The sequence below is a fragment of the Kitasatospora sp. NBC_00070 genome (genome assembly GCF_045041205.1).
In the GTDB taxonomy this organism is placed as follows: Bacteria; Actinomycetota; Actinomycetes; order Streptomycetales; family Streptomycetaceae; genus Kitasatospora.
Genome location: NZ_CP108247.1, coordinates 4379708 through 4437008 on the forward strand (window position 1 = coordinate 4379708; position 57301 = coordinate 4437008).

Annotated in this window: 50 protein-coding genes and 2 tRNA genes (2 of these 52 cut by a window edge); 37 read left to right on the forward strand and 15 right to left on the reverse strand. The window is 72.8% G+C overall.

The features are described from left to right. Positions 1 to 151, reverse strand: the start of a protein-coding gene (locus OHV05_RS20270) for a phosphatase PAP2 family protein (protein ID WP_405018935.1). It extends 707 nt beyond the left edge of the window; 151 of the gene's 858 nt are visible here — the first part of the coding sequence; its start codon is at positions 149 to 151; its stop codon lies beyond the left edge, outside the window. 346 nt (positions 152 to 497) lie between these two features. Between OHV05_RS20270 and OHV05_RS20275 the strand changes: the two genes are divergently transcribed. After that, positions 498 to 1469, forward strand: a complete 972-nt coding sequence (locus OHV05_RS20275; RefSeq protein WP_405018936.1) for a sigma-70 family RNA polymerase sigma factor — start codon at positions 498 to 500, stop codon at positions 1467 to 1469. Between the two features lie 112 nt (positions 1470 to 1581). Continuing rightward, entirely contained in the window at positions 1582 to 1782 is a 201-nt protein-coding gene (locus OHV05_RS20280) for a hypothetical protein (RefSeq protein ID WP_405018937.1), read from the forward strand. Positions 1783 to 1833: 51 nt separating this feature from the next. On the opposite strand, the gene mscL is transcribed toward OHV05_RS20280, so the two are convergent. From mscL to OHV05_RS20305, 5 genes are all read right to left on the reverse strand, one after another. Continuing rightward, a complete protein-coding gene (gene mscL, locus OHV05_RS20285) occupies positions 1834 to 2250 on the reverse strand; it encodes a large conductance mechanosensitive channel protein MscL (protein WP_403044441.1) in 417 nt (138 codons plus the stop codon). A 71-nt stretch (positions 2251 to 2321) separates the two neighbouring features. Next, entirely contained in the window at positions 2322 to 2621 is a 300-nt protein-coding gene (locus OHV05_RS20290) for a hypothetical protein (protein ID WP_405018938.1), read from the reverse strand. A gap of 206 nt (positions 2622 to 2827) precedes the next feature. Continuing rightward, the gene (locus OHV05_RS20295; RefSeq protein WP_405018939.1) at positions 2828 to 3124 is read right to left on the reverse strand and encodes an FmdB family zinc ribbon protein; all 297 of its coding nucleotides are present in this window, start codon (positions 3122 to 3124) and stop codon (positions 2828 to 2830) included. Positions 3125 to 3204: 80 nt separating this feature from the next. Further along, on the reverse strand, positions 3205 to 4503 hold the full coding sequence (locus OHV05_RS20300) for an MFS transporter (protein ID WP_405018940.1): 1299 nt from the start codon (positions 4501 to 4503) through the stop codon (positions 3205 to 3207). Positions 4504 to 4800: 297 nt separating this feature from the next. Next, a complete protein-coding gene (locus OHV05_RS20305) occupies positions 4801 to 6285 on the reverse strand; it encodes a potassium/proton antiporter (protein ID WP_405018941.1) in 1485 nt (494 codons plus the stop codon). Between the two features lie 274 nt (positions 6286 to 6559). Here OHV05_RS20305 and OHV05_RS20310 point away from each other — a divergent pair, with 274 nt between their 5' ends. Next, complete coding sequence (locus OHV05_RS20310; protein ID WP_405018942.1) at positions 6560 to 9280, forward strand: penicillin acylase family protein; 2721 nt, start codon at positions 6560 to 6562, stop codon at positions 9278 to 9280. 15 nt (positions 9281 to 9295) lie between these two features. On the opposite strand, the gene OHV05_RS20315 is transcribed toward OHV05_RS20310, so the two are convergent. Beyond that, entirely contained in the window at positions 9296 to 9874 is a 579-nt protein-coding gene (locus OHV05_RS20315) for a 5-formyltetrahydrofolate cyclo-ligase (RefSeq protein WP_405018943.1), read from the reverse strand. Between the two features lie 100 nt (positions 9875 to 9974). On the opposite strand from OHV05_RS20315, the gene OHV05_RS20320 reads away from it, so the two are divergent. The 10 genes from OHV05_RS20320 (at position 9975) to OHV05_RS20365 (ending at position 19024) form a co-directional block, all read left to right on the forward strand. Further along, a complete protein-coding gene (locus OHV05_RS20320; RefSeq protein WP_405018944.1) occupies positions 9975 to 10853 on the forward strand; it encodes a GGDEF domain-containing protein in 879 nt (292 codons plus the stop codon). 74 nt (positions 10854 to 10927) lie between these two features. Continuing rightward, complete coding sequence (galU, locus tag OHV05_RS20325) at positions 10928 to 11845, forward strand: UTP--glucose-1-phosphate uridylyltransferase GalU (protein WP_403044418.1); 918 nt, start codon at positions 10928 to 10930, stop codon at positions 11843 to 11845. Between the two features lie 20 nt (positions 11846 to 11865). Beyond that, entirely contained in the window at positions 11866 to 13167 is a 1302-nt protein-coding gene (gene glp, locus OHV05_RS20330) for a gephyrin-like molybdotransferase Glp (RefSeq protein ID WP_405018945.1), read from the forward strand. Positions 13168 to 13274: 107 nt separating this feature from the next. Continuing rightward, positions 13275 to 13706 carry a cyclic pyranopterin monophosphate synthase MoaC gene (gene moaC / locus OHV05_RS20335; protein ID WP_403044475.1) on the forward strand — a complete coding sequence of 144 codons (432 nt, stop codon included), beginning with the start codon at positions 13275 to 13277 and terminating at the stop codon, positions 13704 to 13706. Then, complete coding sequence (locus tag OHV05_RS20340) at positions 13703 to 14224, forward strand: molybdenum cofactor biosynthesis protein B (protein WP_405018946.1); 522 nt, start codon at positions 13703 to 13705, stop codon at positions 14222 to 14224. Before moaC ends, OHV05_RS20340 begins: the two co-directional genes overlap by 4 nt. A gap of 41 nt (positions 14225 to 14265) precedes the next feature. Then, complete coding sequence (locus OHV05_RS20345) at positions 14266 to 14847, forward strand: GNAT family N-acetyltransferase (RefSeq protein WP_403044410.1); 582 nt, start codon at positions 14266 to 14268, stop codon at positions 14845 to 14847. 150 nt (positions 14848 to 14997) lie between these two features. Beyond that, positions 14998 to 16047 (forward strand): hypothetical protein, encoded by a 1050-nt coding sequence (locus tag OHV05_RS20350; RefSeq protein WP_405018947.1) that lies wholly within the window; start codon positions 14998 to 15000, stop codon positions 16045 to 16047. A gap of 58 nt (positions 16048 to 16105) precedes the next feature. Continuing rightward, positions 16106 to 16182 (forward strand) — tRNA-Ala (locus tag OHV05_RS20355). Between the two features lie 155 nt (positions 16183 to 16337). Beyond that, positions 16338 to 17879: a M28 family peptidase gene (locus OHV05_RS20360; protein ID WP_405018948.1), complete on the forward strand. Its 1542-nt coding sequence runs from the start codon at positions 16338 to 16340 to the stop codon at positions 17877 to 17879. A 194-nt stretch (positions 17880 to 18073) separates the two neighbouring features. Beyond that, positions 18074 to 19024 carry a GNAT family N-acetyltransferase gene (locus OHV05_RS20365; RefSeq protein WP_405018949.1) on the forward strand — a complete coding sequence of 317 codons (951 nt, stop codon included), beginning with the start codon at positions 18074 to 18076 and terminating at the stop codon, positions 19022 to 19024. Positions 19025 to 19250: 226 nt separating this feature from the next. Here OHV05_RS20365 and OHV05_RS20370 read toward each other — a convergent pair whose 3' ends face one another. From OHV05_RS20370 to OHV05_RS20380, 3 genes are read right to left on the reverse strand one after another with little or no spacing between them, the layout of a single operon-like run. Next, on the reverse strand, positions 19251 to 20135 hold the full coding sequence (locus OHV05_RS20370; RefSeq protein ID WP_405018950.1) for a peptidase: 885 nt from the start codon (positions 20133 to 20135) through the stop codon (positions 19251 to 19253). 2 nt (positions 20136 to 20137) lie between these two features. Continuing rightward, on the reverse strand, positions 20138 to 21439 hold the full coding sequence (locus tag OHV05_RS20375) for a VWA domain-containing protein (protein ID WP_405018951.1): 1302 nt from the start codon (positions 21437 to 21439) through the stop codon (positions 20138 to 20140). Between the two features lie 46 nt (positions 21440 to 21485). Further along, positions 21486 to 22205 (reverse strand): TetR/AcrR family transcriptional regulator C-terminal domain-containing protein, encoded by a 720-nt coding sequence (locus OHV05_RS20380; RefSeq protein ID WP_405018952.1) that lies wholly within the window; start codon positions 22203 to 22205, stop codon positions 21486 to 21488. Between the two features lie 91 nt (positions 22206 to 22296). Here OHV05_RS20380 and OHV05_RS20385 point away from each other — a divergent pair, with 91 nt between their 5' ends. From OHV05_RS20385 to OHV05_RS20420, 8 genes are all read left to right on the forward strand, one after another. Then, positions 22297 to 23484 carry an FAD-dependent monooxygenase gene (locus tag OHV05_RS20385; protein WP_405018953.1) on the forward strand — a complete coding sequence of 396 codons (1188 nt, stop codon included), beginning with the start codon at positions 22297 to 22299 and terminating at the stop codon, positions 23482 to 23484. 112 nt (positions 23485 to 23596) lie between these two features. Further along, the gene (locus OHV05_RS20390) at positions 23597 to 24106 is read left to right on the forward strand and encodes a DUF1269 domain-containing protein (protein ID WP_403044389.1); all 510 of its coding nucleotides are present in this window, start codon (positions 23597 to 23599) and stop codon (positions 24104 to 24106) included. Positions 24107 to 24180: 74 nt separating this feature from the next. Further along, entirely contained in the window at positions 24181 to 25551 is a 1371-nt protein-coding gene (locus OHV05_RS20395) for an FtsW/RodA/SpoVE family cell cycle protein (protein WP_405018954.1), read from the forward strand. 113 nt (positions 25552 to 25664) lie between these two features. After that, positions 25665 to 27071, forward strand: a complete 1407-nt coding sequence (locus OHV05_RS20400; protein ID WP_405021502.1) for a penicillin-binding transpeptidase domain-containing protein — start codon at positions 25665 to 25667, stop codon at positions 27069 to 27071. A 180-nt stretch (positions 27072 to 27251) separates the two neighbouring features. Beyond that, positions 27252 to 28511, forward strand: coding sequence for a glycosyltransferase 87 family protein (locus OHV05_RS20405; protein ID WP_405018955.1), 1260 nt, complete (start codon positions 27252 to 27254; stop codon positions 28509 to 28511). Between the two features lie 136 nt (positions 28512 to 28647). Continuing rightward, positions 28648 to 30129 (forward strand): amino acid permease, encoded by a 1482-nt coding sequence (locus OHV05_RS20410; RefSeq protein WP_405018956.1) that lies wholly within the window; start codon positions 28648 to 28650, stop codon positions 30127 to 30129. Between the two features lie 105 nt (positions 30130 to 30234). Continuing rightward, positions 30235 to 31554, forward strand: coding sequence for a glycosyltransferase family 87 protein (locus OHV05_RS20415; protein WP_405018957.1), 1320 nt, complete (start codon positions 30235 to 30237; stop codon positions 31552 to 31554). Positions 31555 to 31602: 48 nt separating this feature from the next. Further along, entirely contained in the window at positions 31603 to 33114 is a 1512-nt protein-coding gene (locus OHV05_RS20420) for a N,N-dimethylformamidase beta subunit family domain-containing protein (RefSeq protein ID WP_405018958.1), read from the forward strand. A gap of 7 nt (positions 33115 to 33121) precedes the next feature. On the opposite strand, the gene OHV05_RS20425 is transcribed toward OHV05_RS20420, so the two are convergent. Both OHV05_RS20425 and OHV05_RS20430 read right to left on the reverse strand, forming a co-directional pair. Beyond that, positions 33122 to 34828 (reverse strand): penicillin-binding transpeptidase domain-containing protein, encoded by a 1707-nt coding sequence (locus OHV05_RS20425; protein WP_405018959.1) that lies wholly within the window; start codon positions 34826 to 34828, stop codon positions 33122 to 33124. A gap of 121 nt (positions 34829 to 34949) precedes the next feature. Further along, positions 34950 to 36719 (reverse strand): dolichyl-phosphate-mannose--protein mannosyltransferase, encoded by a 1770-nt coding sequence (locus tag OHV05_RS20430; protein WP_405021503.1) that lies wholly within the window; start codon positions 36717 to 36719, stop codon positions 34950 to 34952. Positions 36720 to 37058: 339 nt separating this feature from the next. Here OHV05_RS20430 and rsmI point away from each other — a divergent pair, with 339 nt between their 5' ends. The 8 genes from rsmI (at position 37059) to OHV05_RS20470 (ending at position 45831) form a co-directional block, all read left to right on the forward strand. After that, positions 37059 to 37907 (forward strand): 16S rRNA (cytidine(1402)-2'-O)-methyltransferase, encoded by an 849-nt coding sequence (gene rsmI, locus OHV05_RS20435; protein ID WP_405018960.1) that lies wholly within the window; start codon positions 37059 to 37061, stop codon positions 37905 to 37907. A gap of 205 nt (positions 37908 to 38112) precedes the next feature. After that, on the forward strand, positions 38113 to 38529 hold the full coding sequence (locus OHV05_RS20440; protein ID WP_405018961.1) for a hypothetical protein: 417 nt from the start codon (positions 38113 to 38115) through the stop codon (positions 38527 to 38529). A 76-nt stretch (positions 38530 to 38605) separates the two neighbouring features. Next, the gene (metG, locus tag OHV05_RS20445) at positions 38606 to 40225 is read left to right on the forward strand and encodes a methionine--tRNA ligase (protein ID WP_405018962.1); all 1620 of its coding nucleotides are present in this window, start codon (positions 38606 to 38608) and stop codon (positions 40223 to 40225) included. Then, complete coding sequence (locus OHV05_RS20450) at positions 40225 to 41094, forward strand: TatD family hydrolase (RefSeq protein ID WP_405018963.1); 870 nt, start codon at positions 40225 to 40227, stop codon at positions 41092 to 41094. Before metG ends, OHV05_RS20450 begins: the two co-directional genes overlap by 1 nt. Positions 41095 to 41114: 20 nt before the next feature. Continuing rightward, positions 41115 to 41999: a 16S rRNA (adenine(1518)-N(6)/adenine(1519)-N(6))-dimethyltransferase RsmA gene (gene rsmA / locus OHV05_RS20455; RefSeq protein WP_405018964.1), complete on the forward strand. Its 885-nt coding sequence runs from the start codon at positions 41115 to 41117 to the stop codon at positions 41997 to 41999. Next, complete coding sequence (locus OHV05_RS20460) at positions 41996 to 42910, forward strand: 4-(cytidine 5'-diphospho)-2-C-methyl-D-erythritol kinase (protein ID WP_405018965.1); 915 nt, start codon at positions 41996 to 41998, stop codon at positions 42908 to 42910. Before rsmA ends, OHV05_RS20460 begins: the two co-directional genes overlap by 4 nt. A 74-nt stretch (positions 42911 to 42984) precedes the next feature. Next, positions 42985 to 43971 (forward strand): aldo/keto reductase, encoded by a 987-nt coding sequence (locus OHV05_RS20465; RefSeq protein ID WP_405018966.1) that lies wholly within the window; start codon positions 42985 to 42987, stop codon positions 43969 to 43971. 66 nt (positions 43972 to 44037) lie between these two features. Continuing rightward, on the forward strand, positions 44038 to 45831 hold the full coding sequence (locus OHV05_RS20470; protein WP_405018967.1) for an ABC-F family ATP-binding cassette domain-containing protein: 1794 nt from the start codon (positions 44038 to 44040) through the stop codon (positions 45829 to 45831). 189 nt (positions 45832 to 46020) lie between these two features. Here the strand turns inward: OHV05_RS20470 and OHV05_RS20475 are convergent, their stop codons facing one another. Both OHV05_RS20475 and OHV05_RS20480 read right to left on the reverse strand, forming a co-directional pair. Beyond that, positions 46021 to 47913, reverse strand: coding sequence for an FUSC family protein (locus OHV05_RS20475; RefSeq protein WP_405018968.1), 1893 nt, complete (start codon positions 47911 to 47913; stop codon positions 46021 to 46023). A 61-nt stretch (positions 47914 to 47974) separates the two neighbouring features. After that, positions 47975 to 48163 carry a hypothetical protein gene (locus OHV05_RS20480; RefSeq protein WP_405018969.1) on the reverse strand — a complete coding sequence of 63 codons (189 nt, stop codon included), beginning with the start codon at positions 48161 to 48163 and terminating at the stop codon, positions 47975 to 47977. A gap of 144 nt (positions 48164 to 48307) precedes the next feature. Between OHV05_RS20480 and OHV05_RS20485 the strand changes: the two genes are divergently transcribed. The 8 genes from OHV05_RS20485 (at position 48308) to OHV05_RS20520 (ending at position 56831) form a co-directional block, all read left to right on the forward strand. Next, entirely contained in the window at positions 48308 to 49648 is a 1341-nt protein-coding gene (locus tag OHV05_RS20485) for an MFS transporter (RefSeq protein ID WP_405018970.1), read from the forward strand. A gap of 91 nt (positions 49649 to 49739) precedes the next feature. Then, positions 49740 to 49815 (forward strand) — tRNA-Thr (locus tag OHV05_RS20490). 174 nt (positions 49816 to 49989) lie between these two features. Next, a complete protein-coding gene (locus OHV05_RS20495) occupies positions 49990 to 50658 on the forward strand; it encodes a LuxR C-terminal-related transcriptional regulator (protein WP_405018971.1) in 669 nt (222 codons plus the stop codon). A 318-nt stretch (positions 50659 to 50976) separates the two neighbouring features. Beyond that, positions 50977 to 52065, forward strand: coding sequence for a galactose-1-phosphate uridylyltransferase (gene galT, locus OHV05_RS20500; protein ID WP_405018972.1), 1089 nt, complete (start codon positions 50977 to 50979; stop codon positions 52063 to 52065). Further along, positions 52062 to 53024, forward strand: coding sequence for a UDP-glucose 4-epimerase GalE (galE, locus tag OHV05_RS20505; protein WP_403044335.1), 963 nt, complete (start codon positions 52062 to 52064; stop codon positions 53022 to 53024). Before galT ends, galE begins: the two co-directional genes overlap by 4 nt. Next, the gene (galK, locus tag OHV05_RS20510) at positions 53021 to 54151 is read left to right on the forward strand and encodes a galactokinase (protein WP_405018973.1); all 1131 of its coding nucleotides are present in this window, start codon (positions 53021 to 53023) and stop codon (positions 54149 to 54151) included. The genes galE and galK overlap by 4 nt, the downstream gene beginning before the upstream one ends. A gap of 225 nt (positions 54152 to 54376) precedes the next feature. Continuing rightward, the gene (locus OHV05_RS20515) at positions 54377 to 55240 is read left to right on the forward strand and encodes a LuxR C-terminal-related transcriptional regulator (RefSeq protein ID WP_405018974.1); all 864 of its coding nucleotides are present in this window, start codon (positions 54377 to 54379) and stop codon (positions 55238 to 55240) included. Positions 55241 to 55376: 136 nt separating this feature from the next. Then, a complete protein-coding gene (locus OHV05_RS20520; protein ID WP_405018975.1) occupies positions 55377 to 56831 on the forward strand; it encodes a polysaccharide biosynthesis protein in 1455 nt (484 codons plus the stop codon). Between the two features lie 254 nt (positions 56832 to 57085). Here OHV05_RS20520 and OHV05_RS20525 read toward each other — a convergent pair whose 3' ends face one another. Beyond that, on the reverse strand, positions 57086 to 57301 hold the end of the coding sequence (locus tag OHV05_RS20525) for a MarR family winged helix-turn-helix transcriptional regulator (RefSeq protein WP_405021504.1). Its footprint extends 276 nt past the window's final position; 216 of the gene's 492 nt are visible here — the last part of the coding sequence; the start codon falls outside the window, past its right edge; the stop codon is at positions 57086 to 57088.

Genomic DNA, 57301 nt, shown 5'->3' on the forward strand with positions numbered 1-57301 from the left:
TCCAGTGCGACGCCACCAGGGCCGCCAGACCGCCGAGCAGCACGGCCGAACCGAGCGCCAGGGCCGAGCAGATCAGCAGGCGCTGCCGTCGGCGGGCGGCGGCGGAGGCCGACCCGGGAGCGGCGCGGGTGCCGTCGATGGGCGGGTACATGGCAGACACCTTCCCAGGGCGAGCGGTGGATCCGGCCCCGGACCGATCGCGATTTGGCATCTTTTGTGGGGAGAAGCTGCGGATGCCCGTCGTTGTTCGTTGACGGAGTGCGGGGCGCCGACCGGCCACTCCGGGTCGCCGATGGCTCACCGAGCGTTCATGATCGCGGGTGAAAAGTCGCAGGATACTGCATCCGGAGAAGAAACTGGGTGAGTTGGGAATCTTGTCCGAATTCTGTGCGTTGGATCGTTACGTGTGAGCCTCCGGGAGGCCCGCACCTCTTTGCCCCGGCTGACACCTGGCGGGGCGAGATCCGAAGACCGGCACCAGCAGCAAGGGAGCAAGCATGGCCACTCGTGCCGTCGTTCGCGACAGGGCCGACCGGACTCGCGCGGCCCGCCCGAACAACCTTGAGGCCGACCGCGACCTCGTCGGTATGTACCTCGACGAGATCGCCAGGACGCCGCTGCTCGACGCCGCCGAGGAGGTCGAGCTCTCGCTGCGGATCGAGGCCGGGGTCTACGCCCAGCACCTGCTGGACCAGGGCACGCTGCCCAAGGGCGCGAAGCGGGAGGAGCTGGAGGCGATAGCCGAGGACGCCGAGCGCGCCAAGGACGTCTTCATCAGGTCGAACCTCCGGCTGGTGGTGGCGGTGGCCCGGCGTTACCCGCGCAGCGGTCTCCCGCTGCTCGACCTGATCCAGGAGGGCAATGCCGGTCTGGTCCGGGCGGTCGAGAAGTTCGACTACGCGAAGGGGTTCAAGTTCTCCACCTACGCGACCTGGTGGATCCGGCAGGCGATCACCCGGTCGATAGCCGACCAGTCCCGCACCATCCGGCTGCCCGTCCACCTGGTGGAGGAGCTAGGCCGGATCCGGCGGGTGCAGCGTGAGAAGGCGAAGGAGCTGGGCCGCGAGCCCGACCCGGCCGAGGTGGCCGCCGAGCTGGACACCACGGAGCAGCGCGTCAAGGACGTGCTCGACTGGGCCCGCGACCCGGTCAGTCTGAACATGGCGGTGGACGACGCGGGCGAGACCCAGTTCGGTGACCTGGTCGAGGACACCGGCGCCGTCTCGCCGGAGGACGCCGTGATGGTCATGCTCCGCAGGGAGGAACTGGACGACCTGATCGGCCGGCTGGACGACCGCACCGCCTCGATCATCCGGTCCAGGTACGGGATGGAGGACGGCCGTGAGCGCACGCTCACCGAGGTGGGCAAGCAGCACGGGCTGACCAGGGAGCGGATCCGGCAGATCGAGAAGCACGCGCTGGCTGAGCTCAAGAAGATCGCCGACCACGCGGGCTTCGAAGCCGCCTGAGCCCGGCTCGACACCGACGGACCTGGTCGGGGCTTCTGCCCCGACCAGGTCCGTCGCCGTGGCGGCCTAGGCTGGAGGGGATCGGTCGCGGACGTGAGAGGGAGTGGGTGCGGTGCCGGAGCAGCAGCCCGAGCAGCGGGAGCCGGAGCAGCCGGGGCAGGATGCCGGGCCGAAGCCGAAGCTGGTCTTCGACGACCCCTTCGACCGGCAGACCAGTGACGACACCGATCAGGGCTGGGGCGGTGCGGGGGAGAGCACGGGGCGCGGGATCGACTGGTACCGGAGTCAGCGGCCGCCGCACCACGGGGGGTAGCGGGACGGCGGCCGGGTGCGGGGCGAGCGGGGGTGGGTCAGCGGGAGCGGGTCAGCGCTGGCGGACCAGGGCGTCGCGGATCTCGGTGAGCAGTTGGACCTCCTTGGCCTCCGCCTCGGCGGCCGCGTCGGCCGGGGTCTTGTACTTGGCCATCAGGCGCTTGGTCGGGACGATCAGGATGAAGTACACCACCGCAGCGGTGATCACGAAGCTGAGCACGGCGCTGAGCACCGAGCCCCACAGGATGAAGATGCCGGAGGTGACCTTCCCGGCGGCGTCCACCGCGCAGGGGCCCTTCAGGCAGGACGAGTAGGCGGCCAGGTCCTTGGTGCCGAACACCCCGACCAGCGGGTTGATGACTCCGTCGACGAAGGCGTTGATGACGCTGGTGAAGGCCGCGCCGATGACGACGGCGACGGCGAGATCGATGACATTGCCGCGGAGCAGGAATTCCTTGAAGCCCTTCATGCCGCGCTGAACGATGCCGGGCCAGATCGGTCACGGGTGAACTTCCCGGCGCGGAGTTGACGCCCCGTCGACTACGAGGGCGGAGCCGTGCCGGGGCAGCGAGGCGCGACGGCGGCCTCGGTGGTCACCGTGGGGGACGAGGCCGGGGGTGCCGAGCCGGGCCGGAGCGGGCCCGCGGCGAGGGCGGTGGCCGCGGCGAGCAGACTGGTGGCGAGCAGGCCCGGGCGGTGTCGGACGGCCCGCTGGAGCCGATGCCGGCCACCGGCGCCGCGGCGGATCGGTGGGAAGACCGGGACCGCCTGGCGGGGCGGCACCGACGAGGCCGCCTGGGGCACCGTGGCGCGGGTGTGCAGGGTGTGCAGCGTGGTCATGGGGCACCGCCTCCGATCGGGGCGCGTCGTCGGGGAACGACGCGGGATCAGCGTGCGGGCCGGCCGTGCCCGGTGGTGCGACCGGGCGCAACCCTGTGGACAACCGGGGGCTGTGGACGACGCAGGTCACCCACAGGGCTGTGGAAAAGCCGGATGGCCCGGCCCCGCACCGAGGTGCGGGGCCGGGCCATCCGGAACAGCTGTGGTCAGCTGGTCGACGCCGGGGCGGACGACGACGAGCTGGTCGAGGCCGCCGGAGCAGGCGTCGAGGCGGCCGGGGCCGAGGACGTCGACGAGGTCGAGGAGCTCACCGAGCTGCTCGACGACGAGCGGCTGTCGGTGCGGTAGAAGCCGGAGCCCTTGAAGACCACACCCACCGCGGAGAAGACCTTGCGAAGCCGTCCCTGGCACTCGGGGCACGTGGTCAGCGCGTCGTCGCTGAACTTCTGCACCGCCTCCAGGCCGGTCCCGCACTCGGTGCACTGGTACTGGTACGTGGGCACTTGTCTTCCTCCTGCACTTCCCCCTGGCACTCTCGCCTGATGAGTGCTAACGATCCTCAATGATGCGGCATTCCGGGTAATCAGTCCAGCGCCGCAGGTGTGAGAACGGACGCCTGCCCGCTGCCGAGCGTCCCGCCCCGGGCCACGGTACGGCTCGGGGTGCTCGGCGGGACCAGCAGCCGACGCAGCGTCAGCAGGGCGACCAGGCCGAGTCCGGAGCCCACCACCGGCACCAGGAACCCGCCGGAGGCGCCGTGCCGGTCGATCAGCACGCCGGCCACCGTGGAGCCCGTCGCCAGGCCCAGGCCGATGGCGCCGGTGAGCCAGGTGAAGGCCTCGGTCTTGGCGCCGTCCGCGACCAGGGTCTCGACCAGGGTGTAGCCGGTGATCAGGGTCGGGGCGATGGCCAGGCCGCAGAACAGCGCGGCGACCGCCAGCGCGGTCAGGTTGGGCATCGCCCACAGGGTGGAGCAGCCGAGCACCAGCAGGGCGTAGCAGCCGAGCATCCGCTGCCGGGCGGAGTGCCGCCAGGCGATCAGCCCGTACAGCACGCCGGCCAGCATCGAGCCGCCGGCGAAGACGCCGTAGACGATGCCGTTCATCCCCTCCTGACCGGTGCTCCGGGCGAAGGCGGTGATCGAGACCTGCATCGCCCCGAAGATGGTGCCGACGCCGAGGAAGGAGCCCGCCAGCAGCCGGACGCCGGGGGAGGCGAGGGCCGAGGCGCGCTTGACCCCGGCGGTGCCGGGGTGCCGGGCGGGTGCGGTGGAGCGCTGGGCCGCGAAGGCCAGACCGCCGGCCACGGTGAGGGCGGCCTCGGCGATCAGGCCGACCGAGGGGTTGAGGGTGGTCGCGACGGTGCCGGCCAGCACCGGGCCGATCACGAAGGTGAACTCGTCGGTGACCGACTCGAAGGCGAAGGCCGTGTTCAGCGTGGCCGGGGAGTCGGAGAGCCGGGAGACCCAGCGGGCCCGGACCATCGCGCCGATCTGCGGCACGCTCGCCCCGGCGGGCGCGGCGGCCAGGAACAGCGCCCAGACCGGTGCCTGGCCGACGGCCAGCGCGATCAGCGCGCCGACCGAGAGCGCGTGCACCACGATGCTCGGCAGCAGCACGGCGGACTGCCCGTACCGGTCGGCCAGCCGGCCGGTCTGCGGGCCGATCAGGGCCTGGGCGACGGCGGAGACCGCCGCGACCAGACCGGCCGTGCCGTAGGAGCCATGGGTGTCCAGCACCAGCAGCACGATGCCCAGACTGAGCATCGCGTAGGGGAGCCGGGCCGCGAAGGCGGGTGCCAGGAAGGTCCAGGCACCGGGGGTGCGGAGCAGCGCTCCGTACCCGACGCGGGTGGGGTTGTCGACCGTTCGGCGGGCCGTCACGGTGGGTTTCCTTCTGCTGCCTGGTAGCGCGGAAGGGGTTGGGAGACCCCGACGGCGCCGAGAGTCGTCCTCTCGCGCGTCGACCGGGGTGATACCGGGTCCGGCTGGCCGTCTCGGAAGCGGGGCCAGGGGGCAGGAACTGCTGCGGACCGCGGCCGCCGAGCGGTCGCGCCAACTCTGCTTCAGGCAGATGTTGCGGATGTGTCAGTTGATACCAAAGCTTTATCCGTCATCCTACGGGTCGAACGGGCGACTCGCCCAGCGAACCGAAGGTGAACGTCGCGCAAAACACACGGACTACCGCCCGCGCAGCCATCCCGCCAGCTTTCCGCCCTGGTCGACCGCGCGCAGCCGGCGCTCGGCCGCCTCGCTGACCTCCTCGGTGGTGACCACCAGCAACTCGTCCAGCGGTCGGAGCACGGTGGTGCGGTCGGGGACGAAGCTGCTGCCGTCGCGCACCACCAGGGTGACGGCGGCGCCGGCCGGCAGCCGGAGCTCGCTGACCTCGACGCCCGCCATCCGGGAGTCGGCCGACAGCGAGACCGAGAGCAGCTGGCCGTGCAGGCGCTCCAGTGGGGCGGACTCGATCCCGAGGTCGTGGCCGAGCGATCCCTCGGAGATCCGCAGCCACCTGGCGACCAGCGGCAGGGTGGGGCCCTGGAGCAGCGTGAACACCACCACCAGGATGAAGACGATGTTGAACACCTCGCGGGCCAGCGGCGCCTGCGCGACCAGCGGGATGGTGGCCAGCACGATGGGCACCGCGCCGCGCAGCCCGGCCCAGCTGAGCAGGGCCTGCTCGCGCCAGGGCAGCCGGAACGGCGTCATCGACAGCAGTACCGAGGCGGGCCGGGCGAGGAAGACCAGCACGGTGCCGATCACCAGGGCGGGGACGATCGCGCTGCCCATGCTGGCGGGCGTGCAGAGCAGGCCGAGCACCACGAACATGCCGATCTGCCCGATCCAGGCCAGCCCGTCCGCGAAGCCGCGCACCGCCGGGCCGTGCGGGAGCTTGGAGTTGCCGAGCACCAGGGAGGCGACGTAGACCGCGAGGAAGCCGGAGCCGTGCAGCAGCGCGCCGCCCGCGTACGCGCCGACCGCCAGCGACATCACCGCGATCGGGTACAGACCGGAGGAGGGCAGTGCCATGTGCCGGACGGCGTACGCGCCGAGCTTGCCGACCGCCAGGCCGACCGCCGCACCGATCGCCAGCTCGGCGATGATCGTGCCGACCAGCACGTACCAGGAGTCCAGCGGTCCGCTGGTGGCGAAGGCCAGCACCAGGATCACCACGGGGGCGTCGTTGAAGCCGGACTCGGCCTCCAGCAGGCCGGTCAGCCGGGACGGCAGCGGGACGGTGCGCAGCACCGAGAAGACCGCCGCCGCGTCGGTGGAGGAGACGATCGCGCCGAGCAGCAGCGAGGTGCGCCAGTCGAAGTCGGCCAGGTAGTGCGCCCCGGCCGCGGTGACCGCGACGCTGACCGCGACGCCCACGGTGGCCAGCGCGGTGGCGGCCGGCATCACGGGTTTGATGGACCGCCAACTGGTCTTCAGGCCACCCTCGGTGAGGATCACCACCAGCGCCGTGTAGCCCAGCACCTGGGTCAGCGCGGCGTTGTCGAACTCGATGCCGAGACCGTTCTGGCCCAGGGCGACGCCGATGCCGAGGTAGATCAGCAGGCTGGGGAGGCCGGAGCGGGTCGAGATGCGCACCGCGACCACCGCGATCAGCAGGACCACGGCGGCTTCGAGCAGAAAGCGGTTCAGGTCGTCGACAGTCACGCAGTGGCACCTCGGGAGAGTGAGGGGGGCGGGCTGATGGGGCGTCTGAAGGCAGCATCCACCCGGGGACCTGACGGTCCGTCGGCCGGAATCGTTACCGAGTCTAACATTTTACCTGTTCTTTTACATCCGGCCGACCAGCTTCCGCTCAGCTTGGCCCGGTAGGGTCCACCTGACCCGACGTGGGCGCCCCCGGGTGCGGCCCCCTCGGCCGGTGCGCCCTAATGTGGTGGTCTGTCACGGCCGCCCGTCTCCCAGCCAAGGACTCAACCAGATGCCCCGCTCGAAGAGGTTCCGGCGCGCTCGTCTGTTCGTGCTCGTGCTGGTCGTGGTGTTGATCGCGGGTACGGCGGGCGCCGGGTTCTTCGCCGTGCAGACCGTCCGGTCCTCCTTCCCGGTGGTCGAGGGCAGCGTCAAGGTGGCCGGGATGACCGCGCCGGTGGACGTGAAGCGGGACGGCAACGGGATCCCGCAGCTCTACGCCGACAGCTCCGAGGACCTGTTCCGGGCCCAGGGGTACGTCCAGGCGCAGGACCGGTTCTGGGAGATGGACGTCCGACGGCACGTCACCGCCGGGCGGTTGTCCGAGATGTTCGGCTCCGGCCAGGTCGAGACCGACTCCTTCCTGCGCACCATGGGCTGGCGCCGGGTGGCCCAGGAGGAGTACGACAGCAAGCTCTCCGACGACACCAAGAAGTACCTGAAGGCGTACAGCGAGGGTGTGAATGCCTGGCTGGCCGAGCACCCCGGCGGCAGCTCGGCCTCGCTCGAGTACTCCCTGCTCGGCGCGGTGAACGGCGACTACAAGCCGGAGCAGTGGGACCCGGTGGACTCGGTCTCCTGGCTCAAGGCGATGGCCTGGAACCTCTCCGGCAACATGCAGGAGGAGATCGACCGCTCGCTGCTGGCCCAGGACTTCAGCCCGGAGAAGATCGACCAGCTCTACCCGGCCTACCCGTACGACCGCAACGGCACCATCGTGAAGACCGGCAAGGTCGGCGCCGACGGCGCCTACCAGCCGGCCGACGGGACCGCCGCACCGAGCACCGGGGCGGGCACCACCCAGAGCCGGGCCGGCAGCGAGGCGCTGCTCAAGGACGTCGCGGACCGGATGGCCACGCTGCCGCAGCTGCTGGGCCGCCCCGGTCAGGGCATCGGCTCCAACTCCTGGGTGGTCGGCGGGCAGTTCACCACCACCGGCAAGCCGCTGATGGCCAACGACCCGCACCTCGGCCCGTCGATCCCGTCGGTCTGGTACCAGATGGGCCTGCACTGCCGCAGCGTCGGCCCGGCCTGCCAGTTCGACACCGCGGGCTACACCTTCGCCGGGACGCCGGGCGTGGTGATCGGCCACAACCAGAACATCTCCTGGGGCTTCACCAACCTGGGCGCTGACGTGACCGACCTCTACCTGGAGAAGGTCACCAGCCCGGAGACCTACCTGGTGGACGGCCGGCAGAAGAACTTCGAGACCCGCAAGGAGACCATCAAGGTGGCCGGCGGTGAGGACCGCACCATCGTGGTGCGCACCACCGACCGGGGCCCGCTGATCTCCGACAAGAGCACCGAGCAGCAGAACGTCGGCAAGTACGCCCCCGCCGACAACGCCCCGGACCGGGCGGCCGGTTACGGCGTCGCCCTGCAGTGGACGGCGCTGATCCCGGGGAAGACCATGGACGCGGTCTTCAAGCTGGACCGGGCCGCCGACTGGGACGCTTTCCGGGCCGCCGCCGCCGACTTCGCGGTCCCCGCGCAGAACCTGATCTATGCCGACACCAAGAACAACATCGGCTACCAGGCCCCCGGCATGATCCCGCAGCGCACCAAGGGCGACGGCCGCTACCCCGCGCCGGGCTGGGACTCCTCGTACGGCTGGAAGGCCGAGCCGATCCCGTTCAAGTCGCTGCCGTACAGCTTCAACCCCTCGGCCGGGTACATCGTCACCGCCAACCAGGCCGTGGTGGACCAGAAGTACGGCTTCCTGCTGACCAAGGACTGGGAGTACGGCACCCGGGCCAAGGAGATCACCGACCAGATCACCGACCGCCTGAAGAACGGCGGCAAGATCTCCCCCGACGACATGCGGGTCATGCAGCTGGACAACACCAGCGTGATGGCCAAGACCCTGGTGCCGCTGCTGCTCAAGGTCCGGATCGACGACCCGTACGTCCGGGAGGCCCAGGACCTGCTGAAGGACTGGAACTTCCACCAGGACGCCGACTCGGCCGCCGCCGCCTACTACAACGCGGTCTGGCGCCAGCTGCTCACGCTCGCCTTCGGGCAGAAGTTCCCGGCCGGGCTGCGGGTCGAGGGCGACTGCCTGCTGGTCCGTCAGAAGCGCGACTCCACGCTGCCGGACGACGACCTCAACCCGGCGCCGCCGGTCACCGTCTGCGGCACCCGCGACCCGGGGCAGGCCCAGCCGGACGGCGGGGACCGCTGGACCGAGGTGGTGCGCACCCTGCTCGACCAGCCGGACAGCCCCTGGTGGGAGTACAAGGACGGCAACCACCAGACCCAGAAGGGTCTGGGGAAGCTGCTCGCCGAGTCGCTCAAGAACGCCCGGCAGGAGCTGACCGCCAAGCTCACCAAGGACATCTCGACCTGGACCTGGGGCCGGCTGCACACCCTGACGCTCACCGAGCAGACCCTCGGCAAGGACGACTCCTCGATCGCCTCCGGGCTGGTGCACCGGCTGCTGAACCGGGGCCCGTACCAGCTCTCCGGCGGCACCGCGGCGGTCAACGCGGCGGGCTGGAACGCGGCGGCCGGCTACCAGGTGGACTGGGTGCCTTCGATGCGGATGGTGGTCGACCTGAGCAACTTCGACGCCTCGCACTGGATCAACGTGGGCGGCGCCTCCGGGCACGCCTTCCACGACAACTACAACGACCAGACCGCGCTCTGGCTGAAGGGCGACCTGCTGCCCTGGGCCTGGTCGGCGGAGGCGGTCGAGCAGGCCACCAAGCACAAGCTGGTGCTCACCAGCGGGTAGGGCCTCTCCTCCGGGTCACCGGCTCAGCCGGTGCACGCCGGACGGGGTGACCGCGGCGTGCACCGGCAGGTCGTGCGGCTCGGCCGGCACGGTGTCCAGCAGTTCGGTGTCGTACAGCAGGGTGGCCAGCAGCGGTTCGGCCCGACGGCGGGTCAGCCGGGCCAGCACCCGGTCGTAGGAGCCGCCGCCGCGGCCCAGCCGGATGCCCAGGCGGTCCACCGCGAGGCCGGGCAGCAGGACCAGGGCGGCCTCGCAGACCGCGTCCGGGCCGAGCCGGGGGCCGGTCGGCTCCAGCAGCCCACGGGCGGCCGGGGCGAGCGACTCCGGGCCCCGGTACTCGGCCCAGTCCAGGTCGTTGTCGGCCAGCAGCACGGGCAGCAGCACCCGGACCCCGCCCGCCCGGAGTGCGTCCAGCAGCGGCCGGGTGCCGGGCTCGGCGCCGACCGAGACGTACGCCGCGACGGTCTGGCCCGCCCGCGCGAGCGACCCGGCGTGCGTGGCCAGCCGGGCGGCCGCGTGCTCCCGCCGTTCGGGGGACAGTTCACGCCGTTCCGCGAGGAGGCGTGACCTCAGACCGGCTTTGTCGTTGTGCACTGGATACTCCTTGGTCCCGCTCCGGCCGGGTGGCCCGCCCGCACTCCTCGGCGAGCGGCGGCTGCCCGGTGCACAGAGCCTGACATGCGGAAGGCACCGGATGTCCACCCCGTTCCTGGTCCAGGCGCTGGCCGTGCTGAGCGCCCCGGCGCTGGGCGCCGTCGTCCTGACGGGTGTTCGGCTGCGCCGACGCGCCACCGACGCCGAGACCCGGGAGGCCGCGCTCCGGCTCAGGGTCGACGAGCTGACCGCCGAGCGGGACGTGCTCCAGCGCACCGCCTCCTGCGACCCGCTCACCGGGGTGTGGAACTACCGGCACCTCCAGCTCACCCTGGACCGCGAGGTGGAGCGGGCCCGCCGGGTCGACCCGGGCGCCGTGCCACGGCCGTTGGCGCTGCTGATGGTGGAGATCGCGGGCTTCGAGGCGGTGGTCGCCGAGCACGGCCGGGCCCGGGGCAACGCGATACTGCGCGACCTCGCGCAGCGGCTGAGCGTGGAGATCCGGCGTTCGGACACCCTGGGCCGGTACGGCGGCGAGGAGTTCCTGGTGGTGCTGCCCGACACCGGCCTGGACGGCGCGGTGCAGGTGGCCGAGCGGCTCTGCTGGACGGTCCGCAGACACCAACTGCTCGACTGGTCCCCGGCCGGGGCCGAACCCGGCCGGGTGTCCGGGCGGAACGGCCTGACCGCGTCGGTCGGGATCGCCGTGCTGCCGGAGGACGGTGCGCATGCCGCCCTGCTGCTGCGCGCCGCCGACCGCGCGCTCGGTGCGGCGCGCGCCGGGGGCGGTGACTGCTGGCGCGGGGCGGCCGAGTTGACCGGCTCCGAGGCGTCCGAGGGAGGTCCGGTGGTGGCCGTGGCGGAGGCGGTGGAAAACCCCGGTAATCTGTCGCCCGGTGCCGAAGAGGTCTCCCTCACCTCCGCCGGGACCGCCCACTCGACGGCCGCCGTGGCTGCTGGACACGACACGGGCCCCTGACCAGCTGTTCGGTTTCATCGCTGGTTAACCCTGCTATCAGCCCGGTGGAACCCCGCCTCAGTAAGGTCTGAAGCATGACGACGAAGACTCGCCTCCCTGTCACCAAGGCCGTGGTGCCTGCCGCCGGGCTGGGGACCCGGTTTCTCCCCGCGACCAAGGCCACCCCGAAGGAGATGCTGCCGGTCGTCGACAAGCCCGCGATCCAGTACGTCGTCGAGGAGGCCTCCGCGGCCGGCCTCTCCGACATACTGATGGTCACCGGCCGCAACAAGCGCGCTCTCGAGGACCACTTCGACCGGGCCTACGAGCTGGAGGAGCTGCTCGCTCGTAAGGGTGACAAGGACAAGCTCCGCCGGGTCCAGGAGTCGGTGCAGCTGGCCAACATGCACTACGTCCGGCAGGGCGACCCGAAGGGCCTCGGCCACGCGGTCTCGGTCGCCGAACAGCACGTCGCGGGCCAGCCGTTCGCGGTCCTGCTCGGTGACGACCTGATCGACCCGCGCGACCCGCTGCTGTCCCGGATGATCGAGGTCCAGCAGGAGCTCGGCGGCTCGGTGGTGGCGCTGATGGAGGTCGAGCCGGAGCAGATCCACCTGTACGGCTGCGCCGCGGTCAAGCCGAACGGCTTCGGCGAGGACGTGTTCCGGGTCACCGACCTGGTGGAGAAGCCGGACACCGCCGAAGCCCCGTCCAACTACGCGGTGATCGGCCGTTACATCCTCGACCCGGCCGTCTTCGACGTGCTGCGCGACACCCCGCCCGGCCGGGGCGGCGAGATCCAGCTGACCGACGCGCTGCGCGAGTTGGCGACCCGGGACGAGACCGGCGGCGGCCCGGTGCACGGCGTGCTCTTCAAGGGCCGCCGGTACGACACCGGCGACCGGGCGGACTACCTTCGCGCTATCGTCCGTCTGGCGTGCGAACGTGATGACCTGGGCCCGGACTTCCGCTCCTGGCTCAAGGAGTTCGTCGCCACGGAGATGCAGAGCTGACCAGAAGGCGAGTGTGGGCGATGACCGGGACGACTTCGGATTCCTGCTGCGAAGAGACCCCGGCGCCGCCGCGCATGTGGAGCGTGGACGAGCATCTGGCGGACGTCCTGTCAGATGTCGTCCCGCTCCCGGCGATCGAGCTCCAGCTGCTCGACGCCCAGGGCTGCCGGCTGGCCGAGGACGTCGACTCCGAGGTCGACCTGCCGCCCTTCGACAACAGCTCGATGGACGGCTACGCGGTCCGCACCGCCGACACCGCCGGGGCCACCGGGCCGTACCCCTCGGTGCTCACCGTGGTCGGCGAGATCGCGGCCGGTGCGGCCGAACTCCCCAAGGTGGGCCCCGGGCAGGCCGCCCGGATCATGACCGGTGCGCCGATGCCGCCCGGTGCCGAGGCGGTCGCCCCGGTCGAGTGGACCGACGGCGGCACCGGCACCGGTGAGGCCGCCGACGCGATGACCGCCGCGCCCGCGGGCGGTGCCGAGGAGGTCCGGGTGCTCCGCCCGGTCGCCGAGGGCGCGCACATCCGCCGCCGGGGCAGCGACCTGTCGGCGAGGGAGCGGGTGCTGGAGGCGGGCGCGCTGCTCGGCCCCACCCAGCTCGGCCTGCTGGCCGCGATCGGCCGGGCCACCGTCCGGGTCCGCCCCCGTCCCCGGGTGGTGGTGCTCTCCACCGGCAGCGAGCTGGTGCAGCCCGGCGAGCCGGTGGGCCCCGGCCAGATCTCCGACTCCAACAGCTTCACCCTGACCGCCGCCGCCCAGGACGCCGGGGCGATCGCCTACCGGGTCGGCGGCGTGCCGGACGACGCGGCGGTGCTCCGCGCGGTGCTGGAGGACCAGCTCGGCCGGGCCGACCTGATCGTCACCAGCGGCGGGGTCAGCGTCGGCGCGTACGACGTGGTCAAGGAGGTCTTCGCCGAGTACGGCGAGATGGACTTCCGCAGGCTGCGGATGCAGCCCGGCAAGCCGCAGGGCTTCGGCCGGATCCAGGGCACCCCGCTGCTCGCCCTGCCGGGCAACCCGGTCAGCTCTTACATCTCCTTCGAGCTGTTCGTCCGCCCGGTGATCCGCACCATGATGGGCGCCCCCGACGTCCACCGGCCGGTGGTCGGCGCGGTCTGCACCGGCGAGCTGCGCTCGCCGGCCGGGCGGCGGCAGTACCTGCGGGGCTGGTACGCGGACGGCGAGGTGGCGCCGGTCGGCGGCGAGGGCTCGCACCTGGTGGGCGCGCTGGCCCGGGCCAACTGCCTGATCGTGGTGCCCGAGGAGGAGACCTCGGTGGCGGCCGGACGCACCGTCGATGTGGTCCTTCTCACGGGCTGACCGGGGCGGGGTTGTACGGTAGCGCGGTACTTGACCCGTGCCACCGTGGAGTCCCCTTGTCCGAAACACCGCGTCTCACCCACGTCGACGAGACCGGCGCCGCCCGGATGGTCGACGTCTCCGAGAAGGCCACCACCGTCCGGACGGCCGTCGCCGCCGGCCGGGTCCGGGTGGCCCCCCGGGTGATCGAGCTGCTGCGCGGCGAGGGCGTCCCCAAGGGCGACGCCCTCGCGGTGGCCAGGATCGCCGGGATCATGGGGGCCAAGAAGACCCCGGAGCTGATCCCGCTCTGCCACCCGATCGCGATCTCCGGCGTCACCGTCGAGCTCACGGTGGCCGACGACGCGGTGGAGATCACCGCCACCGTGCGGACCGCCGACCGGACCGGCGTCGAGATGGAGGCGCTGACCGCCGTCGCGGTGGCCGGGCTGACCGTGATCGACATGGTCAAGGCCGTCGACAAGGGCGCCACCATCGAACACGTCCGGGTGCTCAGCAAGACCGGCGGCAAGAGCGGCGACTGGACGGCCTCGTCATGAGGGCGCTCGCCGTCACCGTCTCCAACCGGGCCTCGGCCGGGGTCTACGAGGACCGGGGCGGCCCGCTGGTCGCCGAGGGCCTGCGGGCGATGGGCTTCGCCGTGGACGGGCCGCAGGTGGTCCCGGACGGCGAGCCGGTGGAGGCCGCCCTGCGGGCCGCGGTGGCCGCCGGGTACGACGCGGTGGTCACCACCGGCGGCACCGGCATCTCGCCGATGGACCTCACCCCGGAGATGACCGCCCGGGTGATCGACCGTCAGATCCCCGGCATCGCCGAGGCGATCCGGGCGTACGGCCGGGAGAAGGTGCCCACCTCGGCGCTGTCCCGGGGCCTGGCCGGGCTGGCCGGCCGGACCCTGATCGTCAACCTGCCGGGCTCCACCGGCGGGGTCAGGGACGGGCTGGCCGTGCTGGCCCCGCTGCTGCCGCACGCCGTGGACCAGCTCGGCGGCGGCGACCACCCGCGGCCCGCCGGCTCGGGCGGGCCCGCCGGGACCGACCAGGGGGGTGCGTCCTGAACGCCTCCTGGCAGGTCGAACTCCTGGACGGGGACGTCGCGTTGCGCCCGATCCGGGTCCGTGACCAACGCTCCTGGCAGGAGGTCAGCCAGCGCAACCGGGACTGGCTGCGCCGCTGGGAGGCCACCGTCCCGCCCGCCGGCTCCGGCCGGGCCGGGGTGCCCCGGCCGACCTTCCGGCAGATGGCCCGCTACCTCCGGCACGAGGCGGCGGCGGGCCGGATGGTGCCGTTCGTGGTGCTGCACCGGGGCCGCCTGGTCGGACAGCTGACGGTCGGCGGGATGACCTGGGGCTCGATGTGCTCGGCCAACATCGGGTACTGGGTGGACGAGTCGGTGGCCGGGCGGGGCATCATGCCGACCGCCGTCGCCCTCGCGGTGGACCACTGCTTCGGCACGCTCGGCCTGCACCGGCTGGAGGTCTGCATTCGGCCGGAGAACTGGCCGAGCCGGCGGGTGGCCGAAAAGCTCGGCTTCCGCGAGGAGGGAATGCGGCCGCGTTATCTGCACATCGACGGCGACTGGCGGGACCATCTGGTGTACGCGCTGACCGCCGAGGAGGTGCCGGAGGGCATGCTGGCCCGCTGGCGGTCGGTCAGGTCCCAGGGCCGGGACGGTAATTGAATACATGTTCGAAATAGATATCGATATGGCATCGCTGCCCGGCCGAGTGGTCACAAATACCGGCAAAATAGTCGGAGAATCAGCTTGATCACACGACACGCCGCGCCAAATTGCTGCCGGGCCTTCCCCCGCGCCCGTACCGTGTGAAACATGCGCAGTAGCGGCCTTATCTACGCGGTCATCGTAGGGGCCTGGGCTGCCTATCTGGTGCCGATGTGGCTCCGCAGGCAGGACGAGCTCAACGAGGCGCGTCCGACGGAACGCTTCAGTACCGCGATCCGCCTGCTGGCCGGACGGTCGGCCATGGAGCGGCGGGCGGCCCGGGAACCTGGCGACGACGAGACCAGTCCTGAGTCGGACTCCGCCCCGGCGGCGGAGGCCGACCCCCGAAGCGCGGCCCCGGCCGAGCCGAGCCCCGAACCGGCCACCCACGCCCTCCCCGCCCCGCCCTCCGCCGTGGCGGCCGCCGCGCGGGGCTCGGTCGAGCGCCGGGCCCGGCTGCTGGCCCGCCGGCGCCGGATGGTCACCGCGCTCTTCCTGGCCTTCGCCGCCGGTGCGGTGGCCGCGGCGGTGTTCGGAGTGGCCTTCCTCTGGGTGCCCGCGCTGCCCGGCCTGCTGCTCACCCTCTACATCGGCCACCTGCGCCGGCTGGAGCGCCAGCGGTACGAGGTCAAGCTCGACCGCACCCGGGCCGCCCGGGACGCGGAGCGGCTGCGCGACCGCGAACGCACCCGGGCCGCCGCGCCCCGCCAGGCCGACCGGCCCCGGCAGGCCGACCGCCCTCGACCGGCGGAGCGTCCCCAGTCGACGGAGCGTCAGCAGCCCGCCCGGACGTCCGGTGCCCCCTCGGCCCCGGCCCCCGCACCCGTCGCCGCCCCCGCCGAGGGGCGGCCGCACCTGCGGCTGGCCACCACCGAGTCCGCCCTGGTCGAGGCGACCGACCACGAGGAGTGGGTCGACGGCATGCGCGAGCGCGCCGCGGCCGGCCCCGACTCCTGGGAGCCCGTCCCGGTCCCCCTCCCCACCTACGTCACCGCCCCGGTGGCCCCCCGCTCCACCCGCGGCCTCGACCCCCGCTCCACCTGGGACGCCGGCCGCGGCACCGAGTCCCGCAACACCCAGCTCTTCGACCAGTACGCCGAACCGACCCCCGGGGCCGAGGAGGACTACCCCTCCCGCCCGCGCGCCGCGAACGAGTAGCGCCAGGTGAGGGGTGGTCACGAGCTCCCGCGAAGAGGTGCTAGAGTTTCTTCTCGTTGGGGCTGTGGCGCAGTCCGGTAGCGCACCTCGTTCGCATCGAGGGGGTCAGGGGTTCGAATCCCCTCAGCTCCACCAACAGGGTCCCGTCCGATCGGAAGATCGGGCGGGACCTTTGCGTTGCCCCGGTCGGCGGTCACTTGTTCGGGGTTCTTGATGTGCACCGGGCGAACTCCCGCTACGGTCTCTCCACACTCCTCATTGGATGTTGACGGACTGTCGGAGGAATCGCCTTGAGCTCTCGTACCCGTCGTTGCGCCGGCGCCGCGCTGGCGGTGGCCGCGTTGACCACGCCGTTGGTGTTGGCCGGTGCCGCCGGGGCGGCCGCGCACGGCCGTGGACCGGACCCGGCCGGGAGGGGCGCCCGGTTGGCGGCCGAGCTGGTCGAGCAGAGCCGGGGGAAGGACGCCTGGAGCACGCTGGAGCGGCTGCAGCGGATCGCCGACCGGAACGGCGGTACCCGGGTGGCCGGTTCGGAGGGACACGCCCAGTCGGCCGAGTACGTGGCGGCCAAGGCCAGGGAGGCCGGGCTGAAGGTCTCCCGGCAGGAGTTCGACTACGTCTTCAACGAGACCCTGGCCGAGCGGCTGGCGGTGGTCTCGCCGCAGGCCGGGCAGGTCGCGGTGGCCGCGATGACCTACTCGGCCAGCGGCCCGGCCGGTGGGCTGGTGGCCCAGCTCGCGGTGGTGCCCGGTGGCGCCACCGCCGGCTGCGCGGCGACCGACTACCCGGCGGGTGCGGTGACCGGGCGGATCGCGCTGATCGTGCGCGGCGGGTGCGGCTTCGCGGTCAAGCAGACCGCGGCCGCGGCGGCCGGTGCGGTCGGCGTGCTGATCTACAACAACACGGAGGGCCCGCTGGCCGGGACCCTCGGCGACCCGACGGTGGCCAAGGTGCCGACCGGCGGCCTGTCCCAGGCGGACGGGCTGGCGCTGACGGCCAAGGCGGCGGCCGGACCGGTCACCCTCGACCTGGACATCAGGACCCGGGTGGAGACCCGGAAGACCTGGAACGTGCTGGCCGAGACCCGGGGCGGGGACGAGAACAACACCGTGATGGTCGGTGCCCACCTGGACTCGGTGCTGGCCGGTCCCGGCATCAACGACAACGGCTCGGGTTCGGCGGGCATCCTGGAGGTGGCCCGCAGCCTGTCGGCCCGTCCGGTGGCGAACAAGGTCAGGTTCGCCTGGTGGTCGGCGGAGGAGTTCGGGCTGGTCGGCTCGAAGACGTACGTCGCGGCGCTCCCGGCGGCCGAGCAGAAGAAGATCAAGCTGTACCTGAACTTCGACATGATCGCCTCGCCCAACTCGGCCCAGTTCGTCTACGACGGCGACGACTCCGACCGGGTCGGCTCCGGCCCGGGCCCGGAGGGCTCGGCACAGATCGAGCGGCTGCTCAACGGCTACCTGGACGGGCGGCGGAAGCCGCACGAGGGCGCCGACTTCACCGGCCGCTCGGACTACGGCCCGTTCATCGCGGCGGGCATCCCGGCCGGGGGCTCGGCCACCGGGGCCGAGGGCATCAAGTCCGAGGCCCAGGCGGCGAAGTACGGCGGCACGGCGGGGGTGGCCTTCGACAAGTGCTACCACCAGGCCTGCGACACACTGGCCAACTTCGACCACCGGGCCTTCGACCTGAACATCGACGTGATCGCCAACGCGGTCGGCACCTACGCCTGGGACCTCTCCTCGCTGTCCCGGCCGGTCACCCCGGAGCACACCTCCGGCGGTTCGGCGGGCGGCGGGCTGCACGACGACCACGAGGTCGCGGAGTAGCGGATTAACCGCTGGACCGTCGGATCCGGCGCCGGGTAGTGTCCCGCCCGATGGCGCACCCGGCGCCAGGTCCGCCTCGGGCGGAGGAAGGAGGCCCTGCGATGTACACCCACATCCTCGCGGCGCTTCCTTCCCGCACGGCTCGTTAGGGCCCCACCGCACGGAAGCGCCTCCCGACTGTCCTCGGAGGCAGCGTGTCTTCCCGTGTCACCTTCCGTCCCACCGTCGAGGCCGACCTCGACCTGGTGCTCTCCTGCCACACCGACGAACCGGTCAGCTGGGCCGACCCCGAGCGCTACCGCAGCATGCTCGGCAACGGCGGCTACCGTCCCGCCCACACCTGGATCGCCCAGGACAACGACGGGCGGCTGCTCGCCCGCGCCGTCTGGTGGGCCTTCCCGACCAGTGACCGGCCGCTGGCGCTGGACTGCGTCTGGGTGGCCCCCGACGTCCCCGACCGGGTCGGGTTCGCGGCCCGGCTGCTCGGCGCCGCCCACGACGCCTTCCGGGCGGTCGGCTGGGACGGACTCCCCGAGTGGCACCTCTTCCTGGCCGCCGGCTGGCGCGACGGCCCCGCGGTCGCCGCCGCCCTGGAGTGGCGCAGCGCCGCAGCCGCCCGGAGCGGCCTGACCGGCCGGCTGGAGCGCCTGCGCTACGAGTGGACCCCCGAACTGCCGGTGCCCGAGCCGAGCGGCCGGCTGGTGTTCCGGGCCGAACCGGACGACGAGGTCTTCGTCGAGATGTTCCGGCAGGTCGCCGAAGGCAGCCTGGACGACGACACCCGGCGCGACCTCGCCCGGCTCGGCGCGGACGGCCAGGCCAGGGAGACGCTGGACTGCTACCTGCAGATGCCGGGCGAACGCTCCTGGTGGCTGCTGGCGTACACACCCGAGGGCGCACCGGCCGGCTTCGCACTGCCCTCGGCCAACCAGGGCGGCCCGGTGGTCGGGTACCTCGGTGTGCTGCCGGAGATGCGTGGGCGGGGGTACGCGGACGAGCTGCTCGGCGCGATCACCCGCTTCCACGCGGGTCGGGGCGCAACGCGGATCGGCGCCGACACGGATCTGGACAACCGCCCGATGGCGGCCTGCTTCGACCGGGCGGGATACCGCAACTTCGGGGTACGGCTGGTGCTGACGCAGTGACAACCGGCAGGTGGTTCGGCGGAGTCAGGGGATCGGGGCAGCTGCGCTTCGGGCTCAGCCATCAGGGGCTCGGGGAACTGCGACGCCGGCCTCGGGAAAGGTGATCCGTTCAGGGGCGGTCAGGCACTTTCGTAGTGACCCGAACGCCAGATCTCCTCGCCCACGCGGCGGAGCCGCAGATCGGCAGAGCCCCGAGCCCCTGGGTAGTCGACCGCTGAGCGCCTGCCTACAGCGCAGCTCCCGGGGTGGGGGTGGCCGGGGTGCTGCGTCGGGGGTGGCGGGTCAGGCGGTAGCCGAGGACACCGGCCAGGGAGGCCAGGATGCCGCCGCCGACGGTCCAGAACCAGCGGGTGTTGCGGCCCTGGAAGGGGGCGGAGTACCAGTGGGTCTCCTCCTCCTCGGGGGCCACCGCACGGTCGGACGGCGCCGTGCCCGCGGTCGGGGCGGCCGCCGCCGCAGCTGCGGGGGACCCGGCGTTGACCGGCGGCACCAGCGGTGCCCGCAGCTCACCGCCCTCGGGCTGGGCGTTGCCCGCCCCGCCCTTGCTGCTCAGCCGCAGCTGGACCTGGGCCGCCAGACCGAGGTCGTTCTGCGGCACCTGACCGGCCGTCAGCCGGACGTAGTAGGTGCCCGGCAGCGGGTCGCCCGACCAGGGCTCGGCCCAGGATCGGATCTGCCGCAGGGTGCAGCGCAGCGCCAGGGTGCCGGCGGCGGTCTCGGCGGTGGCGTCCTGCGGTCCCGCCGTGCAGGACTGACGGCGGCGCAGACCGTCGAAGAGCTCGACCGACCAGCTCTGCGGCCCGTGCCGGTCGGCGCTCGGCGGCAGCGTGACGGTCACGTCCACGGTGGTGGTCTGGCCCTCGGCGGCGCCGAAGGCCCAGTACAGGTAGTCACCGGTGGAGGCCGCCACGTCGGCGGCCTGGCCGGTGCCGAGGGCGACCGCGGTGAGGAAGCTGGTGCCCGCGTCGGTCACCGGCTTGGCGGCCCCCGCAGCAGCCCCCGAAGCGGACGACGAAGCGGAGGGCGAGGGAGAGGGCGAGGGTGAGGCCGCGATCAGCAGCGGCAGCCCGGCGGTGGCGAGCAGGACGGCTCGCAGTGCAGTGGTACGCATGGTCAGTTCTCCCGCCAGACAGCGATTCGCCAGCGTGCCAGCCAGCCGAAGACCAGCCCGGTCAGCAGGCCGGCCAGGGTGAGCACCAGCAGCAGCACCCAGCCCCGGCCGAGTCCGGCGGACCAGCCGTCGGGGGCGGGGGAGGCGGCGGCCACGTCGAGGGTCAGTTCCAGCGGCAGGCCCGGTTCGGCGGCCACGCCGGGGGCCGGGGCGAAGGAGTTGCTGACCACCAGGCAGACCGTGTCCTCCGGCCGCGGGGTGGCGGAGGCGGAGGGGGACGCGGTGCGGCCGGAGGACCAGCGGACGCCGGTGGAGGCCACGTCGGTCCGGCCACTGCCCGCGTCGGTGCCCCGGACCAGCTCCTGGCCGCTCTGGTCGGTGGCCTTCAGCAGGACGCCGTAGTCCCGGGCCAGCGCCCGGTCCAGCGAGATGCTGACCGAGGCCCGCAGCTCCTGGCCGGGCCGGACGTTCACCCGGTAGACCCGGTGCTCGGCGAACTTCTCCCGGTCGCTGTAGACCCCGGGGGTCAGCACGGGAGCGGTCTCGCACTTCTCGGTACCGGTCGCCCTGGCGGGCGCGACCCGGTTGGTGCTGCCCGCCCGGTTGACCAACTGCTTGACCTTCTCGGTCAGTTGCTGCTGGGTCTGGACGTCGGTGAAGGTGCCGCCGGTGGCGTTGGCGATGCACAGCAGCTGTTGCCGGGTCTTGTCGTCGTGCGCCAGCCCGAGGGTGTCGACCACCAGGTGGGTGCCGAGGGCGGCCAGTTCACGGGCCACCTCGCACGGGTCCGGCGGGGCGCAGGAGTCCTCCCCGTCGGTGATCAGCACGATCCGCCGGGTGGTCGGCCCGGTGCCCAGGTCCTGGGCGGCGCCGCGCAGGGCCAGGCCGATCGGGGTCCAGCCGGTCGGCCGCAGGGTGGCCACGGCGGTCTTGGCCTCGGTCTTGTCGGTCTTCCCGACCGGGAAGAGCTGCTTGGTGTCCTTGCAGCCCTCGGTCTTGTCGTTGCCCGGGTAGGTCGCGCCGAGGGTGCGGATGCCGAACCAGGTCTCGGCCGGCAGCGCGTCGATCACCTCGTTCAGCGACTGCTGGGCCACCGCCATCCGGCTCTTGCCCTGGATGTCGGTGGCCCGCATCGAGCCGCTCACGTCCAGCACCAGGTCGACCCGGGGCGGTTCGGCGGCCGCCGCCCCGGCGGTGGTCTCGTCGGCGTACGCGGGGATCCCGTGCAGGAGGGCCCCGGCGGATATCGCCAGGGCGGCCAGTAGCCCGAGTGGGCGGGCCGGCAGTCGTCGTCGTGTGGTCACGGCCCGCATCTTATGGATCATCAGTTCGGATCACCAACGCCGGTCGTTACGGCTGAACTCCCGGACCGCGTCCGCCGATGAGCACGCCGAGCCCGTCCAGGAAGCACCGCAACCCGAACTCCAGCGCCTGGTCCTGCCCGCCCGACCCGCTGTCGGCCATCGCGGCGGCGGTGGCCGGGTAGCGGTCCTGGTGAGTGGCGATCAGGGAGCCGAGGGTGACCAGCAGTTGCTGCTCGGGGCTGCCCTCGGGCCCGGCCGCGCGGGACTGCTGGGCGATCGCGCGGACGTGGCCGGCCAGCACGGCGACCACGTCGAGGCGCTCCGCGCCGGTCAGGGTGGTGTCGGCCAGGGCGGCCACGGCCCGTTCCATCCAGCTGAGTTCGGCCGGGCCGACCAGCCGGGGGCCGACGGTGGCGTCCAGCAGCCAGGGGTGCCGCCGGAAGACGGCGGCCAGCCGCCTGGACCAGTCGGCGAGCGGGTCGCGCCAGCCGGTGCCGTCGACCGGCGGGGCCGCGCCGATCGCCGCGTCGACCATCAGGGCGACCAGCTCGGCCTTGCCGGGGACGTACCGGTAGAGCGCCATCTTGGTGTAGTCGAGCAGCCCGGCGACCCGCTGCATGGAGAGCGCGCCCAGCCCCTCCGCGTCGGCGATCTCGATGCCCGCCCGGGCGATCCGGTCCAGGCTCAGCGCGGCCTTCGGGCCCCGGCCCGCCTTCGGTGGCGGGCCCCAGAGCAGCCGCGCGGCCGGGTCCGGTTCCTGGTGCACGGCAGCTCCCCTTGTGTCGGCGGTAAAACTGCGTCTACTGTACACAGTATCGAAAGTGTCCGACGGACACAGTTTCTGACGGGGGTCTCCCATGGGCAAGAACGTCCTCATCTCGGGTGCGAGCATCGCCGGTCCGGCGCTGGCCCACTGGCTCGGCCGGTACGGCTTCCGCCCCACCGTGGTCGAGCTGGCCCCGGCCCTGCGGGAGGGCGGCCAGGCGGTCGACTTCCGCGGCGCGACCCACCTGACGGTGCTGGAGCGGATGGGTGTGCTGGACACGCTGCGCGGGCTGCAGACCGGCGGCCGGACCACCACCTTCGTCGACCCGGACGGGCGTCAGCGGCTGCGGCTGCCCGCCGAGTTCACCGGCGGCGACATCGAGGTGCTGCGCGGCGACCTGTCCCGGACGCTGTACGAGGCGAGCCTGCCGTACACCGAGTACGTCTTCGGCGACTCGGTCACCGGTCTGACCGAGACCGCCGACGGGGTGCGGGCCACCTTCCGGCACGGCGCGCCGCGCGAGTTCGACCTGGTGATCGGCGCCGACGGCCTGCACTCGAACGTCCGTCGGATCGCCTTCGGCCCCGAGCGGGACTTCGTCACCCACCTCGGCTACTACGCGGCGACCTGGAAGCTGCCCAACCACCTCGGCCTCGGCCGCGAGACGGTCGGCTGCAACACCCCCGGCCGGCTGGCCCAGCTCGGCGGCGGCCACCGCGACCCCGGGCTGGCGGACGCCTTCGTGGTCTTCGCCGCCCCGGAACTGACCTACGACCGACACGACCTGACGGCCCAGAAGGCGCTGATCGCCGAGCACTTCGCCGGGATCGGCTGGGAGGTGCCCGGCATGCTGGAGTCGCTCCACGGGGCGTCCGAGCTGTACTTCGACTCGATCAGCCGGGCCGACGTGCCGACCTGGTCGCGGGGCCGGACCGCCCTGGTCGGCGACGCCGCCTGCGGCGCGACCATCGGCGGCATGGGCACCGGCACCGGCGTGGTCGCCGCGTACGTGCTGGCCGGCGAGCTGGCCCGGGCGGCCGGGGACCACCGGGCGGCGTTCGCCGCGTACGAGGGCCGGCTGCGGGAGTACGCGCAGGGCTGCCAGAAGGGCGGCGACCGGACCGGCAAGTTCCTCGCCCCCGGCCGGATCGGCGGCCGGCTGCGGGACGCGATGCTGAACCGGCCCGCGCTGCTGAACTGGATGCTGGAGGAGGGCCGCAAGGTCAGCAGCGTCGAGCTGCCGGACTACCCGGCCGAGCTCGCCGCACTGGCCGGATGAGCTCGATGGCCGGGTGAATATCGGACACACCGGCATCAACGGTAATAAATATGGCTAATCCTCGTTAGGGTGCCTGTGAAGCCGTGCCCGTCGAGTTGGAAGGACCCACCCCGTGAGCAACCTGTTCGCGATCGCCTACCCCGACCTCGCCACCGCCGAGCAGGTCCGGAGCACCGTGGTCGGACTGCAGAAGCAGAAGCTGATCGACCTCGAGGACGCGGTCGTCGTCGAGCGCCGCCAGGACGGCAAGATCAAGCTGCACCAGGCCGTCTCCACCACCGGTGCCGGGGCCGCCTCCGGTGCGCTCTGGGGCGGCGTGATCGGCCTGCTGTTCTTCATGCCGTTCCTCGGCGCGGCCGTCGGCGGGGCGACCGGTGCCGCCGTCGGCGCCTCCACCGACGTGGGGGTGGACGACAACTTCATGCGCCAGGTCGGCGAGCACCTGACCCCGGGCAGCGCCGCCGTCTTCCTGCTGGTCCGCAAGGCCACCGCCGACAAGGTGATCCCGGCCGTCGCCCAGTACGGCGGCCAGATCATCCAGACCTCGCTGAGCGCCGAGGCGGAGGCCGAGCTGCGCGCCACCGTCGAGGCCGCCCGCGGCCAGGCGCCCGCCGGCGTCTGACCGCCGACCAGCTGGGGGTGGACGGGACCTGACGGCCCGTCCGCCCCCGCCGTGCTACCCCCGACAGGACGCCCGTGGCCTCTCCCTCCGCCGTAGCCAGAGCCGGTGCGCCGGGCCGACGCCTGGTCAAGAGCCGTCGCAACACCGAACTGGCCCTGGTGCTCGGGTCGGTGCTGATCGCCGTCTTCGGGTACATCGAGGTCGGCGTGAACATCGACGGCGAGGTCCCGTCCGGCGCCGCCGGGTACGGGGCGGCGCTCGGCGTGCTCGCGCTGCTCGCGCACGGGGTGATCCGCTGGAAGGCCCCGTACGCGGACCCGCTGCTGCTGCCGATCGCGATCCTGCTGAACGGGATCGGACTGGTCGTCATCTACCGGCTGGACCTGGCCACCCCGAAGAGCGAGGCGGCGCCCACCCAGCTGCTCTGGTCCACCCTCGGGGTGGCGCTGTTCATCGGCGTGGTGGTGCTGCTGCGCGACCACCGGATCCTCCAGCGGTACGCCTACATCGGCGCCCTGGTGGCCCTGGTGCTGCTGATCCTGCCGATCTTCTTCCCGCCGGTCTACGGCTCCCGGATCTGGATCGTGATCGGCCCGATCTCGTTCCAGCCGGGCGAGTTCGCCAAGATCCTGCTGGCGGTCTTCTTCGCCGCCTACCTGGCCGTGCACCGGGACGCGCTGGCGCTGACCGGCAAGAAGGTGTGGAAGTTCCAGTTCCCGCGCGGCCGCGACCTCGGCCCGGTGCTGCTGATCTGGGCCGCCTTCGTCGGGGTACTGGTGCTGGAGACCGACCTCGGCACCTCGCTGCTGTTCTTCGGCCTGTTCGTGGTGATGCTCTACGTGGCCACCGCGCGCAGCGGCTGGATCGCGATCGGCCTGTTCCTGGCGGCGGTCGGCGCGGTCGCGGTCGGCTGGCTCTCCCCGCACGTGCACAGCCGGGTGACCGACTGGCTGGACCCGCTGGGTTCGATCGCGGCCGGCCAGGGCGCCAACCAGATCGCCCAGTCGCTGTTCTCGTTCGCCTGGGGCGGGGTGCTCGGCACCGGGCTGGGGCTCGGGCACTCGATCCTGATCGGCTTCGCCGCCAAGTCCGACTTCATCCTGGCCACCATCGGCGAGGAGCTCGGCCTGGTCGGGCTGATCGCGCTGTTCCTGCTCTACGCGCTGCTGATCTCCCGGGGCTTCCGGACCGGGATCGCGCTCCGGGACCCGTTCGGCCGGCTGCTGGCGATCGGCCTGGCGGCGATCGTCGGGATCCAGCTGTTCGTGGTGGCCGGCGGCGTGCTCGACCTGATCCCGCTGACCGGGATGACGCTGCCCTTCATCGCCCAGGGCGGCTCCTCGGTGGTGACCAACTGGATCATCGTGGCGCTGCTGGTCCGGATGAGCGACCAGGCCCGCCGACCCGCCCCCGAGCCCGCAGCCGACCTGGTGGAGCAGCCGTGACGTCGCGACGAAGGTCCGAGGCCCGTTCCACCGGCGGCCCGCAGGGGCTGCCCGGGATCTCCACCACCGGCCGCCGGGCCGGCACCTTCTGCCTGGTCCTGGTGCTCGCGCTGATGGGCCAGGCCACCTACGTCCAGGTGTTCCGGGCCAAGTCGCTGGACGACAACCCGGCCAACCAGCGGGAGACCATCCAGCGTTACGCGCAGCCGCGCGGCAACCTCCTGGTCGGGTCCGACCCGGTCACCGGCTCCACCCCGACCGGCGGGCGGTACGCCTACAAGCGCGCCTACACCGACGGCCCGACCTGGGCCGCGGTCACCGGCTACTCCTCGCAGACGTACGGGAACACCCAGCTCGAGGGCGTCCAGGACGACCTGCTCTCCGGCACCGACCCCCGGCTGGCCGGCTGGGCGATCTGGGACGAGATCGCCCGCAAGCAGAACCCCGGCGGCGACGTCCACACCACCCTGAACAAGGCCGCCCAGCAGGCCGCGGTGAACGGCCTGGGCCGGCAGACCGGCGCGGTCGCCGCGATCGAACCCGCCACCGGCCGGATCCTCGCGCTGGCCTCCACCCCGAGCTACGACCCGGGCAGCTTCGCGGGCTCGTCGACCGCCGACCAGGACGCCTGGAACAAGCTGCAGGCCGACAAGAACCAGCCGATGCTGAACCGGGCGCTCCGTCAGATCTACCCGCCCGGCTCGACGTTCAAGGTGGTCACCGCCGCCGCCGCGCTGGCCAACGGCGTGGTCACCGACATCGACGCCCCGACCGGCGCGCCGTACCCGTTCGTGATGCCGGGCACCACCACCCCGCTGGTGAACGACACCAGCGCCTGCGACACCCCCGGCCAGTCGCTGGACGAGGCGATGGTCCGGTCCTGCAACAGCGTGATGGGGTACCTCGGCACCCAGGTCGGCCTGCCGAAGATGGTCGCGATGGCGCAGAACTTCGGCTTCAACGACGCCAAGCTGGACACGCCCGTCCGGGCCGCCCGGTCCAACTTCGACACCGAGATGAACGCCTCGCAGGTCGCGCTCTCCTCGATCGGCCAGTTCGACACCGCCGCCACCCCGCTGGTGATGGCGATGGTCGCGGCGGGCGTCGCCAACAACGGCACCGTGCGGTATCCACAGCTTGTGGACAAGCTGACCAAGAGCGACGGCAGTTCGGTCCAGGTGATGCAGCCCACCGACTACCGGCAGGCGATGAGCCCCGCCGTGGCCGGGCAGGTGCAGAAGCTGATGACCGACGTGGTGGAGACCGGCACCGGCCGGAGCGCCCGGATCCCCGGGGCCACCGTCGGCGGCAAGACCGGCACCGCCCAGCAGGGCATCGACAACTCCGGCATCCCGTACGCCTGGTTCATCTCCTGGGCCAAGCCGAGCGGCTCGAACCAGGTCCCCCCGGTGGCCGTCGCGGTGGTCATCGCGGACAGCAACGCCACCGACGTCACCGGCGGCGGGCTGGCCGCCCCGATCGCCAAGGCCGTCATGCAGGCCGTCCTGAACGGGAACTGACGGAGCCTGGGCAAAATCTCATGGGACTGCAGCCGCACTGTGACAAGGGATGTGGCGGGAGTCACGGTTGCGGTGTACCGGGCTGGGTTAGCGTGGACGGCTCCGAGCCGTGCCCATAGGGGGAAACCGTCATGTCGTCACACCGTCGAACTCCGGCTGCCCGCTCGACGGCGAGTCGTCATGCCTGACCGGCTCAGGGCGCTGATGCGGACCGGTACGGCCAGCACGGCGCTGGTCGCGCTGGCGCTGCTCTCGGTCTTCGCGGTGATCCGGCACTTCCACGGCTTCTCGATGGTCGACATGCTGGTGTACCGGGCGGAGGGTGCGGCGGTCGCCAACGGCCAGGACCTCTACGCGATGCGGCTCCCCGGCTGGAACCTCCCGGCGACCTACCCCCCGTTCGCCGCGATGCTGTTCGTCCCCGCGACCTGGTTCGACATATCGGTCCTGCGGGTGGTGGTCACCCTGGCCAACATCGCCCTGCTCGCCCTGCTGGTCCACCTCTCCTTCCGGCTGGTCGGCTGGCCGCGCCCGGGCCGCCGGGCGCCCGCGCTGCTGCTGGCCGTCGGCGCGGGGGTCTTCCTCGAACCCGTCTACACCACCCTCCAGTACGGGCAGATCAACCTGGTGATCGCCTGTCTGGTGCTCTGGGACCTGACGCACAAGCACCGCTTCACGGGCATCGGCATCGGCCTGGCCATCGGCATCAAGCTCACCCCGGGGATATTCGCGGTCTACCTGCTGCTCACCGGCCGGATCCGGGCGGCCATGGTCTCCGGCGCCACCTTCCTGGTCACCGCGCTGATCGGGACGGTCGCGCTGCCCGGCGCCTCCTACGGCTTCTGGACCACCTACCTGTGGGACTCCACCCGGGTCGGCCGCACCGAGATCGTCGACAACCAGGCGATCAGCGGAGCGCTGGCCCGCCTGCTGCACACCGAGCACCCCGGCTTCCCGGCCACCGCGGTGGCCGGCCTGGTGGCGATCGGCGGCCTCGCCCTCGCCACCCGCTCGCTGCGCGGGGGCGCGCCCCGGGCCGAGGCCTGGGGGGTGGTCTGCACCGCGATCACCGCGCTGCTGATCTCGCCGATCAGCTGGACCCACCACTGGATCTGGTGCGTGCCCCTGCTGGTCCTGCTGACCGCCGAGGCGGCCCAGCGGAGCCGCCGCCTGCCGTACCGGGCCGTGCTCGCGCTGGTGGTGGTCGCGTTCCTGTCGCGCGGCATGTGGATGGTGCCGCACAAGAACGGGCTGGAGCTGCAGCTGTCCCCGTGGGAGCACCTCGGCGGCGAGGTCTACGTACTGGTCGGGTTCCTGGTGCTGGTCCTGGCGGTGCTGCGGGCGAAGGAGCCCGAACCGGTGGTCAACTCGGAACTCGTGGTCAGCGCGGTCGAGCCGAGCCAGGGCTCCCTGGTGGCCGCCCGGTCCGGCGGTGAGTGACCCCCGGCGGGTGGCCGGAGCCTGATCCGGGGGCCGGAGGCGTAGTCTGCCGCGTGCGAAGTGTCTGGTTTGTCGGTCACCGCCTGACGACCCGCCAGGCCGGCCCCGACCTCCCCCGCCCCGAAGGAACCACCCCTTGAGCACTCAGAGCACCCCCGGCTCGCGCCTGCTCCGGAAGAAACCGGTCGCCACCCTGATCGCCGAGAGCGGGGTGGCCGACGCGCCGCCGGTCGGCGCGCCCGAGGAGGGCGGCCGGTCCGGCATCCACCTGCGCCGCTCGATCGGCCTCTGGCAGCTGTCCTCGATCGGCATCGGGGCGACCGTCGGCACCGGCATCTTCTTCGTGCTGAGCAGCGCGGTGCCGGAGGCCGGGCCCGCCGTGGTGCTCTCCTTCCTGCTGGCCGCCGTCACCGCCGGGCTCACCGCGCTGTGTTACGCCGAGATGGCCTCGGCGATCCCGGTCTCCGGCTCCTCCTACTCGTACGCGTACGCGACCCTCGGCGAGATCGTCGCCTTCGGGGTCGGGGTCTGCCTGCTGCTGGAGTACGGGGTCTCGGCCTCGGCGATCGCGGTCAGCTGGGGGCAGTACCTGAACAAGTTCTTCGACCTGGCCTTCGGCTTCACGCTGCCGGAGTGGATGGCCGCCCCGCCCGGCGACGGCGGGGTGTTCAACCTGCCGGCCGTGATCCTGGTGGCGATGGTGGTCACACTGCTGATCCGCGGCGCCAGCGAGTCGGCCCGGGTGAACGCGGCCATGGTGGTCATCAAGATCGTCATCCTGCTGCTGTTCATCGCGATCGGCCTGACCGGCTTCCAGGCCGGCAACCTGACCCCGTTCATGCCGCTGGGCATCGGCGGCATCGGGGTGGCCGCGTCCAGCATCTTCTTCTCCTTCATCGGCCTGGACGCGGTGTCCACGGCCGGCGAGGAGGTCAAGAACCCGCGCCGGACGCTGCCGGCGGCGATCATCATCTCGCTGGTGGTGGTCACCCTGCTCTACATCGGCGTGGCGGTGACCGCCGTCGGTGCCCAGCCCTGGCAGCAGTTCGACGGCCAGGAGGCCGGGCTGGCGCAGATCCTCCAGGACGTCACCGGCCAGAGCTGGCCCGCCGTCATGTTCGCGGTCGGCGCGATCGTCTCGATCTTCAGCATCACCCTGGTGGTGATCTACGGTCAGACCCGGATCCTGTACTCGATGGGCCGGGACGGCATGCTGCCGAAGAAGTTCGCCGAGCTCTCGCCGCGCACCGGCACCCCGGTCTGGAACACCGTGGTGGTCGGCCTCGGGGTCTCGGTGCTGGCCGCCTTCGTGCCGCTGGACATCCTCACCGACCTGACCAGCCTGGGCACCCTGGTGGCGTTCTCGGTGGTCTCGGTCGGCGTCGTCATCCTGCGCCGCACCCAGCCGGACCTGCCGCGCGGCTTCAAGGTGCCGGGCTACCCGGTGGTGCCGGTACTCAGCGTCGGGTTCTGCGCCTACCTGATCTCCGAGCTGCACGCGGTGACGTACGCGTTCTTCGGTGCGGCCCTGGCGGTCGCCGCCGTCGTCTACTTCGGCTACAGCGTCAAGCACTCCAAGCTCGACCGGCCGGACCCCGAACCCACCCGGACGGGCTGACCGGCGGAGGACCCGGCGCCGCGCCGCCGGGTCCTGCCAAGAGCTCCACATAACAGTTGCCGCTCCTTCTGCGGAACAGCACAACTCAGCCCCTACCCTTCCAGCATGGCGACCACCCGAACCCCCGGAGCACCCGAGCAGGCGGTCTGTCCCCTGCACGAGGCACCCCGGTCGGGGGTGGCCGCCCGGATACCCGAGCAGCGCACGTCCACCGACCCGGCCCGCCGGGCCCGGCTCCGGCCGACCCGGCGGCGGACCGTCCAGGTGCTGGGGTGCGCGGTCGCGGCCGGCTGGGCGCTCGCCTTCCCGCTGGTCTCCGACCTGCCGAACCAGATCTTCTGGGGCACCGTGGCGGCCCCCGCCTACGGCCTGGCCGCCGTGCTCCGCCTCGCCCTGCCGCGCCGGTACGCCGCGCGGGCGGCGGCCGGGGCGGCCGTGCTCGGCGCCGTCCTGCTGCCGCTGGTGCTGCTGGTGCTGCAGGGCCGGCACCAGTCCGAGGTGATGGTGGTCGAACGCTCGGCCGTCCTGCTGCTGCACACCGGCAGCCCGTACCTGCCCGATCCGGCCCGGGTCACCGACTACGACCCCTACCTGCCGGCCATGGCGCTGTTCGGGCTGCCCCGGGCGCTGCTGGGCAACGGGAACCCGGTGACCACGGTGCTGGGGGACGCCCGGATCTGGTTCGCCGTCACCTTCCTGGCCTGCCTGCTGGCCTGCTGGCGGCTGCTCCGGCCGCAGCCCGCCGCCTCGCCGCTGCTGCCGCTGGCCGCCCTGACCGCCTCCCCGCTGATCGCGCTGGCGCTGGTCGTGGGCGGGGTGGACCTGCCGCTGATCGGGGTCTGCTGCCTGGCGCTGACCCTGGCCGCCAAGGGCCGGGCGGTCCCCGCCGGTCTGGTGCTGGTGCTCGCCTGCACCCTCAAGTGGACCGCCTGGCCCGCGCTCCCGGTGGCGGCGCTGCTGCTCTGGCGGCTGTACGGCCGCCGCCCGGCCGCCCGCGCCACGCTGACGGCGGTGGCCGGCGGCCTCGCGCTGGTGCTGCCGTACCTGCTGACCCAGGGCCAGGTGCTGCGCGAACAGGTGGTGCGCTTCCCGCTCGGGCTGACCGCCGTGCACACCCCGGCGGGCAGCCCGCTGCCGGGCAAGGTGCTGGCCGGGTTCGGGCCGACCGGGCACACCATCTCGCTCACCCTGCTCTGCCTCGGCGCGCTCGGGGTCACCCTCTGGCTGCTGGCCTACCCGCCGACCTCGGCGGTGGCCGCCTGCGACGTGCTGGCGGTCGGGCTGACCGTCGCGTTCACGCTCGCCCCGGCCGGCCGGTTCGGCTACCTGGCGCTCCCGGCGGTGCTGGTGATCTGGCCCCGGCTGGCCGCCGGGCCTCGGCCGAGGGACCGGCTCACCACGATCCTGACGGGCGTTCAGCTCTGACCCGGGCCGCTCCCCGGTTTCCCGGCCGGGGCGTGGGACGATACGGGCATGGCGCAACATACCGGGCGGCGGACGTTTCTCGGACTGGCCGTGGCGGCCGCCGGCCTGACGGCCTGTGGGAGCACCCCGGCCGCCACCGAGCCCCCGGTCGCCGACCAGCAGCCGCTGCCCAGCCCCTCGCCGACCAGGGCCGAGAACGACCGCCCGGGCGACGCCGACTGGAGGGTCACCGCACCGGGCCCGCAGGACGCGATCGAGGGCTTCGCCGACCGGGTCAGCGTGCTCCCCGGCGAGCCGCTCGGCCTGCACGTGTCGACCACCGCCCCCGGCTTCACCGTCTCCGCCTACCGGATGGGCTGGTACGGCGGTGCCAGGGCCCGGCTGGTCTGGCGGTCCGAGCGGCTGCCCGGCGTGGCCCGCCCGGGGCCCACCGTTGCCGCCGGGACCAGGACCGTCCGGGCCGACTGGCCGCGGACCACCACGGTCGACACCACCGGCTGGCCCGAGGGCGGTTACCTGCTCCGGCTGGACGCGGTCGGCGGCCCAGGCCAGCGGTACGTCCCGGTCACCGTCCGCTCCCGGGAGACCGCGGGGCGGACCGTCCTGGTGAACGCCGTGGCGACCTGGCAGGCGTACAACGAGTGGGGCGGCTACAGCCTCTACAACGGCCCGACCGGCGGCTACGGCACCCGGGCGCTGGAGGTCGTCTTCGACCGGCCGTACCGCTACGACGACGGCGCCGGGCTGTTCCTGGTCTACGAGGCCCCGCTGATCGCGCTGGCCGAGCGGCTCGGGCTGCCGCTCGGCTACGCCACCGGGACCGACCTGGCCCGGGAGCCCGAACTGCTGCGCGGGGCCGCGGCGGTGGTCTCGTTGGGACACGACGAGTACTGGTCGAACGAGCAGCGGCAGCACGTCGCGGCGGCCCGCGACGCGGGCACCAACCTGGCCTTCCTGGGCGCCAACTGCTGCTACCGCAGGGTCCGTTACGAGCCCTCGGCGCTCGGCCCCGACCGGACGGTGGTGTGCTGGAAGTCCGACTACCGGGACGACCCCGGCTTCCGGGCCGGGCGGCCCGCCACCACCGACTTCCGGGACGGGCCCGGCGCCGACCCGGAGAGCGGCCTGCTCGGGGTGAGCTACGACGGCTACCCGGTGGACGCGCCGTACGTGGTGAGCAACCCCGGGCACTGGCTGCTGGCCGGTACGGGTGCGGTGGCCGGCGACAGCTTCCCGCACCTGGTCGGGGTCGAGTACGACCGGGTGCCCCCGGCCGGCCCGGCGGCGGGCCCGATCGAGATCGTCGCCAGCTCACCGGTGGTCTGCGACGGTCGCCGCAGCCGGGCCGACTCGGCGTACGGCACGGTGGCCGGCGGGGCCGGGGTGTTCGCCACCGGCACCATGCGCTGGGTGGAGGCGCTGGACGCCGACGGCCCGGGCGGCGGTAGGGCCGACCACGGGATGGACCACCGGGCCGGGGCGTTCACCCGGCAGGTCACCGAGAACCTGCTGCGGGCCTTCGCCGCCGGCCCGGCGGGGCACCGGCACCCCGTGGCCTGATCCGGCGTCAGCCGTTGCCGACCTTGAGCACCATCGCGGAGGCCGGTCCGGCGGCCGCGGCGCCGTGCCCGCCGCCGCCGACCTCGGCGGCCACCGCGAGGTTGCCCCGGTAGGCGGTGAACCAGCTGTTGTCGTCGGCCTGGCCGTCGACCTGGGCCGTACCGGTCTTGGCGCCCGCCCCGGCGGTGATGCCGCTCATCGGCCCGGCGGCGGTGCCGCTGGTGGCGGTCAGGTTCATCATCGCGCGCAGACTCTGCAGGGTGGCCGGGGAGAGTGTCCGGTCGGCCTTCTGCTGCTCGGAGCCGGGCACCAGGATCGGCTGCCGGAAGGTGCCGCTCTGCACGGTCGCGGAGATCGAGGCCATGGTGAGGGCGTTCATGGTGATGTGGCCCTGGCCGATCAGCTGGGCGGCGCGCAGGTTGTCGCCGGTCGGCGCGGGGGCCTTGGCGGGGGCCAGCAGCATGCCGGTCTTCCAGGTCGGGCCGATGCCGAAGGCGTCCTTGGCGAGGGCTTCCATGTCGCCGCTCTTCAGCACCTCCAGACCCTTCTTGATCAGGGCGGTGTTGCAGGACTGGGCGAGGTCCTGGGAGAACTTCCAGTCCTCGTGCGGCTCGGTGAAGTCGTTCTTGAAGGTCTGTCCCGCCACGTTCAGGGTGGCGGGGCAGGGCAGCACGTCGTCCGGCTTGACCCCGGCCTCCAGCAGCGCGGCCGCGGTGATCACCTTCATGGTGGAGCCCGGTGCGATCGCGGCCAGGAAGGCCCGGTTCTGCCCGCCGGCCGGGGCGTTGGCGAAGGCCAGCACGTTCCCGGTGCTGGGCTCGATGGCGACCAGCGAGGCCGGCAGGGTGCCGCCCTTGGACGCGCCCGCCACCGCCTTCTCGGCCTCCGCCTGGAGCTTGCCGTCCAGGGTCAGCTTGAGCGAGGGCACGGGCTTCGGGTCGGTGATGGTGAACAGCTTGTCCGCCGTGCCGCTGCCGTCGTCCTTGGTGATCACCACACCGGTCCCGGCGTCCTCCGGGGCCCCGGCGGCGTTCTGCTTGAACCTGGCCATCAGGGCGGGGGTCAGCGAGGGGTAGTTCAGCGGCTTGCCGTTGCGGTCCACCACCATCGCGGGCTCGGCGAAGACCGGCTTCACCGAGATGCTCTCGCCGCTGTCCAGCTTCGGGTGGATCACGTTCGGGGTCCAGTGCACGGCGGCCTTGCCGTCGCTCATCTTGACCAGGCCGAGCCGGCCCTCGTAGTTCCAGGCGTTGGCGGTCCCGGCGAACTCCACCTTGGCCCGGAAGCTCAACGGCACCTCGGTGCCGGTCGGGGCGCTCGCCGAGGCGCTCGCGCTCGGGCTGGCCTTCGCCGAGGCGGACGCGCTCGCGGACGGGACGGCCGAGGCGGTCGGGGTGCCACCGGGGGTGAGCGTGACGCCGCTCGGCTTCACCTTCTCCTGGAAGGCCCGCAGGGTGGCGATCGCGGTGTCCGGCTGGTCGGTCAGCGCCCCGGCCGCCTCCAGGTCACCCTTGGCCCACGCCTCCAGGAACGCCTTGGCCCCGGCTGCGGCCAGGTCGGCGGCGGGCGCCTCGGCCACCACCGTACGGACCTTGGGCGACTTGGCGGAGTCCTCCCCGTTCATTGCGTCGTACACGTTGTACGCGCCGAATCCGGCGACCCCGACCAGCGCCGTGCAGACGGTGGCGATGCCTATCTTGGCGGCGTTGTTCATGGCGCGGAATTCCCCCGATGGTCATGGCAGGTCCACTCCACAGTAGGTGGGGGAACTCCGTGTACCTGTTGTTCGAGGGTCAGTTGTGACGCATCTGGTACAGAATCCGCCGGACGGCGGATCAGATCCAGCTGTTGAACCACATCCGGGACCGCCAGTCGTCCATCGGGATGGTCTGGCCGGTGTAGATCGGCAGGAAGTAGAGGAAGTTCCACATCACCAGCAGCACCAGCAGCCCGGCCGCCGTGCCGCCGATCACGCGGCGGTCCCTGGAGGCCGTCGCGGGGCCGATCAGCGCCCCGAGCATCATGGTCACCGCGAGCACCAGGAACGGCACGAAGACCACCGCGTAGAACAGGAAGATGGTGCGCTCCTGGTACATGAACCAGGGCAGGTACCCGGCTCCGAGCCCGCACAGGATCGCGCCCGCCCGCCAGTCCCGCCGCAGCACCCAGCGGTAGAGGCAGAACAGCACCGCGACCAGGCCCGTCCACCAGAGCAGCGGCGTGCCGATCCCGAGCACCTCGGCCGCGCACTCGTTCACCTTGCAGCCGGACTGGCCCAGCTTCGGCGACTCGTAGAAGAACGACACCGGACGGCCGACCAGCAGCCAGCTCCACGGGTTGGACTGGTAGGTGTGCCCGCTGGTCAGGTGGACGTGGAAGTCGTACACGCCCACGTGGTAGTGCCAGAGGCTCCGCAGCGCGTCCGGCACCCAGGTCAGGTCGAACCGGAACGGCATCCTGACGCCCATGACGGACTCGGGCGAGAGCCCCTCCCGGTGCAGCGCCCAGCCCCGGTCGTACCCGCCCTTGTTCGGCTCGGTGCTGGACATGAACCAGCCCGTCCAGGTGGCGAGGTAGACCGACACCGTGACGACCAGCAGCACCGGCCCGGCCACCAGGCCGTCCCGGAGCGCCCCCAGCACCGGGCGCCTGGCCCCGGCCAGTCGCCGGGCGCCCAGGTCCCAGCAGGTGCCGAGCAGCCAGAACGCGACCAGGATGTACATCCCGCTCCACTTGGTGGCCAGGGTCAGACCGATGCAGACCCCGGCCGCCAGCCGGTACGGGCGCCAGCCCAGGAACAGCCAGTCACCGCCGGGCGTGTGCTCCAGCCGACGGGCGATCAGCGCCCTGGTCCGGTCCCGGTCGAGCAGCAGGAAGCCGAACGCGGCCAGGCACCAGAACATCACCACCAGGTCGAGCAGCGCCGACCGGCTCATCACGAAGTGCAGCCCGTCCACCGCGAGCAGCAGCCCGGCCACCGTGCCGAGCAGGGTGGAGCGGAACAGCCGCCGACCGATCCGGGCGACCATCAGCACCGAGAGGGTGCCGAGCACCGCGACCGCGAACCGCCAGCCGAACGGGTTCATCCCGAACAGCTGCTCGCCCAGCCCGATCAGCCACTTCCCGACCGGCGGGTGGACGATGTACGACGGGTCGGCCCGGAACGGGACGGACTGCACCGGCGAGAGGATCTTGCCGTTGGCGTCGTCCGGCCAACTGGTCTCGTAGCCGACCTGCCAGAGCGAGTAGGCGTCCTTGGCGTAGTAGGTCTCGTCGAAGATCATCGAGTGCGGGCCGCCCAGACCGCTGAACCGCAGCACCCCGGCGAACAGTGCCACCGCGAGCGGGCCGAGCCAGCCCGCCCAGCGGCACAGCCAGGACCACAGCGCGTCCGGCAGCCGCACCCCGAGGCGGAGCAGCAGCGGCGAGGGCGGTACCCGGTCGGGCGTCACGCCGGGGCCGTCCGGCATCGGCGGCACCAGCCGCTCCGCCGTCCCGGCCCGGTCGGTCGGCCGGTGCCCGAACCGTTCCAGCGCACCGCGCCAGCTCGGCCGCTCGGGCTCTTCCGCCCGGGGGCTCGGCACGGCGGCAGCATCGTCCAGCAGGACGGCCCCGCCCCGCTCCGAGTGGTCTACGCCAGCCGGCCCCTCAAGGCCCTTTTCGCCGCTCACCCGCCACATCGTAGGGGCGGCTCCCGAGCAGGCAATGGCCCGCCGTGATCCTGCCCCTTTCGTCACCATTTCTGCTCCCGCTGTTCGGCAGATGCTCCAGGGCTACGGTCCGGGGGCTCGGGGAACGGCGACGGTTCGTGGCTGGTGGGCATCACTGCGAAAGTGCCTGACCACCCACTCGACGATCACCGTGTACGAGGCCGGCGTCGCAGTTCCCCGAGCCCCTGGGTGGTCGACGGCTGAGCGCCTGGGAAAAGCTGGGAGGATGGGTGGGTGACAGGCGTACTCGTGCTCGCAGGAACTCCCATCGGTGACGTCTCGGACGCGCCGCCCCGACTGGTCACCGAGCTGGCCACGGCGGACGTGATCGCGGCGGAGGACACCCGCCGCCTGCGTCGGCTGACCCAGGCGCTCGGGGTGACCCCGACCGGCCGGGTGGTGTCGTACTTCGAGGGCAACGAGGTGGGCCGGACCCCGGAGCTGGTGGAGGCGTTGCAGAACGGCTCCCGGGTGCTGCTGGTCACCGACGCCGGGATGCCGTCCGTCTCGGACCCGGGGTACCGGCTGGTGGACGCCGCCGTGGCCGTCGGGATCAAGGTCACCGCCGTGCCGGGGCCGTCCGCCGTGCTCACCGCGCTGGCGCTGTCCGGCCTGCCGGTGGACCGGTTCACCTTCGAGGGCTTCCTGCCCCGGAAGAACGGCGACCGGGCCAGGACCCTGGCCGAGCTCAAGGCCGAGCCGCGCACCATGGTGTTCTTCGAGGCCCCGCACCGGATCGCCGAGTCGCTGGCCGCGATGGCGGACGCCTTCGGGGCGGACCGCCCGGCGGCCGTCTGCCGCGAGCTGACCAAGACGTACGAGGAGATCAAGCGCGGCGGCCTCGCCACGCTGGCGGCCTGGGCCGCCGACGGGGTCCGGGGCGAGATCACCGTGGTGGTGGCGGGCGCCCCGCCGACCGCGCCGCAGGAGCGCACCCCGGCCGAGCTGGCCCGGCTGGTCACCCTGCGGGAGCAGGAGGCGGGCGAGGGCCGCAAGGAGGCGATCGCCTCGGTCGCCGCCGAGCTCGGGCTGCCCAAGCGGGCGGTGTTCGACGCGGTGGTGGCGGCCAAGCACGGCAGCTGACGCGGGCCGCCGGACACGCGCGTACCGTGGAGGAAGCACTCCGTAAAACCATGGGTTGTTGAAGCTTTGGCCCGGTTGTCGTACAGGTATTTCCAATTCGGAGCCAAGCTTCGGAAACCCGGTTGGCGGAGTCCGGGCCCCGGGCATTCCCTGGGATGGAAAGACCCGAGCCGGGCGAACGCCCGGCGGGCGCTGGGAGACGGTCATGAGCGACACGATCGGCAGTCCGACGAACACCGACCCCACGCTGGGCACGACCAGGCCGCCGACGCCGGTGGAGACCGTCCGGGAGGCGTACTCCTTCGCCTGCCTGAGCTGCGGCTACGGCTGGGAGCAGGACTACCGGATCGAGCACCACAAGGCGCGGGACGGCCACCTGGTGGTCGAGTACCACGCGAACGGCGTCCGGGTCCCCTCCCCGCTGCTGAAGCCGACCTGCCCGGGCTGCGGCGGGCACACCGTGCGGATCATGCCGGCCGGCCGGGTCGCCTCGGTCGAGCGGTCCTGGCACCACGCCCCCGGTTACGCGGGCCGGGCCGAGCCGGAGCACCCGCACCACACCCGGCTGCCGCACCGCTCGTTCGGCACCTGGTTGCGCTCGCTGTTCGGCCGCGCGGCCTGACCCTCGCGTCCCTGGGGACCACCCCCGAGCCAATCGAGTCGAGGGTGGTTCCTTCGCGCCGCTAAGATTTCCGACCATGGCGGCCACTGCAGACCACAGCACCACCGAGGCATCGAACTCGGCCTACTACGTCACCACCCCGATCTACTACGTGAACGATCGCCCGCACCTGGGCCACGCGTACACCACCGTCGCCGGGGACGTCCTCACCCGCTGGCACCGCCAGCGCGGGGAGAAGGTGTGGTACCTGACCGGTACCGACGAACACGGCCAGAAGATCATGCGCACGGCGGACGCCCACGGGGTCACCCCGCAGGAGTGGTGCGACAAGCTGGTCGAGGAGGAGTGGAAGCCGCTCTGGCAGCACCTCAACGTGGCCAACGACGACTTCATCCGCACCACCCAGCAGCGGCACACCGACCGGGTCCAGGAGTTCGTCCAGGACCTGTTCGACAAGGGCGAGATCTACAAGGGCGGCTACGAGGGCCCGTACTGCGTCGGCTGCGAGGAGTACAAGCTCCCCGGCGAGCTGCTGCCGGGCGCCACCGAGGACGAGAAGCTCTGCCCGGTGCACAAGAAGCCGGTCGAGTGGCTGGAGGAGGAGAACTACTTCTTCCGGCTCTCCGCCTACGGCCCGAAGCTGCTGGAGTTCTACGCCGAGAACCCCGACTTCATCGCCCCGGCCTCGGCCCGCAACGAGGTGCTGCGGTTCGTCGAGCAGGACCTCAAGGACCTGTCGATCTCCCGCTCCACCTTCAACTGGGGCGTCCCGCTGCCCTGGGACGAGAAGCACGTCCTGTACGTCTGGGTGGACGCGCTGCAGAACTACATCACCGCCGCCGGTTACGGCTCCGACCCGGAGCGGTTCGCCGAGCTGTGGCCGGCCTCGGTGCACCTGGTCGGCAAGGACATCCTGCGGTTCCACGCGGTGATCTGGCCGGCCATGCTGATGGCCGCCGGGCTGCCGCTGCCCAAGCGGGTGGTCGCCAACGGCTGGCTGATGGTCGGCGGCGAGAAGATGTCCAAGTCGAACCTGACCGGCATCTCCCCGCAGCAGCTGACCTCGCACTTCGGGGTGGACGCGTACCGGTACTACTTCCTGCGGGCGATCCCGTTCGGCACCGACGGCTCGTTCTCCTGGGAGGACTTCTCCGCCCGGTACACCTCCGAGCTGGCCAACGACTTCGGCAACCTGGCCTCCCGGGTGGCGGCCATGGTCGGCAAGTACTACGAGGGCTCGCTGCCCGCCGCCACGGCCGCCGGTGCGGCCGAACAGGCCGTCGCGGACGGTCTGGTGACGGCCGCTCAGGTCGCGGACCGCAAGATCGGCGAGGAGCTGGACTTCGCGGGCGGCATCGCGGCCGTCTTCGAGTTCATCAAGCAGGTCAACGGCTACCTCACCGAGCAGGAGCCGTGGAAGGTCGCCAAGGACACGTCGGAGGAGGGCCAGGCCCGGCTCGCGACGATCCTGTACACCGCCGCCGAGGCGCTGCGGGCGACCGCCGTGCTGCTCAACCCGCTGATGCCGGCCACCGCCGAGAAGCTCTGGGAGTCGCTCGGCGCTGAGCCGGAGCTCGGCCCGCTGGCCGCGCAGACCATCGCCACCGTCGCCGACTGGGGCCGCCTGCCGGTGGGCGCCACGGTGACCAAGGGCGAGATCCTGTTCCCCCGCCTGGAAGAGAAGCCCGCCGCCTGATGGCCGACGACCGCTCGACCCCGCCGCCGCTGCCCGTCCCCCTAGGGGTACCGGTCGCCGACTCGCACACCCACCTGGACATGCAGTCCGGCACCCCCGCCGAGAGCCTGGCCAAGGCCGCCTCGGTGGGGGTGACCACCGTGGTCCAGGTGGGCTGCGACGTGGCCGGCTCCCGCTGGGCGGCCGAGCTGGCGGCGGAGTTCGAGCAGGTCCACGCGGCCGTCGCGCTGCACCCCAACGAGGCGCCCCGGCTGGTGCTCGGCGACCCCGACGGCTGGTCGGGGCAGCAGCGGGCCCCGGGCGGCTCGCCCGCGCTGGAGGCGGCGCTGGCCGAGATCGACCGGCTGGCCGCGCTGCCGCAGGTGCTCGCGGTCGGCGAGACCGGTCTGGACTACTTCCGGACCGGGCCGGAGGGCGTGGACATCCAGAAGGAGTCGTTCCGCCGGCACATCGAGATCGCCAAGCGGCACGGCAAGGCGCTGGTGATCCACGACCGGGAGGCGCACCAGGACGTGATCGACGTCCTGCTGGCCGAGGGCGCGCCCGAGCGGACGGTCTTCCACTGCTACTCCGGCGACGCCGAGATGGCCAAGGTCTGCGCCGAGCACGGCTGGTACCTCTCCTTCGCCGGCCCGGTCACCTTCAAGGCCAACCAGCCGCTCCGGGACGCCCTGCTGGCCACCCCGCTGGACCGGGTGCTGATCGAGACCGACGCGCCCTTCCTCACCCCGCACCCGTACCGGGGCCGCCCCAACGCGCCGTACCTGATCCCGGTCACCCTGCGCTCGATGGCGGCCACCCTGGGCCTGTCCGACGACGGCCTCGCCACGGCGATCGCGGCCAACACCGCCCGCGCCTTCGGGTACTGAACGGCTCGTATCCTTGGTGGGTGAACAGCGACCCCACCCCCACGGCCGACAGCTTCCTGCTCGGCGCCTCCGACATCCGTGAGCTGGCCGCCACGCTCGGGGTGAAGCCCACCAAGCAGCGCGGGCAGAACTTCGTGATCGACGGCAACACCGTGCGCCGGATCGTCCGGGCGGGCGGGGTGACGGCCGAGGACGTGGTGGTCGAGGTCGGGCCCGGGCTCGGGTCGCTGACGCTGGCGCTGCTGGAGGTGGCCAAGCACGTCACGGCGGTGGAGATCGACCCGCTGCTGGCGAGGCACCTGCCGACCACGGTGGCCGCCCGGCTGCCGGAGCGGGTGAAGGACTTCGACCTGGTGCTCAGCGACGCGATGGAGGTCACCGAGCTGCCGGGCCCGCCGCCCACCGCGCTGGTCGCCAACCTGCCGTACAACGTGGCCGTGCCGGTGCTGCTGCACATGCTGGCCACCTTCCCGACCATCGAACGCACCCTGGTGATGGTGCAGAGCGAGGTCGCCGACCGGCTCGCCGCCAAGCCGGGCAACAAGGTGTACGGGGTGCCCTCGGTCAAGGCCAACTGGTACGCCGAGGTGAAGCGGGCCGGGGCGATCGGCCGGAACGTCTTCTGGCCCGCGCCGAACGTGGACTCCGGGCTGGTCTCGCTGGTCCGCCGTCAGCAGCCGCAGACCACCGCGACCCGCAAGGAGGTGTTCGCGGTGGTGGACGCCGCCTTCGCGCAGCGCCGGAAGACCCTGCGGGCCGCCCTGGCCGGCTGGGCCGGCTCGGCGGCCGGGGCCGAGCAGGCGCTGGCCGCCGCCGGGATCGACCACAAGCTGCGCGGCGAGATGCTGACGGTCGAGCAGTTCGCCGCGATCGCCGAGCACAAGCCGGTCGGGGGTGCCGAGTGATCACGGTCCGGGTGCCCGCCAAGGTCAACGTGCAGCTCGGGGTCGGCGGCCTGCGGGCCGACGGCTTCCACGACCTGGCCAACGTGTTCTTCGCGGTCGCCCTCGGCGACGAGGTGACGGCCCGTCACGGCGAGGGCGTCACCCTCACCTGCTCCGGGCCCGATGCCGGTTCGGTCCCGCTGGACGACACCAACCTGGCCGCCCGCGCGGCCCGGCTGCTGGCCGCCCACCACGGCATCGAGCCGAACGTCGCGCTGCACATCGCCAAGGCGATCCCGGTCGCGGGCGGCATGGCGGGCGGCAGTGCCGACGGGGCGGCCGCGCTGGTCGCCTGCGACGCGCTGTGGGGCCTGGACACCCCGGCCGGGGTGCTGCACGAGCTGGCCGCCGAGCTCGGCTCGGACGTGCCCTTCGCGCTGCTCGGCGGGGTCGCGCTGGGCCGGGGGCGGGGCGAGCTCCTGGAGCCGCTGCCGGTCACCGGGACGTTCCACTGGGTCTTCGCGGTGGCCGACGGCGGGCTCTCCACCCCGGCGGTCTACGGCGAGTGCGACCGCCTCCGGGCCGAAACCGGTGGTCACACCGACGTCGAGGTGCCCACCCCGGACGCCGACCCGGCGCTGCTGGCCGCCCTGGCCGCCGGTGACCCGGTCGCGCTGGCCAAGGCGCTGACCAACGACCTGCAGCCCGCCGCCGTCTCGCTCCGGCCCGCGCTGGCCGACACCCTGCTGGCCGGCACCGAGGCGGGCGCGCTGGCCGCGCTGGTCTCCGGCTCGGGCCCGACCACCGCGTTCCTGGTCGCCGACGCCGAGAGGGCCGCCGCGGTCGCGGCGGCCCTGCTGGCCTCCGGTACCTGCCGGGCCGCGCACGCCACGTACGGCCCGGTGCCGGGAGCGGCGGTCCTGGCCGGTTGACCTGGAGTGCACTCCAGAATCCAGACTCCTGGTCAGCGCCCGCAGTCGACGGGCCGTGAGACGGGGAGTCTGGCATGCAGTACCGCACGATCGGCACCGACCCGAAGACCCGCCGCGAGGTCAGCGTGCTCAGCCTCGGCGCCATGCTGATGGGCACGCTGACCGACGAGGCCACCTCGTTCGCCGTGCTGGACCGGTACGTCGAGGCGGGTGGCACCTTCATCGACACCTCCAACAACTACGCGTACTGGATCGACGGCAGCCAGGGCGACGCCAGCGAGCTGCTGGTCGGCCGCTGGCTGCGCAGCCGGGGCGTCACCGACGAGGTGGTGATCGCCACCAAGCTCGGCGCGCGCCCGCTGGCCCCGGGCACCGGGTACGTGGAGAACGGCGCCGGCCTGTCCGCCCGGGCGGTCCGGGAGCAGGCCGAGCAGAGCCGCGAGCGGCTCGGGGTCGAGCGGCTCGACCTGCTGTACGCGCACGTCGAGGACACCAAGGTGCCGCTGGCGGAGACCGTCGAGGCGCTCGGCGCGCTGGTGGGTGAGGGCACGGTGGGCCTGCTGGGCGTCAGCAACCACTGGACCTGGCGGGTCGAGCGGGCCCGCAGCCTGGCCGCGCAGGCCGGGCTGCCGGGGTACGAGGTGCTCCAGTACAGCCACAGCTACTTCCGCCGCCGGGCCGACCTGCCGGGTGCGCTCAGCGTCGACGGCGACCAGGGCGCGGTCAACGGCGAGCTGCTCAGCTACGTCCGGGAGGACCCGGCGCTCACCCTGGTGGCGTACTCGCCGCTGCTCGGCGGCGGCTACACCCGGCCGGACAAGCCGCTCGGCCCGGCCTTCGACCACGCGGGCACCCGGGCCCGCCGGACCGTCCTGGACCAGGTCGCCGCCGAGACCGGCGCCACCGTCAACCAGGTCGTGCTGGCCTGGCTGATCGGCGGCGGGATCCCGGTGGTCCCGCTGGTCGGCGCCTCCTCGGTGGCCCAGCTGGACGAGAGCCTGGCCGCCCTCGACCTGGAGCTGTCGGCCGAGCAGCGCGGACGGCTGGACAGCGCCGGCTGAGCACCCCACTAGGCTGGAGACCCCGGGACGTCTCCCGGCCTCTCTAGTTCCAGGAGCGCAGCTGCAGTGGCCGTCAACCTCGCCACCATCGAGTCCGTCAGCAAGGTCTACGGCACCCGGGCCCTGCTCGACGGGGTCACCCTCGGCGTCAGCGAGGGGGACCGGATCGGTGTGGTCGGGCGCAACGGTGACGGCAAGACCACGCTGATCCGGATGCTGGCCAAGCTGGAGGAGCCGGACAGCGGCCGGATCACCCACTCCGGCGGCCTCCAGCTCGCGGTGCTCACCCAGCACGACTCGCTGGACCCGAAGAAGACCATCCGGCAGGAGGTCATCGCCGGCCGGGCCGACCACGAGTGGCTCGGCGACTCCCGGATCCGCGACATCATCCAGGGCCTGTTCGGCGGCCTCGACCTGCCCGGCTTCCCCCAGGGCCTGGACACCGTGATCGGCCCGCTCTCCGGTGGCGAGCGCCGCCGGATCGCGCTGGCCCAGCTGCTGCTCGGCGAGCACGACCTGGTCGTGCTGGACGAGCCCACCAACCACCTCGACGTCGAGGGCATCGCCTGGCTGGCCAAGCACCTGCAGAACCGCCGCTCCGGCCTGGTCTGCGTGACCCACGACCGGTGGTTCCTGGACCAGGTCTGCACCCGGATGTGGGACGTCCAGCGCGGCGAGGTCCGCGAGTACGAGGGCGGTTACTCCGACTACGTCTTCGCCCGCGCCGAGCGCACCCGGGCCGAGGCCACCGAGGAGCAGAAGCGGCAGAACCTGGCCCGCAAGGAGCTGGCCTGGCTGCGCCGGGGCGCCCCCGCCCGGACCTCCAAGCCGCGCTACCGGATCGAGGCCGCGAACGCCCTGATCGCCGACGTGCCGGAGCCCCGGGACAAGAGCGAGCTGATGAAGTTCGCCAACGCCCGGCTCGGCCGGACGGTCTTCGAGCTGGAGAACGTCACCGTCAAGGCCGGTCCCAAGCTGCTGCTGGAGAACCTGACCTGGAACCTCGGCCCCGGTGACCGGATCGGTCTGCTCGGCGTCAACGGCGCGGGCAAGACCTCGCTGCTGCGTGCCATGCAGGCCGCCCACGCCACCCAGGGCGACGTGCAGCCCGCGTCCGGCGTGATCAAGGTCGGCAAGACCGTCCGGCTGGCCTACCTCTCCCAGGAGATCGCCGAGTTGGACCCGGCCACCCGGGTGCTCCAGGCCGTCGAGCAGATCCGCGGCCGGGTCGACCTCGGCAAGGGCCGGGAGATGAGCGCCGGTCAGCTCTGCGAGCAGTTCGGCTTCACCAAGGACAAGCAGTGGACGCCGGTCGGCGACCTCTCGGGTGGTGAGCGGCGTCGGCTCCAGCTGCTCCGGCTGCTGATGGACGAGCCCAACGTGCTCTTCCTCGACGAGCCCACCAACGACCTCGACATCGAGACCCTGAACCAGCTCGAGGACCTGCTCGACGGCTGGCCCGGCTCGATGGTGGTCATCAGCCACGACCGGTTCTTCATCGAGCGGACCACCGACACCGTGCACGCGCTGCTCGGTGACCAGCGGCTGCGGATGCTCCCGAAGGGTGTCGACGAGTACCTGGAGCGGCGGGCCAAGATGGTCGAGCTGGCCGTCCCCGCAGCGCTCGCCGCCCCGGCGGGCAAGCCCGCCGGGGACAGCCGGGCGATCAAGAAGGAGATGCAGAAGCTGGAGCGCCAGATCGTCAAGCTGGACGCCCAGGAGGTCAAGCTCCACGCCCAACTCGCCGAACACGCCGCCGACTTCGCCAAGATCTCCGACCTGGACGCCCAGCTCCGCAAGGTCCGCGAGGACAAGGAAGAGCTCGAACTCGCCTGGATGGAACTCGCCGAACAGGAGTAACCCCAGGCGCCCCTTCAGGCAGGTGGCTCGGCATCTACGGTCAGGGGCTCGGGGAACTGCGACGCCGGCCTTCGAAAAGGCGATCGTTGCGTAGGTGGTCAGGCACTTTTGCAGTGATACCCGCCAGCCACGAACCGTCGCAGTTCCCCGAGCCCCTGGGTGGTGCAACTGAACGCCCTGCCAAGATGCTCAGGCGAGAAGCGCGTCGAGCTCGGTGGCCGCACGGCCCAGGACGCTGAGTGCGGGGTCGTGCGGCCCCGTCGGGTGCGCCGCCGGCCCGCTCGGGGGCCGGTGGTCGCGGGCGGCAGCCGTGAGGCGGTCGAGGGCGTCCAGGACCCGGTCGACCTCGGTGGGGTCGGGGCTGCGCCCGCCGTAGCGGAGCTGGGCACCGTAGGCGGCGACCGCTCCGCCGAGCCGCTCCAGGGCGGCGGTGGCGGGGAGCCACAGTTCGGCCAGCCGGCCGTTCGGGGGTGGTTCGGTGAGGCCGTGCCGGACCACCTGGCGGGCGTCGGCCAGGGCGCGGTAGGCGGTGCGGCGCAGCCACACCTCGGCGAGCGGTTCCGGTTCGGCCACCACGGCGGTCAGGTAGGCCCGGACGGCGGTGGTGGCGGCGACCAGCTTGGGTTCGATCCGGTGCCGGGGGCGTTCGGGCCAGAGCAGGTAGCCGAAGAGCAGCACGATGCCGCTGCCGAGGGCGGTGTCCAGCACCCGGGGCCAGAGCTCCTCGGTGCCCGGTTCGCCGCCGAACTGGACCAGGATCAGCGCCATCGGCGTCATCACGGCGGCGTTCAGGCCGTAGTGCACCCCGGCCGAGTAGGGCAGCAGCGCGACGCAGAGGGCGGCGATCACGGTGAGCGTCCACTGCGAGGAGGTGACCGAGAGCACGGCCGCCGCCACCGCGACCCCGAGCACCGTGCCGACCGACCGGCTGACGGCCCGTTGGAAGACCGAGCCGAGGTCGGGCTTGAGCACGAAGGCGACCGTCATCGGCACCCAGTAGCTGCGGCTGAGCGGCACCCCGGCGGTCACCACCCCGGCGACCGCGATGCAGAGCGCGACCCGCAGGCCGTACCGGGCGGAGCCGGGGGAGAGCAGCCGGGCCCGCAGCCGCCAGGGGTCGGGCGGCGGTGCCGGGGCGGTGCCGAGCACCACGGGGCGGCCGGCCGCCGTGTCGGCGACCGCGCGCAGGGCGGTGTCCAGGGCCCGCAGCGCGGGGGTGTCGGGGTGCCAGTCGGGGTAGCGGGGCGGGGGTGCGCCGAGGACGGCGTCGGCCAGGGCGTCCGGCAGGGCGGCGACCTCGGCGGGGACGGGGCGCCGGGCCCAGAGCAGTCCGCCGGCGGTCTCGGTGGCGCCCAGCACGGCTTCGTACAGGCGCCGCAACTGCCGGACCGGCTCGGCCTCCTGACGGTGCGCCGGGGGCAGCAGGTCCTGCAGCTGGTTGAGCCGGGCGGTGAGCAGCTGCCGGGAGGCCGAGCCCGCCGGGGTGCCGAGGTCGGCGAGGGTGGCGCCGAGGGCGCGCAGGGCGGCGGCCAGGGCGCGGCGGCGCGGGTCGGCGTCGGGGTGGTCGGCGTGGGCACGGTGCGGGAGGCCGAGCAGCAGGACGTACCCGGCGCCGAGCAGCATCATCGGCGGAGCGGCCCACCAGGGGTGGGAGAGCGGCATCCCGGCGCCGAGGGTGGCGGAGACCAGTAGCAGCATCCCGGCGCCCGAGCCGCGCGGACCGGTGGCGCTGAGCGCGCCGGAGGCGAAGGCGACCAGGGTGAGGGCGGCGCCGGCGGTGAGCGTCCCGGCGCCGGCGTGCTGGAGCGCGGCGCCGACCAGCATGCCGAGTGCGGAGGCGGTGACCGCTCCGGCGATCCGGGGGACCCGGAGGGCGGTGGGTTCCAGCCGGTCGTTCATGGTGGCGTGCATCGCGCCGAGTCCGGCGTAGACGCCGAGGTCGAGGCGGCCGCCGAGCAGGCCGAGGGCGAGCGGGGTGAGCATGCCGGTCGCGGCCCGGATCACCAGCGTCCAGGGGACGGGCGGCCGGTCGGCCCGGGCGGCGTGCGCCCACCAGGCACGGGGACGGCCAGGGGCTGACACGTGCTCACCTACTGCGCTGGGAATCGGGCGTACCGGGTCGACCCAGCATAGAACGGGACGCTCAGCGGAAGCTGCGCACCGTCAGCCCGAGGGAGCCGGCGGCGACCACCGCGCCGGGTATCGGCCAGCCGAACGAGGCGCCCTCCCGACAGAGCGTCAGCCCCAGGTCCAGCAGGAAGAATCCGAGGGCCAGGCCGAGTACCGGGAGGACCCGGTGGAGGACACCACGATTGCTCAACAGCCCCTGCATGTCCGCGTCCTTTCCTGCCCAGGAGCGCACACCATACCGCCAGGTACCGGGACATGCACCACCCCGGCGGACATCCGGGACCGCACTCCCGGATCACCCGGCTGACCGCTGTCCGGGCCGGTCCGGCCGCTCCAGGGTGGGGGCATGACTTCCTCCCCTCCGGCGGCCGTGGCCGACCGGTCCGACGAACAGGCTCCGGCGCTCCGCCGGGTGGCGGCGGCCGCGCTGGTCGGCACCACGATCGAGTTCTACGACTTCTTCATCTACGGGACGGCGGCCGCGCTGGTCTTCGGCCAGGTGTTCTTCCCCGGCCTCGGTGCAGCCGGCGGGCTGCTGGCCGCCTTCTCGGTGTACGCGGTGGCGTTCCTGGCCCGGCCGGTGGGGGCGGTGCTGTTCGGGCACTACGGCGACCGGCTCGGCCGGAAGACCACCCTGGTCGGCTCGCTGCTGCTGATGGGGGTGTCCACCGCGCTGGTCGGGCTGCTGCCCGGGTACGGGGCCTGGGGGAGCTGGGCGCCGGTGCTGCTGGTCGTCCTGAGGTTCTGTCAGGGGATCGGCCTGGGCGGCGAGTGGGGCGGCGCGGCCCTGCTGCTGGCCGAGCACGCCCCGGCGGGGCGGCGCGGGCGGTACGGCGGGTACCTGCAACTCGGGCCGTGCGCGGGCTTCTTCCTGGCGAACGCGGTCTTCCTGGCGTTCTCCGAGGGGCTGAGCAGGTCGGCCTTCCTGGGCTGGGGCTGGCGGGTGCCGTTCCTGGCCTCGGCCGTGCTGGTGGCGTTCGGGCTGTTCGTCCGGCTACGGGTGGCCGAGTCGCCGCTGTTCCGGGAGCAGCCGGAGCGGGCCCGGGTGCCGGTGGTCGAGCTGCTCCGCGAGCACGGGCGGACGGTGCTGCTCGCCGGTCTCTCGATCATGGTCGGGTACACGCTGTTCTACCTGACCACCACCTACGCGCTGGCCTACGCGACCGCCGGACTCGGCCTGGCCGGCGGCCTGGTGCTCGGGCTGCTGCTGGCCGGCGCGCTGGCCATGGCGGGCACGGTCTGGCTCAGCGCGGGGCAGGGCGACCGCTGGGGCCGACGGCGGACCCTGATCGTCACGACCGCCCTGGGCGTCGGCTGGGCGCCGTTGCTCTTCGTGCTGCTGGAGACCGCCAGGCCGGTGCTGGTCGGGGTGGCGCTGATCGGTTCGATGGCCGTGCTCGGGCTGCACTTCGGGCCGGTGGCCGGCTACCTGCCCGAGCTGTTCCCGACCCGGGTGCGGTACACCGGCGTGGCGCTCGGCTACAACCTCGGCGGGGTGGTCGGCGGGGCCACCGCCCCGCTGGTCGCCACCCGGCTGTACGGCGTCTACGGAACCGCCGTCCCGATCGGCTGGTACGCGGCCGGAGTGGGGGTGGTCTCCCTGCTCAGCCTGCTCGCGCTGCCCGAGACCCGGGGGCGCGACCTGGGCGCGGTACGGCGGCCCGGGCTGCTCGCCGAGCCCGGCTGACGGGCCGTCGGGCGGGGAGCGGGGTGGGTGGCGGAACGGATTTCCCGTACGGGCCGATCACCGTGTAATGTCTTCCTCGTTCGACCGGTTCGCCCCTATAGCTCAGTCGGTAGAGCGTCTCCATGGTAAGGAGAAGGTCTGCGGTTCGATTCCGCATGGGGGCTCCACTCATCACAGGCTCCCGCCATCTCGGCGGGGGCCTGTTGTGTTTCCCGAGGGCGCGGCCCGACCCGCCCGCGCTCTGGCGGGCCGGGGCCGAATGCGCTCTGATGGTGCGTCACGGTGGCCCGCCGGGTACGGACGGGGTGCGGAGGGTGGCCGGACGGGGAGTGGAGGGCGCCGTGGGCGTTCGGCTCGTGGTGGTCGACGACCACAGACTGCTCGCGGAGGCGCTGGCCGCCGCGCTGACCCTGCGCGGGCACCGGGTGCTCGCGATCGGCTCGCCGGCCCGGGCGGTGGCCGAGTCGGTGGTCGGCCGACGTCCCGAGGTCTGCCTGCTGGGGGTGGCCGGAGCGGGTGCTCCGGACGCTTTCGAGCCGCTCCGGCGGCTGCGCCGGGAACGGCCCGAGATCGCCGTGGTGGTGCTCGGCCCGGTCGGCGAGCCCGGGCGGGTGGCGGCGGCCTTCGCGGCCGGCGCGGCGGGCTACGTCCGCAGCGACGAGCGGATCGAGGTGGTCGAGCGGGCGATCGCCCGGGTCCGGGCGGGCGAGGCGGCGGTCGCGGTCGAGGTGCTGCAGGGGGCCTTCGAGCGGGTGCTCCGCCCGGTGCCCGAACCGGACGACGACTCGCTGCGGCTGCTCCGGGCCCTGACCCGGCGGGAGGTCCAGGTCCTGCTCCGGATCACCGAGGGCCAGGACACCACCGCGATCGCCGCCGGCATGGGCATCGCCCCGAGCACCGCCCGCACCCACGTCCAACGCGTCCTGATGAAGCTCGGCGCCCGCACCCGCCTCGAAGCCACCGCCCTCGCCGTCCGCACCGGCCTCCTCGCCCGCATCACCCGCCCCTGACGCACCCGCATCGCCGACCTTTGGCAGATGCTCCGGATCTACGGTCAGGGGCTCGGGGAACTGCGACGCCGACCTCGGGCAAGGTGATCCGTTCAGGGGTGGTCAGGCACTTTCGCAGTGACCCGAACACCAGATCTCCTCGCAGTTCCCCGAGCCCCTGACCGTAGATGCTCGATCGCCTGCCAACAGTGCAGCCCCGAGCCCCTGGACCGTGCGGCCCCGAGCGCCTGCCGAAAGTGCAGCCCTGAGCCCCGGTGTTGACTCGTGTGCAGTTGTGTTTGATTATGTGAGCGCAGCGCACATTCGGAAGGCGGAGCCGTGCAGAAGACCACGACCAAGCTCGCGGACGGTCGCGAGCTCATCTACTTCGATGCGGCGGAGGGCCCCACCGACCGCTCCTCCATCGACCTGCGTCCGTTGGAGGCGACCACCGCACTGTCGGAGGTGCGCCGCGACCCGGTCACCGGGGACCACGTCACGGTGGCGGCCCACCGCCAGGGCCGGACCTACCACCCGCCGGCCGACGAGTGCCCGCTCTGCCCGTCCCGGGACGGGCGGTCGAGCGAGATCCCGGCGTCGGACTACGAGGTGGTGGTGTTCGAGAACCGGTTCCCCTCGCTCGCGCTCGGTGCCGCCGCCGAGGTGGAGCCGGACGCCACACCGCTGCGCGAGCTGGCGGCCGGGGTGGGCCGCTGCGAGGTGGTCTGCTTCACCGCCGAGCACCGGGCGTCGTTCGCCGACCTGAGCGAGGACCAAGCCCGCCTGGTGCTGGACGCGTGGACCGACCGGACAGCCGAGCTCTCCGCGCTGCCGGGCGTCGAGCAGGTCTACTGCTTCGAGAACCGCGGCGCCGAGATCGGCGTCACGCTGGCCCACTCGCACGGCCAGATCTACGCCTTTCCGTTCGTCACCCCCCGCACCGTCAAGATGATCGCCCGGGCCGACGAGCACCGCGCCGCCACCGGCCGGAACCTGTCCGAGGACCTGCTCGCGGCCGAACTCGCCGATCCCGTACGAGTGGTGCTCCGGGGCGAGCACTGGACGGCGTTCGTCCCGTTCGCCGCCCGCTGGCCGTACGAGGTGCACCTGTACCCGAACCGCCGGGTGGCCGACCTGACCGGGCTGACCGAGCCGGAGCGGGCCGAGTTCCCGGGGATCTACCTCGAACTGCTGCGCCGCTTCGACCGGTTGTTCGACGGCACCGCTCCGACCCCGTACATCGCGGCCTGGCACCAGGCGCCCGCCCGGCACCGCACCGAGCTGGCACTGCACCTGGAGCTGTTCACGATCCGTCGTACGGTAGGCAAGCTCAAGTTCCTGGCCGGCGTCGAGTCCGGCATGGACGCATTCATCAACGACGTGTCGCCGGAGTCGGCGGCCCGTCGCCTGCGGGAGGTCGCAACATGAGTAAGTACCTGGTCACCGGTGGCGCCGGTTATGTCGGCAGTGTGGTCACCGCGCACCTGCTGGAGGCGGGCCACCAGGTCACCGTGCTCGACGACCTCTCCACCGGCTTCCGTGAGGGGGTCCCGGCCGGGGCCGAGTTCGTCCGGGGCCGGATCCAGGACGCGGCCGAGGTGCTGGACTCCTCCTTTGACGGCGTGCTGCACTTCGCCGCCTGCTCGCAGGTCGGCGAGTCGGTGGCCGACCCGGAGAAGTACTGGCGGAACAACGTGGCCGGCTCGCTGGAGCTGATCAGCGCGATGCGCAAGGCCGGGGTCGGCAAGCTGGTGTTCTCCTCCACCGCCGCCGTCTACGGCGAGCCGGAGGAGGTGCCGATCGCCGAGACCGCCCGCACCTCGCCGACCAACACCTACGGCGCCACCAAGCTCGCGGTGGACCACCTGATCACCAGTGAGGCGGTCGCGCACGGCCTGGCCGCCGTCTCGCTGCGCTACTTCAACGTGGCCGGGGCGTACGGGGCGTACGGCGAGCGGCACGACCCGGAGTCGCACCTGATCCCGCTGGTCTTCCAGGCCGCCCTGGGCGACCGCCCGCACATCGCGGTCTACGGCGAGGACTACCCGACGCCGGACGGCACCTGCATCCGCGACTACATCCACGTGGCCGACCTGGCCGACGCCCACCTGCTGGCGCTGGACGCCGCCAAGCCCGGCGAGCACCTGATCTGCAACCTCGGCAACGGCAGCGGTTTCTCCGTCCGCCAGGTGATCGAGTCGGTGAAGCGGGTGACCGGCCGGGAGATCCCGGTCGTGGTCACCGACCGCCGCCCCGGCGACCCGGCCGTCCTGGTCGCCTCCGCCGCCCGCGCCCACCAGGCGCTGGGCTGGACCCCCCGTCGTGCCGACCTGGACGAGATCGTCAAGGACGCCTGGCAGTTCACCCTGGAGAAGAAGCCCGCATGACCGATTTCCAGTCCGTCCACGGCGCCGCCCCGACCGGGGTCTGGGCGGCGCCCGGCCGAGTCAACCTGATCGGCGAGCACACCGACTACAACGACGGCTACGTGCTCCCGATCGCCCTGCCGCACACCACCAGGGCGGCCGTCCGCCTGCGCACCGACGGCCTGTTGCGGCTGTGGAGCGAGCAGGGCGACGGCCGGGTGACCGAGCTGGACGTCGAGGGGCTGACCCCCGGCGCCGTGGCGGGCTGGGCCAAGTACCCCGCCGCAGTGGTCTGGGCGTTCCGCGAGGCGGGGCACCCGGTCGGCGGCGCGGACTTCTGGTTCGACAGCGACGTGCCGACCGGAGCGGGCCTGTCCTCCTCCGCCTCGCTGGAGTGCGTGGTCGCCACCGCCTACCGCGACCTGTACGAACTGGACCTGGACGCGGCCGAGTTGGCCCTGCTCGCGCAGCGGGCCGAGAACGCCTTCGTCGGCGTCCCGTGCGGGGTGATGGACCAGATGGCCTCGACCTGCTGCGCCGAGGGCGGTGCGCTCTTCCTGGATACCAGGGACCTGGCGCAGCGTCAGGTGCCGCTCGACCTGGCCGGTCGGGGCCTGCGCCTGCTGGTGATCGACACCCGGGTCAAGCACGACCTGGCCGACGGTGCGTACGCCGACCTGCGGGCCGGCTGCGAGCGGGCCGCCGCGCTGCTCGGGCTGCCCGCCCTGCGCGACCTCGACCCGGCGGGGCTGCCCGCCGCGCTGGCCGCGCTGCCGGCCGAACTCCGGCCGCTGGTCCGGCATGTGGTGACCGAGGACGCCCGGGTGCGGCAGGCCGTCGCCCTGCTGGACGCCGGTGACTTCGCCGGGCTCGGCCCGGTGCTGACCGCCGGGCACGCCTCGCTCCGGGACGACTACGGGGTCTCCTGCCCGGAGACCGACCTGGCGGTGGCGGTGGCGGTCGAGGCCGGTGCGCTCGGCGCCCGGATGACCGGCGGCGGCTTCGGCGGCTCGGTGATCGCCCTGGTCGACGCCGAACGGCTGGACGCCGTCGCGGCCGCCGTGACCGGTGCCTTCAAGTCCGCCGGGTACGCCGACCCGCGCACCTTCACCGCCACCCCGGCGGCCGGGGCGCGTCGGCTGAGCTGACCTGCGGCGGTACAGCGCCCCGGGCCGACCCAGCGTCGGCCCGGGGCGCCGTCATGTCCGGACAACTGCGCGGTGAATGACGAAACTTCACCAAATCCCCACCGATGCGCTGCCCTCTTCCGTACGCTGAGTCCCGCAGGGAACCGGGGGGCATGAAGTGGGCGAGCCCGCCGCAGTGGGCCCGGCAGCCGGTGGGGGTCGGCACCTGAGCAGGGGGGAACGACGATGGGGCGGGTTCGCGTCCTGGTGGTCGACGACCACCGCATCTTTGCCGAGGCGCTGGCGGCCACCCTGGCCGCCGAGGCGGACGTCGAGGTCGGCGTGGCCGGCAGCGCGGCCGGCGCCGAGCGCGCCCTGGAGCGGGCCGCCGCCGAAGGGCGGGCCTTCGACGTGATCCTGATCGACGCGGACCTGGGCCCCGTGGGCGCCGCCGCCTTGCGCCGCCCCCGCCAACAGTCCGAGCCGGAAGGGCAGTTCGGCCGTGCACCGGCACCCGGTCGGCTCTCCGTGCCGACCCAGCCGGGCCCGCTCAGGCCACCCGCCGGGCCGGCGCCCGACGGCTTACCCCTGCTGGCCAGGGCCTGTCGGACGTACCCGGAGCTGCGTGCCGTGGTGCTGGCCCGCGAGGACGACCCGCGCCGCGCCGTCCGGGCACTGCAGGCCGGTGCCTGCGGCTGGGTGGCCAAGGACAGTTCGCTGCCACGGCTGATGGCCGTGATCCGCGGCGTCCTGCGGGACGAGACCCATCTGCCGCCCGCCCTGCTCACCGGGGTGGTACGGGAGTTGACCGCCGCCCGGCGGGACCGGACGGAGAGCGAACGGCTGGTGGAGAGCCTCACCCCCCGGGAGGAGGAGGTGCTCCGCTGTATGGTCGCCGGTCTCGGCCGGCAGGCCGTGGCCGAGCGGCTCTACCTCTCGCCGCACACCGTCCGCACCCACATGCAGAACGTGCTCGGCAAGTTGGGGGTGCACTCCACCCTCGCCGCCGTCGCGGTGGCCCGACGGGCGGGCGTCAGCCCCTCCGAACCGGTCACCCCGCCCACCCCGCGCGCCACCCCAACCGTCGCCACAGGCCCCGGCGCCGGCTGACCAGCCCCCCAAGCCCAGGTACCGACATCGTCAGGTCAGGGAATTCGGAGGACACATGTCGCCGTACAACAATGCCGCACGCCTGAATCCGTCCAACCATCCACTCCAGGAAGGCGGTTCAGGTCTGCGTACGATCGTGGTCGGTGCCGGTTCGGCCGGCACCGCGCTGGTCCGCGACCTCGACCGGACACCCGACTTCGGGCTGCTCCCGGTCGGGCTGCTGGACGACGACCCGCTGAAGGCCGGTCAGCTGGTCAGCGGCGCACCGGTGCTCGGCGCGCTCGCCGAGCTGACCGAGATCGCGGTCCGGCACCGAGCCCAGGTGGTGGTGCTGGCGATCCCCGGGCTGGCCCACCAGCGGGTCCGCCAGCTGGCCACTGCGGCGGCGGCGGCCGGCGCCTCGGTCCGTTACCTGCCGTCCTTCCTCTCCGCCCTCCGCCGCGAGGTGGTCGGCTCCGACCTGCGCAGCCTGGACGTCAACCGGCTGATCGGCCGGCACGAGGTGCACGTGGTCTCCTCGGACGTCCGGGCCGTGATCGAGGGCCGCCGGGTCCTGGTCACCGGCGCGGGCGGCTCGATCGGCAGCGAACTCTGCCGTCAGCTGCACGCCTTCGGTCCGGCCGAGCTGTACATGCTCGACCACGACGAGTCCAACCTGCACCGGCTCCAACTCGACATCTGGGGCGAGGCGTTGCTCACCGACGACTCGCTGGTGATCGCCGACATCCGGGACCGGCCGAGAATCCAGCAGATCTTCCGCGACCTCCGGCCCGAGGTGGTCTTCCACGCCGCCGCCCACAAGCACCTCCCGCTGCTGGAGCGTCACCCCTCCGAGGCGGTGAAGTCCAACGTGCTGGGCACCGACAACCTGGTCGAGGCCGCCCTCGCCACCGGCGTCGAGCGGTTCGTGCTGATCTCCACCGACAAGGCGGCCGACCCGACCTCGGTGCTCGGCGCCAGCAAGCGGCTGGCCGAGCTGATCGTGCAGGCCAACGCCCGGGACGCCCGCAACCTCGGCACCGGCGTCTTCTCGGCGGTCCGGTTCGGCAACGTGCTCGGCTCGCGGGGCTCGCTGCTCTCGGTGCTGGCCGAACAGCTCCGCAGCGGCGGCCCGGTGACGGTCACCCACCCCGACGTGACCCGGTTCTTCATGACCATCGAGGAGGCGGTCGGCCTGGTGCTGGAGGCCGGGCGGATGGCGCACGGCGGCGAGGTGTTCGTGCTGGACATGGGGGAGCCGGTACGGATCGTCGACCTGGTGCACAACTTCGCCCGGCAGGTCCAGCTGGAGGCCGAGGAGGTGGAGATCCGGTACACCGGCCTCCGGGCCGGGGAGAAGCTCAACGAGGCCCTGTTCTCCGAGGGCGAGGTCCGCGTCCCCACCGCCCACGCCCGGATCTACGCCACCGTCGCCGACCACACGGCCGGCCCCGAGGACCTGGCCGGCGGCCTGACCGGCCTCTACCAGGCCGCCGCAGGCAACTCCGACGCCGAGGTCCGCCGCCGCCTGGCCGAACTCCTCCCCGGCTACCACACCCCCGTCGCCCAGCCCGTCCCCGCCCTCAGCAGCCCCTATCCGGACGGTTTCTAGGCACGAGCTGTCGGAATACAGGGGCCCGGGGCTCTGCTGTTGTGCGGCTCCGCCGCGTGGGCGACGCCGGCCTCGTACAAGGTCACCGTTGCGTAGGTGGTCAGGCACTTTCGCAGTGACCCGAGCGCCAGATCTCCTCGCCAACGCGGCGGAGCCGCAGATCGGCAGAGCCCCGAGCCCCTGGACCGTTGATGCTTGAGCCTCTGCCTGGAGCGCAGCCCGAGCGCCTGCCTGCGGCACAGCCGGAGGCGGACTCAGATCGCGTCGAACGGTGCCACCAGCTGGCGGAGGAGCCCCGCGAGCTCGGTCTGCTGCTGCCCCGTCAGTTCGGCCAGCAGGGCGCGCTCGTGGGCCAGCAGACCGGCCAGCGCCTCGTCCGCGCGGTCCCGCCCGTCCTCGGTCAGCCGGACCAGCACACCGCGCCGGTCGTCGGGGTCGGGCAGCCGCTTGACCAGGCCCTTGCCGGTGAG

Excerpts from the sequence above, each read along its gene's own strand:
- OHV05_RS20275 (WP_405018936.1), top strand. The coding sequence starts at position 498 with ATGGCCACTCGTGCCGTCGTTCGCGACAGGGCCGACCGGACTCGCGCG.
- mscL (WP_403044441.1), bottom strand. The coding sequence starts at position 2,250 with ATGAAGGGCTTCAAGGAATTCCTGCTCCGCGGCAATGTCATCGATCTC.
- OHV05_RS20290 (WP_405018938.1), bottom strand. The coding sequence starts at position 2,621 with ATGACCACGCTGCACACCCTGCACACCCGCGCCACGGTGCCCCAGGCG.
- OHV05_RS20310 (WP_405018942.1), top strand. The coding sequence starts at position 6,560 with ATGCCCCGCTCGAAGAGGTTCCGGCGCGCTCGTCTGTTCGTGCTCGTG.
- OHV05_RS20320 (WP_405018944.1), top strand. The coding sequence starts at position 9,975 with ATGTCCACCCCGTTCCTGGTCCAGGCGCTGGCCGTGCTGAGCGCCCCG.
- galU (WP_403044418.1), top strand. The coding sequence starts at position 10,928 with ATGACGACGAAGACTCGCCTCCCTGTCACCAAGGCCGTGGTGCCTGCC.
- glp (WP_405018945.1), top strand. The coding sequence starts at position 11,866 with ATGACCGGGACGACTTCGGATTCCTGCTGCGAAGAGACCCCGGCGCCG.
- moaC (WP_403044475.1), top strand. The coding sequence starts at position 13,275 with ATGGTCGACGTCTCCGAGAAGGCCACCACCGTCCGGACGGCCGTCGCC.
- OHV05_RS20340 (WP_405018946.1), top strand. The coding sequence starts at position 13,703 with ATGAGGGCGCTCGCCGTCACCGTCTCCAACCGGGCCTCGGCCGGGGTC.
- OHV05_RS20350 (WP_405018947.1), top strand. The coding sequence starts at position 14,998 with ATGCGCAGTAGCGGCCTTATCTACGCGGTCATCGTAGGGGCCTGGGCT.
- OHV05_RS20370 (WP_405018950.1), bottom strand. The coding sequence starts at position 20,135 with ATGCGTACCACTGCACTGCGAGCCGTCCTGCTCGCCACCGCCGGGCTG.
- OHV05_RS20385 (WP_405018953.1), top strand. The coding sequence starts at position 22,297 with ATGGGCAAGAACGTCCTCATCTCGGGTGCGAGCATCGCCGGTCCGGCG.
- OHV05_RS20400 (WP_405021502.1), top strand. The coding sequence starts at position 25,665 with ATGGGCCAGGCCACCTACGTCCAGGTGTTCCGGGCCAAGTCGCTGGAC.
- OHV05_RS20405 (WP_405018955.1), top strand. The coding sequence starts at position 27,252 with ATGCCTGACCGGCTCAGGGCGCTGATGCGGACCGGTACGGCCAGCACG.
- OHV05_RS20415 (WP_405018957.1), top strand. The coding sequence starts at position 30,235 with ATGGCGACCACCCGAACCCCCGGAGCACCCGAGCAGGCGGTCTGTCCC.
- OHV05_RS20420 (WP_405018958.1), top strand. The coding sequence starts at position 31,603 with ATGGCGCAACATACCGGGCGGCGGACGTTTCTCGGACTGGCCGTGGCG.
- OHV05_RS20425 (WP_405018959.1), bottom strand. The coding sequence starts at position 34,828 with ATGAACAACGCCGCCAAGATAGGCATCGCCACCGTCTGCACGGCGCTG.
- OHV05_RS20440 (WP_405018961.1), top strand. The coding sequence starts at position 38,113 with ATGAGCGACACGATCGGCAGTCCGACGAACACCGACCCCACGCTGGGC.
- metG (WP_405018962.1), top strand. The coding sequence starts at position 38,606 with ATGGCGGCCACTGCAGACCACAGCACCACCGAGGCATCGAACTCGGCC.
- OHV05_RS20450 (WP_405018963.1), top strand. The coding sequence starts at position 40,225 with ATGGCCGACGACCGCTCGACCCCGCCGCCGCTGCCCGTCCCCCTAGGG.
- OHV05_RS20465 (WP_405018966.1), top strand. The coding sequence starts at position 42,985 with ATGCAGTACCGCACGATCGGCACCGACCCGAAGACCCGCCGCGAGGTC.
- OHV05_RS20480 (WP_405018969.1), bottom strand. The coding sequence starts at position 48,163 with ATGCAGGGGCTGTTGAGCAATCGTGGTGTCCTCCACCGGGTCCTCCCG.
- OHV05_RS20485 (WP_405018970.1), top strand. The coding sequence starts at position 48,308 with ATGACTTCCTCCCCTCCGGCGGCCGTGGCCGACCGGTCCGACGAACAG.
- galE (WP_403044335.1), top strand. The coding sequence starts at position 52,062 with ATGAGTAAGTACCTGGTCACCGGTGGCGCCGGTTATGTCGGCAGTGTG.
- galK (WP_405018973.1), top strand. The coding sequence starts at position 53,021 with ATGACCGATTTCCAGTCCGTCCACGGCGCCGCCCCGACCGGGGTCTGG.
- OHV05_RS20515 (WP_405018974.1), top strand. The coding sequence starts at position 54,377 with ATGGGGCGGGTTCGCGTCCTGGTGGTCGACGACCACCGCATCTTTGCC.